Source organism: Stenotrophomonas sepilia (genome assembly GCF_003244875.1).
GTDB classification, from domain to species: Bacteria; Pseudomonadota; Gammaproteobacteria; order Xanthomonadales; family Xanthomonadaceae; genus Stenotrophomonas; species Stenotrophomonas sepilia.
The window spans coordinates 57,259-112,569 of sequence record NZ_LXXZ01000058.1; the positions used below are offsets into that span (position 1 = coordinate 57,259).

Sequence of the window (55,311 nt, forward strand, 5' to 3'; positions counted from 1 at the left end):
GTGACCGAAGAGCGCAAGAAGAAGTTCGACTTCTCCAGCTACCGCTACGATCTTCTGGGCATCTACACGCGCAGCGATGGGCCCATCCAGAAGATCGAGAAACCCGCTGAGGTGGCCGGGCTGAAGGTCGTGGTGGGCGCCAGCACCAACCAGGACCAGATCCTGCGGCAGTGGGACCGGCAGAACATTGCGGCCGGCCTGAAACCGGTGGAGTACCAGTACTTCGATGACGCCGTGGTCGGCCGCTTGGCGGTGATCACTGGCCGCGCCGATGTCTCGTTCGAGCCCAATGCCACCGGCGCCTACTCGGCACGCGATGGCAAGGTGCGGCGCGTGGGCCTGTTCCCCGGTGGCTGGCCGAACGCTGCGGCGATCTCGGTGGCCACGCGCAAGGGCAGCGGCCTGGCCGATGCGGTGACGCAGGCGTTGAACACCCAGATCGGCAGCGGCACCTATGCGCAGGCATTGAAGCGCTGGAACGTGGCCGAGGAGGCGGTGCCGCAATCGCAGACCAATCCGCCGGGGTTGCCGACGCTGCAATGACACCGGGCGTGGCCCGGCGCTACCGCTGCTTCTGTAGAGCCGAGCCATGCTCGGCTGCTCTACCAACGCGCCTCCAGCGTTCTGAATGGTCTTGCCAGGCGCACGCCCTCTGCATCGAACGCGGTAACGTCGCGCCCATCCACACGCACGGTCTTCGGCATCGTCCGTGCCGGCCACCAGACCTTCACCGCCGTCCCACTGCGCAGGCGCTTGCCCAGCGTGATCGATAGCGTGCCGTCGCGTTGCCGTGCCTGCATCTGCAACGTGCCATACGCGGTGGGCAGGCCTTCCACCGCCAATCCATCGCCCGCCACCCACGAGGGGGGCGTGCCCGGCAGCAGCGAGAGCGCATCATCGTCTTCGCGCATCAGCATGCCGAACAGCGTGCGGCCGTATTCGGCGCCGATCCAGGTATGCGGCATGTCGCCCAGGTAGCGCGGGAAGCGCAGGCGCGAATGCACGACCTCGGCCAGCACCTGCCACTGAAGCGGGCGCCGGTCATGCAGCAGCCCCTGCAGCAGCTCATCGGCGACCTGCGGCTGGCCCAGGTGCACATAGCTCAGCACATTGCGGATCTCGTACGGGGTGTACGCATACAGCGCACCGGGCTGGCTGCGCTTGCGCACATCGTCCAGATAGCGCGCGAAGGTGGTCCGCAGCGCCTCGGCGGGCAACACGCTCTGTGCGCCGGTCGGGTCCAGTGCGATCGAAACGCCGGTGGGATCGCCATCGCCCAGGTCGGCCGAGGAGGGAATGAAGTCGATGCCCTTCCACGCCATCGTCGCCCGGATCGAGGCATGCAGTGCGTCGTAGAGCAGCTTGTATTGTTCGCGCGCCCAGGCTGCGGTCTGGTGGTCGCCGAGCGATTCGGCCAGCCAGGCGCCGTCGTGCCAGCCCTTCAGGCCCCAGTAGTCATCCCAATAGCTGTGGGTGGGCGAGGGGTAGCCCTCATGGCTGATCGACGGCGCAAGAATGCCCGCGAACCGTTCCGGCGAAGGCTGGTCGGCCTTGTAACCGGGCACCAGCGTGCGCTCGCGCAGCTCCTGCAGGAAGCGCAGCGCGGCCTTCACCTTCGGCAGGTAGTCACGCACCGACTCGGGTCCGCCGTCCAGGCGCGCGACATCGGCCACCAGCGCGACGTACTGGCCCTGACTGTCGTACTCGATGTCCGATCCAAAGCCGGTGTTGACGCTGCCATCGTCGTTGAGGATCGGTGAGACCAGGCCGTTGGCATGCACGCCGTGTTCGCTGTACCAGGCCAGGTAGTCGCGCGCCACGCGGGCTTCGCCCATCCGCAGCAGCACCGCCGAGGTGGCCATGCCGTCGCGGATGAAGGAACGGTTGTAGTTGCGCGGGCCGGGCTGCATGGCTGGACCGGTCTGGTTGATCAGCATGTAGGCGGCCTGCGCGCGCAGCATGTCCACCAGCGACGGATCGGGCAGGCGCAGGCCGACCTGGCCCAGCCGTGCCTGCCAGTCCGCAGACGCCTGCGTGGCCAGTGAATCAAACGCCGCATTGGCATCGCGGGGCAGCGTGGCCAGATCCAGCGCAGGCGCTTCGGGCAGCACGCCATTGGCATCGGCGGCGGCGGTGCCCAACGGGAACGCGACCACGATGGCATCGCTGCTTCCCGGCGCCAACGAGACGCGGTAGTTCAACGCAGCCGAGGCAAGCCCCTGGTCATCACGCGCCTGTTGCGTGGAAGGCAGCTGGCCGGCAGCGAGACTTGCGGTGATCTCCGTTGCGCCATCCTTGCCGAATGGCGCCGCGCCGGATGCGGTCACTGGAGTAAGCGACTGCAGCAGCGTGCGGCCATTGATACGCAGGGCCTGCCCATCGATGGTCACCTCGCGGATCGGGGACAGCCCGCCGTTCTGCCATGGCGGATTCATCTGCATCGGGCGCACCACGAGGGTGAGCGTGCCTTCGATCTTCGTGCTTCCCGTGTTCTGCAGCCGATGCCGCAGGAAGGTCACCGGCTGGCCATCGCGCTCAATGGCGAACACTTCACTGCGCAGCTGCAGGCCGGGTTGCGGTGACCAGGTGGCGGAGGGCATCGGCTTCCAGCCGTCGCGCAGGGCATGCTGCATGGCCTGCCCGGCGGCGCCGGCGGTTTGGCCATCGGCATTGCGCCAGATGGGCTGCACCAGCGGTGCGCCCTTGAAGGCTTCCAGGTTGCCGTACTCATCGAAGATCGACTTCTGTCGTCCTGCATGCACACCCACGGCCGTCCAGTAGGTCTGCTGCATCTGCAGCGAGGCCGGGAACAATGCGCGCTGGGCGCCGCTGGCGACGATCTGATACTGCTTCATCGGCGTCATCACGGCTTTCGGACCGAGCAGGCGCAGGCGTGCGATCTGCGGCGCAGCGCCGTCCACGCTCAGGCGGAAAGCACGCAATGGTTGTGCTGCAGTGGCGGCCAGCCAGCTTTGCCGGTGACTGGCCGCCTGTGCATCGTGTGCGAGGTCCTGCCAACGGCCCCGTGCATCCTGCGCCTGTAGTCGGGCAGCGCCTCGTGCGCCATCGGCCCAGTCGACCACCAGGCCAGCCGTTGATTGGGCCTGCGGCAGCGTGATCTCGAACGTATGGGATCCATTTGCCCCGGCCGGCATCGCGACGGTGCCGCCGCCTTGCCAGAGCGCCGCCGCCTGCGCTGCATCGATACCGCTGACGCGTGCGCTGAGCGTGCTGTCCAGCGGCTCCATCTCGAAGATCGACACGCCCCAATCGGAAGTGCGCTGCGGGCTGGCCAGCCGCAGGTAGCGCGCCTGCCGTGGCGCGAAGTACAGCGTTTCCACGTCGCCAAGCGAATCGGCCATCGTGTACGCGGTTTGCCACTGCCTGCCGTCCAGTGAGGTCTGCAGCGAATAGCCTTCCGGATTGGAGACATCCCAGGTGAGGCGCGCGCCGGCCAGCATTGCAGGCGCGCCGAGATCGATCTGGAACCAGTGGCCCGGACTGAATGCACCGCCGGTAACGGTCTTCGGGTTGCCGTCGATCAGGTGGCTGATCGCCATCGCCGGCACCTGCTGCGAGGAACTGCTGGCCTGCCATTGGCTGCGCGGGGGGAGGGTCTGTGCCTGTGCGCTGGAGGCCAGGGTGGCCAACAGCAGGGCAGCGGCAGGGCGCAACGGGAAAGGCGGTGTGGAGACCTTGGAGCGTTCGGCGCGCAACGTCATTACGGACAGCCTCGCAGGTTCGGCCGGAATCGGGCGAGCGCTACGCTAGCAAGGGATGTAACCGGTTACATGACGCACTGCAGCGCCGCTGGACGCTGCCGCTGCCATCACGGGAGGGCTGACGGATGTGGCTCTGGACGTGTAGCGCGAATTGGCTAGGGTCACGTCCAAAGTCCTTTTAAGTGGGTTGTCATTTGACAACCAATGTGAGCCGTGTGCAGACTATGGAGAACAAGGAATGTCTCGAGCGCGTCATCCAGACAAGGACATCGAAGCGGCGTTGCAGTTCGCGGAGGATCGTGGGTGGAGGCTCCGTATGGCGGGCGGCCATGCGTGGGGCCGGATGTATTGCCCTTGCAACGACACTGATTGCCGATGCGGGGAGTTCTGCATCGTGAGCATCTGGAGCACACCACGTAGCGGCAGCCATCATGCAAGAGCCTTGCGGCGTGTGGTCGAGAACTGCAGTCGTGAGCAATGAGATCACGCTTCGTCAGAAGCGAAGGGGGTCAATCATGGAATTCAACTTCACCCTGAAGTACCGCTTGCCGGACGCAGGTATTGAAATCGGCGTCCTCGAGCAGCGCCTGGCCGAAGGCGGCTGTGACGACGCGCTTGTGGGCCTTGGGCTGCCGGGACGGCTGGCCTTGGCGTTCTGCCGCGAAGCAGATAGCGCAGGGGCTGCCCTGCGTTCGGCGCTGGACGATGTGCAGCGGGCCGTGCCCGGTGCCGAACTGGTTGAAGTGAGCCCCGATCTGGTTGGGCTCACTGACGTCGCAGACCTGCTCGGAATGTCGCGCCAGAACATGCGGAAGCTCATGCTGGCCAACCCGCAGTCGTTTCCGTCCCCCGTGCATGACGGCTCGACCTCGATCTGGCATCTCGTCGACATTCTCGGTTGGCTGCGAGCGCGCGGCAGCGGGAAAGTCACGACGGAAATGACCGAGCTCGCCGCCGCTGCGCTACAGATCAATCTGGCCCGGGAAGGGCGCAGGCTTCACCCGAAGACGTAGCGGCGGCCAGAATCGGAGCCGACCGCATTACAGCTCCACCGTCTCCCACCAGCGCGTACCCGCCTGCGGCGCCTGCATGTCCAGTGCTTCGCCCATCATCGGCGTAGCCACTGGAACACTGTTTGCAGCGGCCAGCGCCGTGATGCGCTCGAACGGCTGCTGCCATGCATGCAGGGCCAGATCGAAGGTGCCGTTGTGGATCGGCAGCAGCCACTTGCCGCGCAGGTCCAGGTGCGCCTGCAGCGTCTGTTCCGGTTGCATGTGCACGAATGCCCAGCGCGGATCATAGGCGCCGGTCTCGATCATGGTCAGGTCGAACGGACCGTATTTCTCGCCGATGGCCTTGAAGCCGTCGAAGTAGCCGGTGTCGCCGCTGAAGAAAATGCGGAAGTCACCGTCCTGGATCACCCATGAAGCCCACAGGCTGCGGTCGCTGTCACCCAGCCCGCGGCCGGAGAAGTGCTGGCCCGGGGTCGCGGTCAGGCGCAGGCCGTTGGCTTCGGTGGATTGCCACCAGTCCAGCTGCTCGACCTTGCGCGCATCCACCCCCCACGCGACCAGCTGGTCGCCGACGCCGAGCGGTGCAATGAAGCGCGCGGTCTTGCCGGCCAGCTGCATGACCGCGGCATGGTCCAGGTGGTCATAGTGGTTGTGCGAGAGGGTCACACCGGCGATCGGCGGCAGCGCGTCGATGCTGATCGGCGGTGCATGGAAGCGTGCCGGCCCCATCCACTGCACCGGCGAGGCGCGCTCGGAGAACACTGGATCGGTCAGCCAGTACTGGCCACGCAGCTTCAGCAGGATCGTGGAGTGCCCCAGCCGGAACAGGCTGCGATCCGGTGCGGCGTCCAGCGTGGCGCGGTCCAGCGGCTTCACCGGAATCGGGTGCGCGGGCACGGTGCCCTTGGGCTTGTTGAACAGGAACGTCCACCAGATCTCCGCGCCGTCGCGCAGGCCCATCGCCGGACGGGGCAGGGCATTGCGGAACTTGCCATCACGGTACTGCGGCGAATCGGGGAAGTCGGGAAGGGACCAGGACTTGCAGAAGGTGTAGGTGGTCACGGCGAGGATTCCGAGCAGGAGGACAAGGAGCAGGCGCTTCATGGGTGACGTCCGCTGAGTACACTGCACAGTGTAGTTTCGCGTTATTCAAAAGTACACTGCCGAGTGTAAAATGGAGGCATCCGTTCAGTTATCCGGTTTCCGCCATGTCCCGTGCCCCGCAACGCCTGACCGACCGCAAACGTGACGCCATCGTGCGCGCGGCGGTGGAGGAGTTCCGTGCATCGGGCTACGAGGCGACCAGCATGGACCGCATCGCCGAGGCGGCGGGGGTCTCCAAGCGCACCGTCTACAACCATTTCCCGAGCAAGGAAGCACTGTTCTCGATGATCCTGGAGGAGCTGTGGGAGCGCAGCGTGGCCAGCGACGCACTGCCATACCGCGCCGACCAGCCGCTGCAGACGCAGCTGCTGCAGTTGCTGGGCCAGAAGCTGGACCTGCTCAGCGATGGGAATTTCATCGATCTGGCGCGGGTCGCGATGGCCGAGATCATCCATTCACCGGAGCGCGCGCAAGCCATCGTCTGCCGCATGGGCGAGAAGGAAAGTGGCGAGAGCGCCTGGATCCGCGCAGCAATTGCCGATGGCCGCCTGCGCGAGGTGGATCCGGACTTTGCCGGCCACCAGTTGCATGGGCTGGTGAAGAGCTTCGCGTTCTGGCCGCAGGTCACGATGGGGCAGCCGCCGCTGACCGCGCAGGAACGTGCGCGCGTGGCCGAATCGGCGGTGGCGATGTTCCTGGGGTTCTACGCGGTCTAGCCGGCTGCGAAGCGACGGAATTCGTCGGCCGGCAGCGCCGCCGAGTACAGGTAGCCCTGGCCGACATCCACCCCGAGTGCGCGCAGCTTCTGTTCCTGGGCCAGGGTCTCGGTACCCTCGGCCACCACGATCGCGCCGCAGCGGTGCGCGACCTCGACGATGAAGCGCACGATCGACTGCGACTTGGCGTCGGACAGCGTGGCGATCAGCGCCTGCTCGATCTTGACCTCGGCGATGGCCAGCTGCGAGAGCAGGATCAGGGTTGAATAGCCGGCGCCGAAATCATCCAGCGACAGGGTGACCCCGGCTGCCAGCAGCTGTGCGATGTTGGCATCGACCACGTCGCGCTCGACGATTTCGGTCCATTCGACGATCTCCAGGCGCAGCATCGCACCGGGGATGTCATGCAGCTGAAGCAGCTCCTGCAGGCGCAGGCCGAAGTCGGGCAGGCGCAGCGATTCGGCTGAAACATTGACTGCAATGGTCAGCGCCGCGCCGTCCCGCCGGCAGTGCTGCAGGAAGTGCACCGCCGACCGCAGCGTGGCCCATTCCAGGTCTGCCAGCCGCCCCTGGCGGCGCAGCAGCGAGATCACCCGCATCGGGGCAATCGGCCGGCCTTCGCCGTCGCGCATGCGCAGCAGTGCTTCGGCGCCGACCAGTTGGCGATCCTGCAGGCGATGCTTGGGCTGGTAGCACAGCGGCGCATTGCCCTGCTGCAGCCAGTGCTCAAGGGCAACCTCGATCAGGGCGTCGATCTCGCTGTCGCGCTGGATCGGGTCATCGAAGAACACCACGCCCGACTCGATCGCGCTCAGTGCCACGGTGATGGCGCGGAACGGAAGATGTCCTTCATCGGCATCAGCAGGGGGCTTCAATTCAACCACTGCACAGCGGAACAGCGGCCGGAAGCCCGGCCAATCGCGGCCGACCCGATCGGCCAGGTTGCTGGCCAGCTCAGTGATCTGCGGTTGCGTGCGCAGTGTGGACAAGGTCAGGCCGCGCACCAGGATCGCCAGCGCGGCATCGCCGAACTGGTAGATCTCCAGCTGCGCAGCCGGCAGCGACGGCAGCAACCGATGCACTTCCTCGGTGCTGTCGCGCTGCCACAGGCCGTTGTCCTGCAACGGCCCGTAGCGCAGGCGCAGATCGCGCAGGTTGCCCATCTCGGCCACGATCAGGCAGGCCTTGCCGGTGCCGTCGTTATCCCGCCAGTACTGTTGCAGGCGTTCACCGAGCGCACGCATGTTGGGCAGCCCGCTGATCGGATCGATGCGGAGCCAGGCCTGTTCGCGCTGGCGTTGCGCATCGATCTGGGCATCGTTGTAGACCAGCGCGAACACGGCGCCGAGCACGAGCAGCGAGACCGGCAGTGCCAGCGCGCGCTGGATCGCCAGCTCGGCCACCGGAAGTTGATCGGCGCCAATGATCGCCACACCCAGCGCCAAACCCAGAGCGGTTACCCCGATGCGCACGGACCATGCCTGCAGGATCATGCGCGGCGAGAGCTCGTTGAGCATGCGCGGGTACAGGTGCCTGCGCAGCCAGACGCCCGCCACCATCTGCAACACGGCCTCAAGGCTGGCAGGCAGGAAGAACGGGATACCGACGAACTGGTAGCGGACCAGCAGGGCGGCAGCCAGGCAGGCCAAGCCGCCGCGCCAGCCGCCCAGCAGGCCACTGACCAGCAGGATGTCGAAGCCCAGGTGCAGTTTGACGACACCCTGGGAATAACGGGCCACGAACCAGGAATTGAACAGGTAGATCAGGCCCAGCGCTACGCCGACATACAGGCGACGGCCTTCTATGGCGTGCCCGGCGCGACGGGTGGCGATCAGCAGCACGCCGATCATGCCGATCACTGCCGTGGCCTGCAGCAGATACAGCGGCAGGCTGGGCAGGGCGCTGTCCAGGACCTGGGCCGAGACCCGTGAAAGCGCATCCATAGCAGGTTCCCGCCTGTGACCGACGGCCAGTGACGAGCAGGGTAAACCACGACCGCGCGCGCGGCCACTGAGGGTGCTCTGCCGCGGCCGGCAAGGTCAGTAGCGCGGGTCGGCGATGGCGGGCAGCACCAGTTCGCGCACGAAGCCGGAGGATGACAGCTGCAACAGGGCGCTTACCATGGCCACGACATCGTGGACCGGCACCTGCTCACCGTCGCCGCGCGCTGCGGCCTCGGCCACCGGCACCGACAAGGCGTCGTCGGTGTTGAGGTAGCCCAACTGCAGGCTGGTCACCGCCAGCCGGCGATCGCGGAAGCCTTCGCGCAGCGCATCGGCGATGCCGTTGAGGGCGAACTTCGAGGCGCCGAACGCCACTTCCGGGCGGCCACTGCGAGGCAGGGCCGAGGTCGAACCGGTCAGCACCAGCTGCGGGCGCGCTGCGCCCAGTACGCGGGGCAGCAGGCGTTGCAGCAGTAAAAGGGTCGCGGTGATGTTGACGTCGACCAGCTTCGTGAGTGCAGCATCGCTTTCATCGAGGAAGGCGTACTCGTCGCTGAAGGCCTTGTCTTCCCAGATACCCAGGTTGTGGATCAGCACATCGATATCGGCCGGTGCCTGCGCTGCGATGTGGTCGGCAGCCACGGTCGGCCGGGACAGGTCTGCTTCGATCCATTGCAGGGTGACGCCGTCAGCGCAGGCGATGCCGCACGGGCGGTTGCGCGAGACACCAATCACAGTGTCACCCCTAGCACAGAGGCCTTCCACGAACGCGCGTCCCAGGCCCTTGCTGGCGCCGATGACCATCAATTTCATGTTGCTTCCTCGTTGTACTGCGGCAGCCACGATCGGCTGCCAGAACGGTGCCCCACTTGGCGAACGCGCGCAGGCCGCCGCGTTCGGCGGTAAGGGTCGAGGCCGTGTCGTCGAACTGGCACCGGCACCGTGGCAGCAGCCGTCGCTGCTGCAGGCGCTGGGGCGTAGTGGCTGCCGGCCGCCCGGTCAGCTCGCTCAGGCTGCCTGCCGCACGCGGGTCGATGTGCGCCAGGATGAGCGAGAATGCACAGGGTCACCGGCAACAGGAATCTCCTGGCATGGACGAGCACAACGCCACCCCTGATGGCATGCCGCTGCCGTTGGCGTGGCAGAAGGCGTTGGCCGATGCGCGCATCGAGCGGCAGTCGATGGGTGTTTCGCGGGCCGACGTTGCCCGCGTGCTGCGGCCGGGCCGCCCCGATGCCTTCCTCAAGTCGGAACTGATCGACGCCTTCAGTGAGCTGGGCGATGAGATCGCGCGCCTGCGCTGGTTGCAGGCACAGGGACAACCGGCGCCAACGGTGATTGCCACGGCCGAAGAAGCGGGCCGGCACTGGTTGCTGATGAGCGCGCTGCCTGGCCGCGATCTGGCTTCGTCGCCGGAACTCGCGCCGCAGCAACGGGTGGAGATACTGGCCGACGCGCTGCGCGGGCTGCATGCGTTGCCGGTAGCAGCCTGTCCGTTCGATCAGCGGCTGGCCTCGCGCCTGCCGGCCGCGCAGGCACGGGTCGAGGCGGGGCGCGTGGATGCCGATGACTTCGATGACGAACGCCTGGGACAGAGTCCACAGCAGGTCTTCGCCCAACTGTGCAGCACCCGTCCCGATCATGAAGATCTGGTGGTCAGTCATGGCGATGCCTGCCTTCCGAATCTGATGGTGTCCGAGGGGCGTTTCAGCGGGTTCATCGACTGTGGGCGGCTGGGCGTGGCCGACCGTTACCAGGACCTGGCGCTGGCCGCGCGCAGCCTGGTCCACAACTTCGGAGATACGCGTTGGGTCACGCCGTTGTTCCAACGCTACGGCGCTGTGGCCGACGAGCGCCGGTTGGCGTTCTACCGGCTGCTCGACGAGTTCTTCTGAGCCCGCGCGCGGCTGGCGATGGCCGCGCAGATCAGGCCACCGACCACGCTCAGGTGTTCCAGTGCGAAGAACAGGGCCAGCTGCTGTTCCGCGCCGTGCTTGGTCCAGAAGGCATGCACGATGGCAATGGTCAGCAGCATGAATACCGCCAGCGCGCCGCTGCCCAGCCAGAGCAGGCGATCAAGCAGCAGGCACAGTGAGCCACCCAGCAGCACCACGGCGCTGGCGAGGTTGAACAGCACAGGCGGTTGCAGCCCGGCCGCCTGCATTTCGGCCACGCTGTTGTCCCACGCCAGCAGCTTGGCCAGACCCGATGACAGGAACACCACCGCCAGTAGCAGTCGGGCCAGGAACCACAGCAGGCGGCTGTCGAGCAGGGCGGTGATCATCCGTGGCATGAAGTCTCTCCGGGTTGGGCTTGGAACGGGCCACGCAGCATCGGGCCTCAACCGCAGTTGAGGTCAAGGGCCGGCTGAACGGAACTCGCTGATGAACGGGTTGCCATCTTCAAGTTGGACGAACGTTCGTTCACTATTGGCGCCATGAACCGAGCCGACCGCAACGCGCAACGCATCGAGCAGATCCTGCAGGCCGCCCTGCAGTGCTTCCTCGCCAAGGGATTCCACCAGACCAGCATGCGTGACATCGCGCAGGCGGCCGGCGTCAGCCTGGGCAATCTCTACAATCACTTCCCCGGCAAGGAAGCGATCATCCTTGCAGTGGCCGTGGCCGAGGGCGAAGAAGTGGCGCCGTTGCTGCAGCGACTGGCCGCGGCCGACGGTGATCGCACGCAGGTGCTGGCGTTCCTGCAGGACTTCCACGCACTGTGCAGCCAGCCGGAATGGGCGACGCTCGCCGTCGAAGTGCTGGCCGAGAGCGCACGCAATCGGGCCGTGGCCGAGGCATTTGCGGCCAATCGCAGGCAATTGCAGGCTGTGCTGGCCGAAGCCCTGCAGCAGGTGGCACAGCGTGAACGTCGGCGTCCCGTACTGGCCCCGGCACTGCAGGCGCAGGTGCTGCTGGATGCCATCGAAAGCGATGCGCTGCGCCGGGGGCTGGGCGAAGCCGGTGGCACCGATGAGGCTCCGTTGGACCCAGGCCTGCTCGCGCTGCTGCTCGGTGCACGCGCATGAGCGCGGTTGAGCGGCGATTGCACGGCCTTGATCTGGCACGGTATCTGGCGCTGGCAGGCATGGTGCTGGTCAATTTCCGCCTGGCGATGGCCGTGCCGGCAGAGGGTGCGAGTTGGCTGGCCGGCTTCTTCCATCTGCTGGAAGGCAAGGCCTCTGCGACCTTCGTCACCCTGGCCGGACTTGGCCTGGTACTGGCCACGCAGCGCCTTGGCTGGATGCCGGCCGGCGCGCAGACCTGGCGGCGCGCGCTGTTCCTGCTGGTGCTGGGCCTGCTCAACCTGACCCTGTTCCCGGCCGACATCCTGCACTACTACGCGGTGTATTTCGCGCTGGCGGTGCTGTGGCTGCGTGCGTCGCCACGGGTGCTGCTGGCCAGCATCGCCGGCCTCGCGGCCGGGTCGTCCTGGGCACTGCTGCACTGGAATTACAGCCAGGGCTGGAACTGGCAGACGCTGGAGTATGCCGGTCTCTGGCAATGGCCGGGTGTTGCGCGCAACCTGTTGTTCAACGGCTTCCATCCCTTGCTGCCCTGGATGTGCTTCTTCCTGCTGGGCATGCTGCTGGCGCGCCTGCCGTTGTCACAACCGCGGGTGCAGCGTGCGTTGCTGCTGGTGGGCCTGCTGCTGATCGGCGCAGGCCAGGCCGTGCAGCACCTTGCGCAGGGAACGCCCTGGCAGCCGTGGCTGGGAACGCAGCCGATGCCGCCGGGACCGGCCTACGTGTTGACCGGTGCGGGGGCAGCCTGCAGCGCGATTGCCGCGTGCCTCTGGATCAGCCGCCGTTATCCGGGGGATTGGCTGGAACCGCTGACTGCAGCAGGGCGAATGACCCTGACCCTCTACGTCGGCCACATCCTGCTGGGCATGGGTACGCTGGAATGGTTGGGGCTGCTCGATGGCAGCGCGTCGTTACCGACCGTGCTGCTGTGGGCGCTGTTGTTCCTGATGCTGGTCACGGGCGCAGCGTGGCTGTGGTCGTGGCGGTTCACGCGGGGGCCATTGGAAGCGGTGATGCGTCGCGTCGCCGGCTAGCACATTGGTCGCGCGGGCACGATGTTGTGACGGACATGTCTGTGTCGTGGCGGGCACATCTGCGATAGTTGTCGCAGATAACACTTTCCGCTTGCATCCATGTCATCCGCTTCGGCGCAGCATCTCGGCGAAGTCCTCCAGCAGTCCTATGGCATCACCGCGACCGCTGTGGTGCCACGCCCGGTTGGCGCCGATGCCAACGCCAGCGTGTATCGCATCGATGCACGGCGCGGGCAGTGGTGGTTGAAATGCCGCAGCTACCAGGTGGCCCCAGCCGTCTGGGACACCCTGCATTGGCTGCGCGGCACGCTGGGTGTCGAGGAAATCGTTGCGCCCTGGCCGGCGCTGACCGGCGGGGCATCGGTGCAGCGCTGGGGCCTGCAGTTCACCCTGTTCCCGTATGTGGAAGGCCAGTCCGGTTTCGAGGCGGCATTGAGCCGCACGCAATGGCAACGGTTGGGCGAGGTGCTGCGGCGCCTGCACGAGGCGTGCCCGCCACCGGCGCTGCAGGAAGCGCTGCCAAGCATCCGGATGGAAACCGCAGCGCTGGAGACCGTCGGGCAGTGGCTGGCCGGCGAAGGCCTGGCGGCTGCCAAGGATGGGCTGGGCCGTGCCTTCGTCTCCGTCTGGGACCAGCAGCACGCGCGCATCGCGGCGCTGCACGCGCAGGCACTGCAGCTGCACGCGGCGTTGCAGGATGTGCCGGTGCGGCTGCACCTGTGCCACACCGACCTTCATGCCGGCAATCTGCTGATGGGCAATGACGGCGGCCTGCACCTGATCGACTGGGATGGCCTGTCGCTGGCACCGCGCGAGCGCGACCTGATGTTCATCGGTGGCGCTGTCGGCGGGCGCTGGGGCCGCGAGAACCCGGTGGGATTCGAGGAGGGCTATGGCAGTGACCGCGGCGACCCTCGCTGGATCGCCTGGTACCGTCACTGGCGCATCCTGCAGGACCTGATCGAGTTCCAGCAGGTCCTGCTGGGCAGCGATGGAGAGGACCGGTCGCCGCAGCTGCGCCGGCAGTCGCTGCATTTCCTCAGCGAACAGTTCGCCCCGGGCAATGTGTTCGACGCGGCCGAGCGGGTGTATCGCGCGCTGTAGATCCACGCCATGCGTGAATGAACCCTGCGCGCTCAGTCAACGGTGGAGGCGCGAAGAGCAGCCGAGCGTAGGCTCGGCTCTACAGAGGAGTGCAGCGTCATCCACGCGTGGCGCGGATTTACTCGGCGGGCTTCGCCGCTGACGAGGCGGCTGCGCTGGCGGCGCGGCGCGAAAGTACGGCCTCGCGGTGGGCAATGTAGGCGTTGGCGGCGAGGATGATGCCGGCGCCGATGATCGTCCAGCGGTCCACGCTTTCATTGAACAGCAGCCAGCCGAACAGCGTTACCAGCGGCAGCTGCAGGAAGCTGATCGGGGTCAGCGCCGAGACTTCACCCAGGCGCAGCGCCCGCGTCCACAACAGCTGGCCGATGGTGCCGAGCACGCCGGTGGCCAGCAGCCACAGCCAGGCCGTGCCGCTCGGCCAGACCCAGACGAACAGCGCCGGAACCAGCGACAGCGGCACCCAGAACACGTAGGTGTAGAGCACCACGGTATCGGCGCTGTCGACGCGGGTCAGCTGCTTGATCTGGATCGCCACCAGCGAACTGAGCACCGCCGCGGCCACGGCGACCAGGCTGCCCGCGGTGAAGCCGGCGGTACCGGGTCGCACGATCACCAGCACACCGATGAAGCCGACCACGACTGCGGCCCAGCGGCGCACGCGCACGGTTTCACCCAGCCACAGCACGGCGGCAATCGTGACGAACAGCGGCGTGGAGTACGACAGCGACACCGCCTGCGCCAACGGCAGGTGGCCCAGTGCCCAGAACGCGCACAGCATCGAGCCCAGGCCAATCGCACTGCGCACGAAATAGCGCGGCAGCTGTTGCGTCTTCAGCGGAGCACGGCCCGGCCGCAGCAGCATCGGCAGCAACGCCAGCAAGCCGAAGGCATTGCGGAAGAACGCCACTTCCTGGGTTGGCACGTACCGGGTGGCGTAGCGGATCGCGACCGCCATCAGGCCGAATGCCATCGTGCTGCCAAGCATCAGCAGCGCCGCCCGCATCGGGGCGCTTGGGGAAAGGGCGGGGGTGTTCACCACTGTGCGCCGAGCAGGCGGGGCTCCGGTTCGATCGGCACGCCGAACTTCTCCAGCACCGAGGCCGAAATGCGGCGCGCCAGCGCCAGCAGCTCAGCACCGCTGGCATTGCCGTGGTTGACCAGCACCAGCGCGTGGCTTGGCGCCACGCCGGCATCACCTTCGCGGAAGCCCTTCCAGCCGCAGGATTCGATCATCCAGGCAGCGGAGACCTTGCGCTTGTCGTCCTGCTCGGCCGGGAACACCGGCAGGTCGGGGAAATGCTGCAGCAGCACGTCGACCTGTTCCAGCGGCAGTACCGGGTTCTTGAAGAAGCTGCCGGCGTTGCCCAGTACATCCGGGTCGGGCAGCTTGCGGCGGCGGATCGCGATCACGGCATTGGCCACGTCCACTGCGCTCGGCAGCTCCACGCCCTGTGCCTGCAATTCCTCGCGGATGCCGGCGTAGTCCATGCGCAGATCATGCAGCAGTGGCAGCTTTAGTTCGATGGCGGTGATCAGATAGCGATCGGGTTGCTGCTTGAACACGCTGTCGCGGTAGGCGAAGCCACACTGTTCGTTGTCCAGCCGCACCCAGGCCTGCTCCTGGCAGTCCCACGCTTCGACCGCCTGGATGAACTCGCCGACCTGCGCGCCATAGGCACCGATGTTCTGGATCGGCGCGGCACCAGCGGTGCCGGGAATCAGGGCCAGGTTTTCGAGGCCAGACAGACCTTCCTGCAGCGACCACATCACCAGTCCATGCCACGGCACGCCGGCACCGGCACGGATCACCGCATGGTCGGCGCGGTGTTCAAGGAAACTGATGTCACGGTTGCCGAACACCAGCACGGTGCCGGGCAGGTCCTCGGCGATCAGAACGTTGCTGCCGCTGCCCAGCACCAGCAGCGGGCCGCTGGCCACCTCGGGCAATGCCAGCACGTCCGGCAGCAGCGCGGCATCGTGCAGTTCCAGCAGCTGCGCGGCGCTGGCCTGCACATGGAAGGTATTCAGCGCCTGCAGCGGCGCATTGCGGGTGAGCGTCCAGCGCAGCGGGGCGTTGCCGTCGATGGTATCCATGGGCGCGCTCACAGTGGGGCCACCGCGCCGCGGCTCGGCGCTTCACGGCGGCGACGGATCGCCTCCACGCATTCGGAAACCAGCGCCGGTCCACGGAAGATCAGGCCGCTGTAGCACTGCACCAGTGCGGCACCGGCCGCCATCTTGGCTACCGCATCGGCGCCGGACAGGATGCCGCCGACACCGACCAGCGGCACCGATTCGGGCAGGCGCGCGCGCAGGCGGCGCAGCACCAGCGTGGACTGCTCCAGCACCGGTGCACCGGACAGGCCGCCAGCCTCATTGGCCAGCGGGTCGCCGGCCACCTTGCTGTGGTCGATGGTGGTGTTGGTGGCGATCACGCCGTCCACCTGCAGTTCGCCCAGCACGCGGGCGGCGGCGTCGATATCGCGTTCGCTGAGGTCCGGCGCCACCTTCACCAGCATCGGCACGCGTCGGCCGTGGCGGGCAGCAAGGTCTTCCTGGCGGTCGCGCAGCTGGCTGACCAGCTGGCGCAGCGCGGTCTCTTCCTGCAGCTCACGCAGGCCGGCGGTGTTGGGCGAGGAGATGTTGACGGTGATGTAATCGGCCAGCGGGTAGACCTTGTCCAGGCAGGCGATGTAATCGTCCACGGCCTGTTCGTTGGGGGTGTCCTTGTTCTTGCCGATGTTGATGCCGAGCAGGCCGCGGCGGTTGCGCGCGCGCTCGACGTTGCGCACCAGCGCGTCCACGCCCGCATTGTTGAAGCCCATGCGGTTGATGATCGCGTTGTGTTCCGGCAGGCGGAACAGGCGCGGTTGCGGATTGCCGGCCTGCGGGCGCGGGGTGATGGTGCCGATTTCGACGAAGCCGAAGCCGAGCGCGAACAGTGCATCGATGTGCTCGCCATTCTTGTCCAGGCCGGCGGCCAGGCCGACCGGATTGGGGAAGGTCAGCCCGAACACCGTGCTGGGCATCGGCGCGATGCGTGCGGCCAGCAGCGGCGTGGTGCCGGTGCGATAGGCCAGGTCCAGTGCGGACAGGCCGAGGCCGTGGGCGCGCTCGGCGTCGAGCGAGAACAGGAAGGGGCGGGCAAGCGAATACATGCGTCGGTTCAGTCCAGCGTGCCGAGGAAGGCTCGGGTTCGATATTCAAAAGCGACCTGGCCGTCCACCGCATGGGCGGCGAACAGGTCCTGCAGAGCGTCGATCATCGCCGCGTGGCGAGGATGACCGGATTGGGGTGCGTAGGAGGAGGACAGCAGGCGCCCGCGCAGGGCGTCGAAGTCCAGATGCTGCACGTTCGGCAGCTCTACCCTGCCGCGCAGGCCGGGGCCGAACCAGGCCTGCATGGTGGCATCGTCCTGGTAGCGCTCGGCCACAGCGGTGTAGTCGGTGCCGTAGTCCAGCAGCAACTGTTCGTAGCCGATCAGGAACGGGCTGGCATCGAGCAGGCGCGAATTCCAGTAGATCAGTGCCTGGCCACCGGGGCGCAGGATGCGCTGCCACTCGGCGCGCACCGCCACGGTGTCGAACCAATGGAAGGCCTGCGCGACGCTGACCAGATCGATGCTGGCGTCCTCCAAGCCGGTGGCCTCGGCACGGCCATCGACAGCGGAGAAGTCCGGATACTGCGGCGCCAGCCACTGTTCGGCGGCGGCGCGCATGGCAACGTTGGGCTCGACCGCCACCAGCGGATGACCGCTGGCCAGAAACAGGCGACTGGAAATACCGGTGCCGGCGCCGATGTCGGCGACCATGGCCTCGCGGCTGACGCCCATCGGGCCATGCAGCCACTCCAACAGGGCGGGCGGATAATCGGGCCGGTAGCGGACGTAGTCGGCGACGCGGCTGCTGAAGCGTTCAGTGCTGTCGGAGGCGGTCATGGCGTCAGTTCGACACTGCCGCCAGCCATGCCAGGCCGCCGAAGAACAGGATGAAGACCAGGATGGCGGCAAGTACGGCGCCGACCATGACCCAGCCCAGCACCAGGCCGGTAACGGCCAGGCCGTCGCCTTCCAGTTCATGCGGGCGGCGGCGGATCTCGGCGCGGGCCATGTGGCCGGTGATGATGGCGACGATACTGGCCACGAAGGGCAGGACGGTCCAGCTGGCGATGCCCATGACCAGGCTGACCACGGCCAGGGCGCTTGTCTGTCGGGGTGCCACGCTCATCGGGTCCTCCTTGGCAGTGTGCACATGATAGTGCCTCTGCCCGGGCAATCCCATGGGCAGTGCCCTGTAGAGCCGAGCCCATGCTCGGCTGCCCCCTTGGGCTGATGCGGGATCGACCGCGTCTTGCGTGCAAGCCGAGCATGGGCTCGGCTTTACAAATTCAGCCCATCAACACCTGACCGCCATCCACGTTGAGCACACTGCCGGTAACCCAGCGCGCCAGTGGCGAGCACAGGAACAGGGCCGCGTCGGCTATCTCGCGCGGATGGCCGAAGCGGCCGAACGGGATCTTCGCCAGGGTGCCGTGGTACAGCGCTGGATCCTCGATGCGGCGACGGTCCCAGAGCCCGTCATCGAACTCGATCGAGCCCGGTGCGATGGCGTTGACCCGGATCCGGTCCTTGGCCAGTGCCAGCGCCTGCGAGGTGGTGTAGTGCGAAAGCGCGGCCTTGGCAGCGGCGTAGGGTGCGCCGCCGGGACGCGGCTGCTGCGCGGCAATCGACGACAGATTGAGGATGCAGGCATCGCCGGACGCACGCAGCCAGGGCAGGGCCAGGCGCGAGGCACGCACGGCCGCCATCAGGTCGATCTGCAGGCTGGCGGCCCAGCCCTCCTCATTGTCGGCCATGCCGTAGCCGGTGGCATTGTTGACGAGCACATCGATGCCGCCGAGGGCATCGGCGGCGGCCTGCAGCCAGGCCTGGATCTGGCCGGGATCGGCCAGATCGGTGGAAAACGCATGCAATGGCGTGCCCTGCGCCTGTGCATCGGCGCGCAGGGCCTCCAGGCCGGCCTGGCCGCGCGCGCAGACCGAGACCTGTGCACCGGCACCAGCAAAGGCCAGTGCCATTTCACGACCAATGCCCTTGCTGCCGCCGGCAATGAGCACGCGGCGGCCGCTGAGATCGAGGATCGGAGCCCCTGCGGGGATCCGACCCTGGGCACGGGTCAGATCCCCGGAGGGACTCTGACCCACAGACGTGTCCGCGTCGTTTGCCATCACAGGTCGAACTTGATGCCCTGCGCCAGCGGCAGCGAATCCGAATAGTTGATGGTGTTGGTCTGGCGGCGCATGTAGACCTTCCAGGCATCCGAACCGGACTCGCGGCCACCGCCGGTGTCCTTCTCGCCACCGAAGGCGCCGCCGATCTCCGCACCGGACGTGCCGATGTTGATGTTGGCGATGCCGCAGTCGCTGCCGGCGGCCGACAGGAACTTCTCGGCGGTCTTCAGGTTCTGGGTGAAGATCGAGGACGACAGGCCCTGCGGCACGCCGTTCTGCATGTCGATGGCTTCGTCGAGGGTGTCGTACGGCATCACGTACAGGATCGGTGCGAAGGTCTCGTGCTGGACCACGGCGTCGCTGTTCTTCAGGCCCGTGACGATAGCAGGCAGCACGAAGTTGCCGGCGCGGTCGATGCGGGTACCGCCGGTCTCGATGGTGCCGCCGGCCGCCTTGGCCTGGGCGATGGCATCGAGGAACTGCTGCACGGCGCCTTCGCTGTTCAGCGGGCCCATCAGGTTGGCGGCATCGGTCGGGTCGCCGATCTTGCCTTCCACCTGCTTGTAGGCCTTGACCAGGGTGGCCAGCACGTCGGCGTAGATCGAGCGGTGCACGATCAGGCGGCGGGTGGTGGTGCAACGCTGGCCGGCAGTGCCGACCGCACCGAACACGATGCCCGGCACGGCCAGCTTCAGGTCGGCGGTTTCGTCCAGGATGATCGCGTTGTTGCCGCCCAGTTCCAGCAGGCAGCGGCCGAGGCGGCGTGCGACCTTCTCGTTGACGGCGCGGCCGACCTGGGTCGAGCCGGTGAAGCTGATCAGCGGCACGCGGCGGTCATCGACCATCTTTTCCGACAGCGCGGTGCCGGCATCGTTGATCAGGAAGAAGATGTCCGGGAAGCCCGCTTCGCGCAGGGCGTCGTTGCAGATCTTCAGCGAGGCGATGGCGGTCAGCGGCGTCTTGTTGGACGGCTTCCAGATGCACACGTCGCCACAGATCGCCGCCAGGAACGAGTTCCAGCTCCACACCGCAACCGGGAAGTTGAAGGCCGAGATGATGCCGACCAGGCCCAGCGGATGGTACTGCTCGTACATGCGGTGGCCGGGGCGCTCGGAATGCATGGTGTAGCCGTACAGCATGCGGCTCTGGCCCACGGCGAAATCGGCGATGTCGATCATCTCCTGCACCTCGCCATCGCCTTCCGGCTTGCTCTTGCCCATTTCCAGGGCAACCAGCGAACCCAGGGCGTCCTTGTGCCTGCGCAGTGCTTCACCGCACAGGCGCACGGCTTCACCGCGGCGCGGCGCCGGCGTGGTACGCCAGACCTTGAAGGCTTCCTGGGCGCGGGCGACGACGGTCTCGTACTCGGCCTCAGTGGTGGCGCGGACCTGCGCAATCGGCTCGCCAGTGGTCGGGTTGACTGGGGTGATCAGCTCACCGCTGGTCGCGCTCGACCACTCCCCGTTGCCCAGGTACGTGCCAGCGTTGATCGCGTCCAGGCCAAGGGACTTGAGCAGCTCGGAAGACATGCAGACTCCTGTGTTTCGTTACGTTGTTTGGCGCCATCGCGGGCAGGTGGGGGACGCGATGAACTGAATCGCCGATGGTAGCAGAGCGCCCCGACCGGCCATGGTGCAACGCGCCAGGGGAACCGGGTGGAACATGAATGCTTGGAGGGCAGGGCACGTTGCCTGTAAACTTCCCGGCTGCATGGCCCCGTAGCTCAGCTGGATAGAGCGTCCCCCTCCTAAGGGGAAGGTCGCCCGTTCGAATCGGGCCGGGGTCACCATGTTCGCGGCGCCACGTCCGCGCGCTGCCCGCGAGGTCACTCGGATATGCTGGCGCCTCACCTCGCGATCCGGCCGCCATGGACCACCGCCTGCAGCCCGTGCAACCCCACGACTACGCGCTCATCGCCGGGTGGCTGGATTCGGCCGCAGGCACGCTGCGCTGGGCTGGACCGGGCGTGCCCTATCCACTGCGACCCGAGCAGTTCGAGCAGGTATTGCAGCTGCGCGAACGCCCGGGAAGGCTGCTGCTGGCAGAAAGCGGCCAGCGCGTGGGTTTCGGCCAGGCCTGGCGCACCCAGCCGGGTACGATGCATCTGGGCCGTCTGCTGGTTGCCCCGCAGGCGCGGGGCCGCGGCCTCGGGCGGTCGTTGGTACACGCGCTGATCGAGCAGGCGTTCCAGTCTGATGCCGTTGAACGGCTGACCTTGCGGGTCTATCGGAACAATGCCGCCGCGCTTGCGTTGTACCGGACCCTCGGCTTCGAGCCGGTGGACGCTGCATCAACGCCGGCGCTGCTGTTCATGCAGCGGGCCCGGCGCTGAGCATGGCCACGCAGGCCGGTACGCCTTCAGTCCTGCCTGAGCAGTTCAACCAGCTGGCGCAGGCGATAGGGCTTGGGCAGGAACTCCACCTGCTCCGGAAGCGGCGGCAGCTGCGAACGCGCATAGCCGGAGGACAGGATCATGCGTGCATGCGGCTGCTCACGCGCGACGTGCTCGCTGAGTTCGATGCCGGACATGCCGTTGGGCATGCTGACATCGCTGAACACCACGTCGAAGCGTGCGTCGCCCTTCAGCAACGCAGCCGCTTCATGCCCGTCGGCGGTGGTGGACACCTCGATGCCGAAATCGCGCAGGGCCATGCCGATCATCTCGCGCAGATCGTTCTGGTCCTCCACCATCAGTACGCGGATCGGGTCATCGGTCATGGGTAAATTCCTCGGTTGCGGGTAGCAGCAGGCTGACCGTGGTGCCGACACCGGGCGTGGTGGACACATCGACGAAGCCGCCGCTCTGGGTAGTGAATCCGAACACCTGGCTCAGGCCCAGGCCGCTGCCCTTGCCGATGTCCTTGGTGGTGAAGAAGGGCTCGCTGGCCCGCTCGGCGACGTCGGCGGCCATGCCGTGGCCTTCGTCGCAGACGCTGAGGGTGACATAGCCGCGTTGCAGCATGGTGTCCGCATCCGGATCGAGGCGATGTTCCAACGCGGTGCCGATCAGGATGCGGCCGCCATCGGCGGTGGCCTCCACGGCATTGGCCACCAGGTTCGCCAGGGCGGTTTGGAGCTGCATCGCATCGGTACTCACCTGCGGCAGGCCCGGGGTGAGATGGGCTTCCAGTACCACCGTGGGCGGGCAGGCGCGTTGCAGGTCCGGCAGCCACTGCCGTACCAGCGCATTGATGTCCACCGATTCCCGGATCAGGGTCTGGCCGGTGCTGAAGGCCAGCAGCTGGCGGGTCAGCAGCGCGCCGCGGTCGGTGGCTGCCTGCGCGGCATCCAGCAGCTCGGCTGCGCGTGCATCGTCACTGCTGACACGCAGCGACAGCAGGTCAAGTGCGTTGCCGATGGTGGTCAGCAGGTTGTTGAACTCATGTGAGAGGCCGCGGCTGAGCCGGCCAACCGTCTCGAACTGCTGGGTATTGCGCAGCGCACGCTGGGCATCGCGCAGCAGCCGCTGCGCTTGCCACTGCTCGGTGATGTCACGGGTGATCTTGACGAAGCCGAGCAGTTCGCCGGCTTCCACGACCGGTTCGATGACCACGCTGGCGCGGAACGACGATCCATCGCGGCGAACGCGCCAGCCCTCACTGGCGACATGCCCCTGCTTCGCTGCGACGCGAAGCAGGCGCTGCGGTTCGCCGGCCTCGCGGTCGGCGGCCAGGTAGAAGCGGCTGAAGTGCGTTCCCACCACTTCATCGGCTGAATAGCCTTTGATACGTTCGGCGCCCGGGTTCCAGCTGCACACGATGCCTTCAGGATCAAGCAGGTACAGCGCATGGTCGCGCACGCTGTCGATCAGCAGTCGCAGTTGTCGGGAAGGGTCCGTCAGCACGGACGTCGTAGAGGCGGCTGCGTCCACGTGTAAATAAGTGTTACCCCTGTGAGGGACGTGAAGCTAGGCACTCAAGTGTGAAGGATGCGTGCACACCTGACACGTGCCATTTGTCCTGTGCGGCTGAATGCGACACGGAGTACCATCTTCCACCCTTTGCCTTCTGGAACCGACCTGCATGCGTCCTGGTGCGACTACGCGTGACCGCTGGATCTGGATGACGTCCGCCGTGCTGCTGGCCGCGACCATCGTGTTGGAACTGGTCGTCCCGCTCGGCTATGCGGTATGGCTGGCCTACTTCCTCGCGGTCGGCGTGACGGTGTTCCAGCGCAGTGCACGCGCGCCGTTCGTGGTCGCGATGATCGCCTGTGTCCTGCTGGTGATCGGCTTCAACGTTGCGCCAGCCAGCAACAATTCGTCGTTCTCGCTAGTCAACCGTACCGTCGGTGGCTGCGCCTTCCTGATGATCGCACTGATCGTCTCGCGCGCGATCCAGGCCCGGCGCCAGGCGATGCGCGCGCTTTGGCTGCAGGAGGCCGAGAACGCGGTGGCGCTGAGCCTGCGCGGTGACCTTGGGCCGGAGCAGATCGCCGAGGCGGCAGCAGCAAGCCTGGCCGGGCAGCTGGATGCAGAGGTCGGTGCGGTCTATCGCCTGGACGGCGGCCGGCTGCAGCTGACCGGTGGCGTGGCGCTGCCCACTGGGACGCCAGCCTCCCTGGCCCTGCACGAAGGACTGGCCGGGCAGGTTGCGCGGGACGAACGCATCCGCCACCTGCACGGCGAAGACGCTGCCGTGCTCGAACTGCAGACCAGCCTGGGCCGGCTGCCGGTGCGCGAGCGCATCCTGGCGCCAATCAGCAGCGATGGTACGGTGGTCGGTGTCATCGAGCTGGGCCGCGCGCGGGCGGGTGAACAGCGTGATCTGGATCGCGAGCTGCTTGAGCGCTGCGCCGACACCATCGGCATGGCACTGCGCGCATCGCTGCTGCGTGCGCAGCTGGTGGTGCTGCTGGAAGAGTCGCAGCGCCAGGGCGAGGAGCTGCAGGCCCAGCAGGAAGAGCTGCGCGTGGCCAACGAGGAACTGGAAGAGCAGAGCCGCAGCCTGTTGCAGTCGCAGAGCCACCTGGAAGAACAGCAGGCTGAGCTGGAACAGAGCAACGTGCAGCTGGAAGAGCGCACCCACGAGCTGGAGGCGCAGAAGCAGGCACTGCTGGTTGCGCAGAGCCAGCTGGTGCGCAACAGCAACGAGCTGGCGGCGACCTCGCGCTACAAGTCCGAATTCCTGGCCAACATGTCGCATGAGCTGCGCACGCCGCTGAACAGCTCGCTGATCCTGGCCAAGCTGCTGGCCGACAACAAGGACGGCACGCTGACCGAGGAACAGGTGAAGTACGCGCGTGCGATCCTGTCGTCCAACAACGACCTGCTGGCGCTGATCAACGACATCCTCGACCTGTCGCGCATCGAGGCCGGTCATGTCGAACTGTCCGATGAAGTGGTGGTGGTCGAGAGCGCGCTGCAGCGCCTGCGCGAGACGTTCGAGCCGATGGCGCGGCAGAAGGGCCTGGCCCTGCAGATCGAAGCCGACGCCCTGGCACCGACCCAGATGGTGGTTGACAGCCAGCGGCTGCAGCAGATCCTGAAGAACCTGCTGGCCAACGCGGTGAAGTTCACCGAGCATGGCAAGGTCAGCCTGCACGTGCGTGCCGGCGGCAACGGTCGCATCCGGTTCGAGGTCTGTGACACCGGCATCGGCATTGCCCGCGAGCAGCTGGACGTCATCTTCGAAGCGTTCCGCCAGGCCGATGGCAGCACCCGCCGTCGCTACGGCGGCACCGGCCTGGGCCTGTCGATCTCGCGCGATCTGGCCGAGCGCATGGGCGGCGGCATCCAGGTCGACAGTGAGCCCGGGCGCGGCAGCTGCTTCATCCTGGAGCTGCCGTTGCAGGGTGCGCCCGCGGCGAGCGCAGCCGACGCTGCCGAGGTTCCCGTGGCTGCGCCGCCGACGGCGCCGGCCGTGCTGCCGGCCGCGCCCGCACGCGCTGCGACCGCGGCAGCGCCGGTCACTGCGATGGCCGGCGTAGCCGACGACCGCGGTCGCCGCCAGCGTGCCGGGCGCCTGATCCTGGCGGTCGAGGACGATGCCACGTTCGCCGAAGCGCTGGTGGCGCTGGCCCATGAACTGGACTTCGACTGCGTGGTGGCGGGCACGGCGGAAGAGGCGCTGGCGCTGGCCAGCGAACTGCGGCCGAACGGCATCCTGCTCGATATCGGCCTGCCGGACGTGTCGGGCCTGAGCGTGCTGGAACGCCTGAAGCGCAACCCGGACACCCGCCACATCCCCGTGCATGTGGTCTCGGCCACGGACCGCAGCCAGGTAGCGCGCGAGCTCGGCGCGATCGGTTTTGCGATCAAGCCGACCACGCGCGAGCGGCTGGTGACGGCCATCGAACAGCTGGAACAGACCAGCCAGCGCGACATGCGGCGGCTGCTGATCGTGGAGGACGACAACGAGCTGCGCCACAACCTGGAACTGTTGCTGGGCCGCGACCAGCTGCAGATCGTCGCCGTAGGCACTCTGGCCGGCGCACTGGAACAGCTCAGTACGGTCACGTTCGACTGCATGGTGATGGACCTGTCGCTGCCCGACGGCAGTGGCTACGACCTGCTCGAGCACATGGCCGGCAACGACGATGTCGGTTTCCCGCCGGTGATCGTCTATACCGGCCGCGCACTCAGCCGCGAGGAAGAGCAGCGACTGCGCCGCTATTCCAAGAGCATCATCATCAAGGGCGCGCGTTCGCCCGAGCGCCTGCTGGACGAGGTGACCCTGTTCCTGCACAGCGTGGAGGCCAACCTGCCCAGCGACCAGCAGCGCCTGCTGCGCGAGGCCCGCCGTCGCGACACCGTGCTCGACGGTCGGACGGTGCTGCTGGCCGAGGACGACGTGCGCAACATCTTCGCACTGTCCAGCGTGCTCGAACCCCTCGGCGTCACGCTGGAGATCGCGCGCAATGGACAGGAAGCGGTGGATCGGCTGGCCGAGCGCGAGGTCGACCTGGTGCTGATGGACATCATGATGCCGGAGAAGGATGGCCTTGCTGCGATGCGCGAAATCCGCGCGCAGCGCCACCTGCGGGACCTGCCGATCATCGCGCTGACCGCCAAGGCCATGCCGGACGACCGTGAGCGCTGCCTGCAGGCCGGCGCCAACGACTACATCGCCAAACCCATCGACGTCGACAAGCTGGTCTCGCTGTGCCGGGTCTGGTGCTCGCGGCAATGAACGAGCAGGCCCTGTTCGACCTCGAGCTGAAGGTGCTGCTGGAAGCGCTTTACCAGCGCTACCACTACGATTTCCGCAGTTATGCGGTGTCGTCGCTGCGCCGGCGGATCCGCCAGGCCATGCAGCGCTATGAGTGCGAGCGGCTGGCCGACCTGCAGCACCGCCTGCTGCACGAGCCGGACCTGTTCGCGCAGGCGATGCAGTTCTTCACCGTGCAGGTCTCGGAGATGTTCCGCGACCCGGCCTATTTCCGTGAGCTGCGCGAGCAGGTGGTGCCGGTGCTGCGCACCTACCCGTCGGTGAAGCTGTGGGTGGCCGGTTGCAGTACCGGCGAGGAAGTGTGGTCGCTGGCGATCCTGTTGCACGAGGAAGGCCTGCTGGAGCGCAGCATCGTCTACGCCACCGACATCAATCCGGCAGCCCTGGCCACCGCCGAGGCCGGCGCCTATGGCATCGACCGGATGGCCCAGTTCAGCCGGAACTACCTGGCGGCCGGTGGCACCGCCTCGCTGTCCGACTACTACGCCACGGCCTACGATGGCGCGGTGTTCGATCGCCAGCTGCGCCGCAACGTGGTGTTCGCCGACCACAGCCTGGCCACCGACACCGTGTTCTCCGAGGTGCACCTGGTGTCGTGCCGCAATGTGCTGATCTATTTCAACCGCGATCTGCAGGACCGCGCGGTAGGCCTGTTCCGTGAAGCGCTGGTGCATCGCGGCTTCCTTGGCCTGGGCAGCAAGGAGTCGCTGCAGTTCGGGCGCCACCACGGCGCGTTCGAGACCTGCTCGCGGGAGCATCGCCTGTACCGGAAGGTTGCCTGATGGCACTGCCGACACGACCGGCCGTGCTGGTGATCGGGGCCTCCGCGGGGGGCGTCGCGGCCCTGCAGGCGGTGCTCGGTGCGCTGCCTGCGGCTCTGCCGGCGCCGGTGCTGGCCGTGCTGCACCTTCCGCGCGATCGCAGCAGCCGCATCGCCGACGTGCTGGCGCCGTACTGCGCGCTGCCGGTGCGCGAGGCCGAAGACAAGCAGCCGCTGCAGCCTGGCACGGTGACCTTTGCGCCACCGGACTATCACCTGCTGGTGGAAGACGCCGGTTCGCTGGCGTTGTCGGTGGACGCACCGGTGCTGTTTTCCCGCCCGGCCATCGATCCATTGTTCGAGTCGGCTGCGGCAGTGTTCGGCGCGCAGGTACTGGCCCTGCTGCTGACCGGTGCCAGCAGCGATGGTAGTGAAGGGGTGGCCGCGGTGCGCGCCGCCGGCGGCCGCGCCTGGCTGCAATGTCCCGAGGAGGCCGAGGCATCGATGATGCCGGCCTCCGCCCTGCAGCACGCCGGCGCCGATGCCGTGCTGCCCCTCGAACTGATGTGCCGTCGCCTGAAGGAGCTGTTTGCATGAACCTGTTGCCGCCGGACCCTGCGCAGTCGCAGACCCCGGTCAACCTGCTGATCGTCGATGACGTGCCGCAGAACCTGGTGGCCATGCAGGCGCTGCTGCAGCGCGAAGGCGTGAACCTGCTGCTGGCGGGCTCGGGCGCGCAGGCGCTGGAACTGCTGCTCGAGCATGAGGTGGCGCTTGCCCTGCTGGACGTGCACATGCCGGAGATCGATGGCTTCACCCTGGCCGAGCTGATGCGCGGTTCACACCGCAGCCGGGATGTGCCGATCATCTTCCTGACCGCCTCGCCGGACGACCCGCTGCGCGCGTTCAAGGGCTACGAAACCGGCGCGGTCGACTTCCTGCACAAGCCGGTGGCGCCGCAGGTGATCCTGAGCAAGGTCAATGTCTTCATCGAGCTGTACCAGCAGCGGCAGCTGCTGAAGGCGCGCAACGAGGCGCTGGAGCGCTCGCTCAAGCTCAACGAGACGATGGCGGCGGTGCTCACCCACGATCTGCGCACGCCGCTGTCGGCGATCCTGCTGTGTGCCGACAAGCTGGCGCTGGAGCTTCCTGCGGGCAATGACGGCGCGCAGCAGACCCTGAAGCACCTGGAGGCCAGCACGCTGCGCATGGCGCGCATGGTCGAGCAGCTGCTGGACTTTTCGCGGATCCGCAGCGGCGGGCTGCGCCTGCAGGCCAGCGCCTGTGATCTTGCCGAGGTCACGCGTGCGGTGGTGGCCGAAGCGGGCAGCGCCCACGGCCACGCACGGGTGCATCTGGATATGCTGGGCGATACCCGCCTGCAGGGTGATCTGGATCGGCTGGGACAGGTTGCCGCCAACCTGATCGGCAATGCGCTCACCCATGGCAGTGAGGCGCGGGTGGAGGTGGACGGCCGTGATCCGCGCAGCGTGCTGCTGCGGGTGAGCAACGCGGGACGGATCGACGACGCGTTGCTGCCGCGCCTGTTCGAGCCGTTCAAGGCCAGCTTCCATCCCAGCAATGGCCTGGGGTTGGGCCTGTATATCGTCGATCAGTTCGTGCGCGCGCACGGCGGGCATATCGCAGCGCGCAATGAAGCCGGTCAGGTGGTGTTCGAAGCCCGGTTGCCGAGGCGCGTAGAGGCGCTGCCGGCGGCCGCTACCTGAATTCTTCAGGAAACACCCGCGGGCACTGAGACGGACTCGTCCGCAGCTGCTACCGTGGCTGTACATCTTGTCAAGGAAGCGCCATGCCACTGCGTGCCATCGCCTACGTCAGCCAGGCGCTGCCGGATCTTTCCGCTGAACGGCTGCGGGCGCTGGTCGATGATGCAGCCCGTTTCAACAAGATGGCGGGCGTGACCGGTGTGCTGCTGCATGACGGCGGGCGATTCCTGCAGTACATCGAAGGGCCGCCGGATGGTATCGATTCGGTGTACGAACGCATCCTGCAGGCCGGTAGCCATATCGACATCATCGAACTGGCGCGTGGCCGCCTCGGCCAGCGCCAGTTTCCGTACTGGTCGATGCGCGCGTTGCCGGTGGAGGAGGCGCTGCTGCGGCAACTGTCTTCCAGCGACTGGTCAGGTTTCACCCGCGCGTTGCATGGTGACCTGTCGGCGCCGACCCCGGTGGATCTGCTCGATCAGGTCGTGCAACCGGTGCTGCACGCAGGTTGAACCCGCGTGGAAGGTTCAGCGCGCTGCATTTCCGCAGTAGGCGGCGTGCAACGCCTGCAATACGCCCAGCGCCGGCCCTTCCACCACCCGGTAGTGGATCGCCTGCGCTTCGCGCCGGGTCGCGACGATGCCAAGTCCGCGCAGCACCGCCAGATGCTGGGACAGCGCTGATGCGCTGAGCCCGGTCAGTGCCTGCAGTTCCGGTACTGGCGCCTCGCCTTCAACCAACCGGCACAGCACGCGCAGCCGTGCAGGATGGGCCAGGCTTTTGAGCAGCGCCGCGGCCTGGGCGGCATGCCCGGCCATCGCGGCAGTGTCGAGCTCGATGCGGGTCATGGTTGACCTTTTGTTTTAGAAGAAGCTAATTTAGAAAAAGCTAATTCAAAAGGCAAGCGAATGAACGGAACAACTGGAGGCAGGTCATGACCGTGCCGTGGGCCGCCGTCGCGGGGGGGGCGTTGATCGGTGCGGCGGCGGTGGTGTTGCTGGCGACCACGGGCCGGGTGGCCGGCATCAGCGGCATTGCCGCTGGCAGCGTGCGCGCAACGCCGGGCGAGCGCGGCTGGCGCTGGGCATTCCTGCTCGGCCTGCTTGCCGCTGCCGGGGGTGTGCTGTACTGGCAGGCCGTGCCAGGCCAACCGCCCCGCGACCTGTTGCGTGACGCCTTGCCGGCGTGGCAGCTGGTTGGCGCCGGCCTGCTGGTCGGATTCGGTACGCGGTTGGGCAACGGCTGCACCAGTGGTCATGGGGTGTGCGGCGTGGCCCGCGGCTCAATGCGGTCACTGCTGGCGGTGGTGGTGTTCATGGCCTGCGCAATGTTGACCACATTCCTGATCCGTCATGGCGGGGGCTTCGCATGAGCCGCGTGATGGTGGCCGCCGGCGCGGCAGGGGCGCTGTTCGGCGCGGGCCTGGCGCTGGCCGGCATGACCGATCCGCGCCGCATCCTCGGTTTCCTCGACATCGCCGGCGATTTCGATCCCACCTTGGCCTGGGTGCTGGCCTCGGCACTGCTGGTCAGCGCGGTCGGCCAGCGCTGGGTGCTGCGGCGCCCGCAGCCGTCATGCGCAACGCGCTTCCAACTGCCCGCCGCGCGCGCTGTCGATGTACGCCTCGTGCTGGGCGCGGCATTGTTCGGAATGGGTTGGGGCTGGGCAGGCTATTGCCCGGGCCCTGCCATCGCCGGGCTGGCGGTGGGATCGCGCGAAGCGCTTTGGTTCGTGCCGGCGATGCTTGCAGGTTTCTGGCTGCACGATCGCCTGGTTCGCCCGGGCTTCACCGCTGTGTCACCCTGAATCGGGTCATATCCACGGATCACGGGGAAAGGAGCGCAACGACATGGCACGGATGAAGTGGAAGGAAAGGGCACTGCTGGCGGTCGCGCTGGCTGCCGCAGTGGCACCGGCGCTGGCCTGCACGCGCGCGGTCTACCTGGGCGACAACGGTGATGTGATCACCGCTCGCTCCATGGACTGGAAGGTTGATGTGGCGACCAACCTCTACGTGCTGCCGCGCGGCATCGCGCGCACCGGCCAGGCCGGGCCGAAGTCGCTGGCCTGGACGGCGCGCTACGGCTCGGTGGTGGCCACCGGTTATGACGTATCGACCACCGATGGCATGAACGAGAAAGGCCTGGTGGCCAACCTGCTGTGGCTGGTCGAATCGGAGTATCCGAAGCAGCGCGGCAACAAGCCGGGCCTGGCCATCTCACTATGGGCGCAGTATGTGCTGGACAACTTCGCCACCGTAGACGAGGCGGTCGCGGCGCTGCAGCGCGAGCCGTACTCGATCGTCACCGACAAGGTGCCGGGCGAAGACCGCCAGGCCACGCTGCACCTGTCTCTGTCAGATGCCAGTGGCGACAGCGCCATCGTCGAATACATCGGCGGTCGCCAGGTGATCCACCATGACCGGCGCTACCAGGTGATGACCAACTCACCGATCTTCGAGCAGCAGCTGGCACTCAACAGCTACTGGCAGCAGATCGGCGGCACGGTGATGCTGCCGGGCACCAACCGCTCAGCCGACCGTTTCGCGCGCGCCTCGTTCTACATCAACGCCATTCCCAAGGCGGAAGACCCGGTGGTGGCGCTGGCCAGTGTGTTCAGCGTGATCCGCAACGCCTCGGTACCGTATGGCATCACCACCCCGGGCGAACCGAATATTTCATCCACGCGCTGGCGCACCGTGGCCGACCACAAGCGGCGGTTGTACTTCTTCGAATCGGCACTGACACCGAACACCTTCTGGGTCGACCTGAACAAGGTCGATTTCGGCGGCAAGGTGCTCAAGCTCGATCTCGGTCCGGACCAGCGCAATACCTTTTCCGGCGACGCGCTGGGCCACTTCGTGCCCAGCGCACCGTTTGCGTTCCTCGGCGTCGACGGTTAGTTCGACGCCTGGCTGGAAGCCGGATAGACCGCCTGGATCGTGCAGCCGCCGCGGGTGTACTGCGGCAGCGGCGCCAGCGCGTCGTTGCGCAGGTCACCATTCTCGAATCCGGCGGTGAGGATGCGATCGCCCGGATTGCCACAGATCAGGCCGTTCTGCATGCCGGAGTGGAAGCTCAGCTGTGGCGCACGGTCGAGCTGGCGGCAGTGGCTGCCAAGCTCCACGCGATAGTAGCGGTGACCCCCATTGCGATGCGGATTGGTCTCCACCAGCATGCCCTGCGGGTCGGACGACCACGCGCGCACGTTGCGCGTGGCAAAGCAGTACGACGGCGAACCACCGAAACTGCGGCGGATGTCCCTGCGCTCGCGGATGGTCAGGGCGGGCAGGGTGGCCATGCGCAGGCGATCGCTGTCGCGGGCAACGCTGGCGTAGTCGCGATCCTGCACGGGGGTCACCGCGCTGATCGCGCAGCTGCGGCCATCGACCACCACACGCTCGCTGGGGCGACCGCAGGCCCAGCCGGCGGGTGCTTCAAGTTTCAGCGTGGTGGCACCGCGGACGCCGGGACACTCTTCGCTGAAGTCGATCCGATAGGCCTGGCCCGAGGCGGCTCGCAGGGCGATTGAACGCGATGAAGCCTGCTCCACTTCCTGGACGCCGACCGCGTCCATGCAGTGCGGGGCCGGTGGCGTACGTTCCTGCGCGGAGGCCGAGGCGGTGAGCGCCAGGCCGAGGCTGGTGGCAAGCACCAGGGACAGCTGCTGATGGGTCATGACCTGCACTCCCTGCGTTGGATGACGGATCGACTATAGCAGCGGTTTGCACGGCCGTTGTTACACGCGCACACTGCCCGGATGGGCGCCATCTTCCATCTGCGGCACTACGGGCAGGCCACCGGCCTGGACCGCCATGACTACGCGCAGTGGGTGCTTCCGCTGCAGGGCGAACTGCAGTTCGAGATGGAAGGGCGCGGCGGCCGGCTGGACCTGCTGCAGGGGGCATTTGTGGCCGCCGGCGAAGCACATGACCAGATGGCGGACGGCCCCAATGGTTTCGTGATCGTTGATTGTCCTCCAGGCGTGCTGGATGACGGCACGCAGGAGCATCTGTGCCGCCAGCGCTGGCTGCATCTGCCGCTGGCATTGCGTCTGCGCCTGGCCGAGGTGCAGGCAGGGCAGCCGATGCCGGCGTTGCTGCCGCAGTTGCTGCAGGCATTTGCACCGGCGGGCAGTGGGGCGCGCATGCAGGGCCTGTGCGCGGCGGTGCAGGCCGATCCCGGCCGGGCCTGGCCGGTTGCCCGGATGGCCGGATTTGTCGGTGTCAGCGAGAGCCGGTTGCACGCATTGTTCCAGCGCGAGTTCGGGCTGAGCCCGCAGGCCTGGCTCAGTGCGTGCCGCTTGCGTTGGGCCAAGCATCAGCTGCGCACCACTGCCGCGCCGATCAGCGATATCGCACTGGCTGCAGGTTATTCCGAGCAGAGCGCACTGACCCGTGCGCTGCGCCGCGAATGTGGCCAGACCCCCGCTGCGTGGCGCAGGGGTGCCGGCTGAGTTGTAGAGCCGAGCCGATGCTCGGCTGCCCTTGTCTGCACAACGGCGAATCGCAGCCGAGCATTGGCTCGGCTCTACAGAGGTGACAAGGCAGCAGCCTGGGTCAAGAGCGCCCAGCGGCCAGCGCTTACACTGCGCGGCCCGTTCCATCCCCCCGGACAACCCGAATGCGCAACAACCCGATGGCCGTGGGCATCGCCAATGGCGTGGCCGCTGGCGCGCTGTGGGGCGTGGTCTTTCTCGCGCCTGCCGTGCTTCAGTCGTTCAATGCGCTGCAACTGTCCGCCGGCCGCTACCTGGTCTATGGCCTGATGGCAGTCGCCCTGCTGCTGCCGCGATGGAAGCGGCTGGCACTGCGGCTGGGCCGTGCCGAATGGATCGGCCTGCTGTGGCTGAGCCTGGCAGGCAACCTGGTGTATTTCCTGCTGCTGGCGACCGCCGTGCAGTGGGCCGGTGGCGCTGCGGCATCGCTGATCGTCGGCCTGATACCGGTGGTGGTCACCCTCGTTGGCGTGCGCGAGCCGGGCGCTGTACCACTGAAACAGCTGCTGCCGGCACTGGGGCTGTGCGTGCTGGGGGTCGCCCTGGTGGGTTGGGAAGCGCTGATGTCCGAGCACCTGGTCACCCCGTGGCGGCAGCGCCTGATCGGGCTGCTGTGCGCGTTCGGTGCGCTGTTCTCGTGGGCGCTGTACTCGATCGGCAACAGCCGCTGGCTGGCGCGCAGGCCAGACCTGTCCAGCCATGACTGGTCGCTGCTGACCGGCGTCACCACTGGCGGCCTGGCCCTGCTGCTGGTGCCGATGGCCTTCAGCGGGCACACCGGCAGCCATACGGCGGCGCAATGGAGCGGGTTCTGGGCGATCAGCGCCGGCGTGGCAGTGGTGGCCTCGATCCTCGGCAACGCATTCTGGAACCGTGCCAGCCGCCTGCTGCCACTGACCCTGACTGGCCAGATGATCGTGTTCGAGACCCTGTTCGCGCTGCTGTACGCCTTTGCATGGCAGCAGCGCTGGCCCTCGCTGCTGGAAGCGCTGGCAATCGTGTTCCTGGTGGCTGGCGTGATGCTGTGCGCGCATGCCCATCGCACACCGCGGGCGATCACCGAACATGCCGGCTGAATGCAGTCGTCAAGCGTGCTGATGCCGGCTTTGTCTCAGTTGCAACCAAATGTAGGCGCGTTGGCCGATGATCGCCGCATCGGTTTTTTGCATCGCAGCACTTGACACCGGCCGGGCGCACGGTGTTTTCTGTGCGCCATGGTCCTTGATGCCGCCCACGCCAGCCTGATCGCCCCCGCCATTGCGGGCCGTTCGACTGCGCCGGTCGCGACCATCACCACCATTACCACCACCACCGCCACCACTGCCCTGGTGCGGCCCGTCGTCTTCGTGTAACTCCCGAAAACCACGGCCCCGCACCCTACAGGTGGCGGGGAAACTCGACACCTGCATGCGACGGGGCCTCCTACCGAGGTCTGCATGTCTCCCCACGCCCCCGCTCATTCCGTTGCCCCGGCCGACCTGGCTGCCGCGTTCACCGTCGTGCACAAGTTCGGCGGCACCTCGGTGGCCGATGCCGAACGCTATCGCCATGTGGGCGGCCTGTTGCTGGCCCGTCCCGAATCGCTGCAGGTCACTGTCGTCTCGGCGATGAAGGGCGTCACCGACGCGCTGATCGAACTGGCCCAGCTGGCGGCCAAGGGCGATGGAGGCTGGCGTGAGGCCTGGCATGCCCTGCGCGCACGCCATCGCGGCGCTGCCGTGGCGCTGCTGGGCGAGCAGGTGGGCGAGACGGTCGAATGGATCGACGCCCGCTTCGATCAGCTGGCCGAAGTGCTGGCCGCGCTGGAAGTGATCGGCGAGCTGCCGCGCGAGGTGCTGGACCGTGTGCAGGGCTTGGGCGAAGTGTTTTCCGCACAGCTGCTCGGCACGCATCTGCGCGCGCTGGGCGAAGACTGCGCGGTACTCGACGCGCGCGATGTGCTGGTGGTCGGGCATGGCGAACTCGGCGTGGATGTCGACTGGGAAGCCAGTGCCGACCGCCTGGCCAAGTGGCGCCTGCAGCATCCGCAGTCGCGCCTGGTTGCCACCGGATTCGTCGCACGCGATCGCGATGACCGCATCACCACCCTCGGTCGCAACGGCAGCGACTATTCCGGTGCGATCTTTGCCGCGCTGTTCAACGCTGACGAGCTGCACATCTGGACCGATGTCGATGGCGTGCTGTCGGCGGACCCACGGCTGGTGCCCGAGGCGGTGCAGCTGGAAGCGCTGAGCTACGACGAGGCCTGCGAACTGGCGTACTTCGGCGCCAAGGTGGTGCATCCGCAGACGATGTCGCCGGCGATCCGACTCGGCCTGCCGATCTTCATCCGCAATACGTTCCAGCCGGCGCATCCGGGTACGCGGATCAGCGCCGAGCGCTCGCCGCGCGGGCCGGTGAAGGGCCTGACCCTGAGTCCCGGGCTGGCGCTGCTGAACCTGGAGGGCACTGGCCTGATCGGCGTGCCGGGTACCGCCGAGCGTGTGTTTGCCGCCCTGCGCCAGGCGCAGGTCTCTGTGGTGATGATCTCGCAGGGTTCCTCGGAACATTCGATCTGCTGCGTGGTGCGCGCCGCCGAAGCTGCGCGCGGCCGCGAGGCACTGCTGCACGCATTTGCGCACGAGCTGTCAGCGGGACAGGTGCAGCGCGTGCAGGTCAGTGAGGGCGTCAGCGTACTGGCTGCGGTCGGTGACGGCATGGCCGGGCAGCCAGGTGTGGCGGCGCGCCTGTTCGAGGCACTGGGGCGTGCGCAGGTGAACATCCTGGCGATCGCGCAGGGCTCGTCCGAACGCAACATCTCGGTCGCCGTGGATAGTGCCGATGCCACCCGTGCGTTGCGCGCGGCGCATGCAGGCTTCTGGCTGTCGCCGCAGACCTTCGCGGTCGGTGTGATCGGGCCCGGCAACGTTGGCGCCGCACTGCTGGACCAGTTGCTGGCCGCGCGCCCGCAGCTGCTGGCCAAGGCCAATGTGGATCTTCGCCTGCGTGCGCTGGCCTCGCGTTCGCGCATGCGCCTGGAAGTGGACGGCCTGCATGCGGACTGGCGCGAGGCCCTGCGGGACGCGGGTGAATCCAGCGATCTTGATCGTTTCACCGAGCACCTGCTGGCTGCGCACCTGCCGCATGCGGTGGTGATCGACTGCAGTGGCAGTGCCGAGGTGGCCGAGCGCTACGAGGGCTGGCTGGCGGCAGGCATCCATGTGGTCACCCCTAACAAACAGGCGGGTGCCGGGCCGCTGCCGCGCTACCAGCGCATCCGCGCCGCCGCAGCGGCCAGTGGTGCGCGCTTCCGCTACGAGGCCACGGTGGGCGCGGGCCTGCCGGTGATCACCACGCTGCGCGATCTGGTCGATACGGGTGACGAGGTGCTGGCCATCGAGGGCATCTTCTCCGGCACGCTGGCCTGGCTGTTCAACCGCTTCGATGGCAGCCAGCCGTTCTCGCAGCTGGTCGCGCAGGCGCGGTCGATGGGCTATACCGAGCCGGATCCGCGCGATGATCTGTCCGGTGTGGACGTGGCACGCAAGCTGGTGATCCTTGCACGCGAGGCCGGCCACGCGCTCAGCCTGGAACAGGTACAGGTGGAAAGCCTGGTGCCGGCACTGCTGCGCGACGGCAGCGTGGATGACTTCATGGCACGGCTGGGCGAGTCCGACGCTAGCCTGCTGCAGCGCCTGCAGGATGCACGGGCGCGTGGCGCGGTGCTGCGCTACGTGGCACGGCTGGGCACCGACGGCGCCTCGGTGGGCCTGCAGGAACTGCCGGCCGACCATGCCTTCGCCAACCTGCGGCTGACCGACAACGTGGTGCAGTTCCGTACCCGCCGCTACTGCGACAACCCGCTGGTGGTGCAGGGACCGGGCGCTGGACCGGAAGTGACGGCGGCGGGCGTGTTCGCCGACCTGCTGCGGGTAGCCGCTGGCGAGGGAGCACGCCTGTGATCGCACGTGCATTTGCGCCCGCCTCGGTGGCCAATGTGGCGGTGGGCTTCGACATACTGGGGCATGCCATTGCAGGCGTTGGCGATACGGTGAGCGTGCGGCGTATCGATGAGCCGGTGGTGCGCATCGAGGCGATCCGCGGCAGTGCGGTCGAACTGCCGCTGGAGGCGGCCGGAAACACGGCAGGTGCGGCGTTGATGTCGCTGCGCGCAGGGCTGGGCCTGCACTTCGGCTTCGCGGTGGAGATCGACAAGGGCATTCCATTCGGCTCCGGCATGGGGGGCTCGGCAGCCTCGTCCGTCGCTGCGCTGGTTGCTGCCAATGCATTGCTGGATGCGCCGCTCTCGCGCGAGGCGCTGTACCCGTTTGCACTGGATGGCGAGGCCGTGGCCAGTGGGGGCCGCCATGGTGACAACGTGGGGCCGCTGCTGCTCGGCGGGCTGGCGTTGTGCACGGCTGACCGCCTGCTGACGATCCCTGTGCCAGCCAGTTGGCACAGCCTGCTGGTGCACCCGCACGCGGTGCTGGAAACCCGTCTGGCACGCCAGGCGCTGCAAGGCAGCTATGCGCTGGGTGAATTCGTGGCGCAGAGTGCGAATCTTGCGCTGGTGCTCAGCGGCTGCCATCGCAGCGACGCGGCGCTGGTGCGCGCTGGCCTGCGCGATGTGCTGGTGGAGCCGCGACGGGCGGGTCTGATCGGCGGCTTCGAGATGGCTCGCGATGCGGCGTTGTCAGCCCGTGCAATGGGCGCGGGCATCTCCGGTGCCGGCCCCAGCGTATTCGCCTGGTTCGAAGATGCCGACCAGGCCCACGCTGCCGCGGCGCCGGTGCAGGCCGCATTCGCTGCTGCCGGCTTCGACAGCGATGCCTGGGTGTCGCCGCTGGATGCGCCGGGAGCCCGGCTGTGCTGAATCCTTCTCCCTCTTTGGATACTGAACCCATGCAATTCGTTTCGACCCGCGGCCGGTCCCCGGCCGTTGGCCTCAGCGCGGCCATCGCTGCAGGCTTGGCACCCGATGGTGGCCTGTACGTGCCCCAGGCACTGCCGGCGCCACGTGAGCTGGAAGCCGGTGCGACCCTGGCCGATACCGCTGCAGACCTGCTGGCACCGTTCTTCGCCGGGGATGCGCTGGAGGCCGCATTACCGTCGATCTGCCGCGAGGCGTTCGACTTCCCGGTGCCGCTGCGCGCGCTCGGTGACGGTGACCACGTGCTGGAACTGTTCCATGGACCGACGGCGGCGTTCAAGGACATTGGTGCGCGTTTCCTGGCCGGTACGCTGTCGCGGCTGCAGGCCGGCAAGGACCGCGAACTGACCATCGTCGTCGCCACCTCTGGCGATACCGGCGCCGCCGTTGCCGCGGCCTTCCATCGCCAGCCAGGCGTACGCGTGGTGGTGCTGTATCCGGATGGCCGCGTGTCACCGCGCCAGGCGCACCAGCTCGGCTGCTTCGGTGACAACATCCAGGCGCTGTGCGTGGCCGGTGCCTTCGACGACTGCCAGGCCATGGTCAAGCAGGCGCTGGCCGACCGCGAACTGCAGGCACAGGTGCCGCTGAGCTCGGCCAACAGCATCAGCCTCGGTCGCCTGCTGCCGCAGATGAGTTACTACGCACATACGGCACTGAGCCACTACGCGTTGCATCGTCGCCGGCTCAACCTGGTGGTACCGACCGGCAACCTGGGCAACGCAATGGCCGCAGTGCTGGCGCGCGCGCTGGGCGTGCCGATCGGACAGATCGTGCTGGCCACCAATGCCAACGCCGTATTGCCGGCGTACTTCAACGGTGGCGAGTACCACCCGCAGGCCAGCGTGGCGACCGTGGCCAATGCCATGGATGTGGGGGCGCCCAGCAACTTCGAGCGCCTGCGCTGGCTCTACCAGGGTGACGATGCCGAACTGCGTGCTGCCTTCCGGGCGTTTGCGGTGGATGACGTGACCATCCGGGCCACCATTGCCGCCGCGCATGCCAGCAGGGGCGAGCTGTTCTGCCCGCATACGGCTACGGCGGTGAAGGTGCTGCAGGACCTGCGCGCCCGTGGTGCCAAGGGCGACTGGGCGGTGGTGGCCACCGCGCATCCGGCCAAGTTCGAGGCCGTGGTCGAGCCGTTGATCGGCGAACCTGTGGCCGTGCCGCCGGCATTGGATGCGTTGTTGCAACGGGCGGCGCACGCCGAACCGTTGGCCGCCGATTACGCGGCGTTGCGCGAGGTGTTGTTGCGTTGATCGGAGATGGATGGGATTGCCGGCCGCTGGCCGGCAATCCCAGCAACCGCAGTGCGGTCAGATCAACCCTTCACCGGCCAGCGTGCGCAGCCCGTCCTCGTCGAGGATCTCCACTACGTTCAGGTGGGGCAGGGCAATCAGCCCTTGCTGGCGCAGCTTGGTGAAGGTGCGGCTGACCGTTTCCATGGTCAGGCCCAGATGGTCGGCGATGTCGCCTCGGCCCATCGGCAGCGACACGCGCAGGCCGTCGCCGCCCAGCCTGGCTTCACGCGCGGCCAGGCGCAGCAGGAAATCAGCCAGCTTCTCGGCCGGCTGCAGGCGTGCCAGCGCCAGTGCAGCGTCCTGCGCGGCATCCAGTTCCTGGCAGGCACGCTGCAGCAGCTTGCGCTCCAGGTGCGGGAAGCGGCTGCGGAGCGCCTTCATCTGTGGCAGCGCGACGCGGCAGACACGGCTGTCGGCGATGGCTTCGATGTCGTAGCGGTGATGGTCGCTGCCGCTCAGGCCCAGGTAGTCGCCGGGCAGCACGAAGCCGTTGATCTGGCGGCGGCCGTCGGCCAGGGTGCGTACCAGGCGCAGTGCGCCGGCAGTCAATGTATAGACATGGTCGCGTTCTTCACCCGTGCGGGCCAGCGTGCTGCCCATGCTGACCTGCTGCGAAACGGTGACCTGTTCCAGCGCCTGCACTTCATCGGGCGACAGCGCCGAGCACACCGCAAGGTGGCGAACCGAGCAGTGCAGGCAGTCCAGCGTGGTGCAGGACGGCGAGGCGGGATCGTTGGTGGCGGGCGGAGCGCCGGAAGGCCGTGACATGTTGCGGGGGCGTATCGCGGGCGGGGGAGGGCCTTATGATACTTCAAGCGGCCGTTCGACCCTGCCCGAGGCGGGGGCGCTAGAATGTCGCCCCCTCCCACGTCCCGTTCCAGCAGGAGTTCCGCCCGTGATCAAGCCCCGTACCCCGCCCGGCACCCTTGAACTGCTGCCGCGCGAGCAGATTGCGTTCCAGCGCATGCTGGACGTGATCCGCCGCAACTACGAGCGCTTCGGGTTCCTGCCGGTGGAGACGCCGGTGTTCGAGCTGTCCGACGTGCTGCTGACCAAGTCCGGCGGCGAGACCGAGCGCCAGGTGTACTTCGTGCAGTCCACCGGTGCGCTGGCCAATGCGGCCGAATCGGGCGACCGTTCGCTGCCGGAGATGGCGCTGCGCTTCGACCTGACCGTGCCGCTGGCACGCTACGTGGCCGAGCACGAACACGAACTCACCTTCCCGTTCCGTCGCTACCAGATGCAGCGCGTTTACCGCGGCGAGCGTGCTCAGCGCGGCCGTTTCCGCGAGTTCTACCAGTGCGACATCGACGTGATCGGCAAGGACAGCCTGAGCGTTCGCTATGATGCCGAAGTGCTGGCGGTCATCCACGCCGTGTTCTCGGAACTGCGCATCGGTGACTTCAGCATCCAGCTGAACAACCGCAAGCTCATGCGCGGCTTCTTCGAGAGCCTGGGCGTGGCCGAAGGCGAGCGCCAGCTGGCGGTGCTGCGTGAAGTGGACAAGCTGGACAAGCGCGGCGCCGATTACGTGCGCGAGACGCTGGTGGGCGAGGGCTTCAACATCCCGGGCGAGCAGGTCGAGAAGATCCTGGCCTTTGTGGCCGTGCGTTCGCAGGGCCATGCCGATGCGCTGGCGCAGCTGGCCACGCTTGAAGCCGACGGCGGCTCTTCGGAAATCCTGCGCACCGGCGTGGCCGAGCTGCGCGAAGTGCTGCAGCTGGTGCAGGCGCTGGGTGTGCCGGAGAGCGCGTACTGCCTGAATTTCTCCATCGCGCGCGGCCTGGACTATTACACCGGCACCGTCTACGAGACCACGTTGACCGACCATCCGCAGATCGGCTCGATCTGTTCGGGCGGCCGCTACGAAGACCTGGCCAGCCACTACAGCAAGTCGAAGCTGCCGGGCGTGGGCATCTCCATCGGCCTGTCGCGCCTGTTCTGGCAGCTGCGCGAAGCCGGCCTGATCGATGGCATCGAGGCCAGCAGCGTGCAGGCACTGGTGGCACTGATGGACGAGCAGGGCATGCCGCAGTCGCTGGACATCGCCCGCCGCCTGCGCGCCGGTGGCATCAACACCGAAGTGCAGATGGAGCCGAAGAAGATCGGCAAGCAGTTCCAGTACGCCGCAAAGGCGGGCATCCGCTTCGTGGTGCTGGCCGGTGAGGACGAGCTGGCGCGCGGCGTGGTGGCGGTGAAGGACCTGGTGCGCGAGCAGCAGTTCGAAGTCTCCCGCGATGAGCTGGCGAGCACTTTGCAGGTGGAGCTGGAGCAGTCCAAGGTGATGTAACGGCCACTGGCAGCATGCAACACTTCAAGGAAACGCCCACCAACCGGTGGGCGTTTTCGTTTCCGGGCCCCGGCCGTCCCGACAGCTCGCGGCCAACCGTCGAAGGCGGGGTGGGTCCGGTTGAGGGGGCGTGAGCCGCATAAATGCGGCGACCGAGCTTACATGGGTGAGGGCGCTTTGCTTGCGAAGCACTGCTTCGCAAGCGCCCGAACGCCCAGCCGCCAGCGGCTGGGCCGGGCCCCGGAGGGGTACTTGCAGCGCCCCCCTCAAGCGGATCCATCCCGCCAACCCTCGGAAACCAGCTTTGCTGTTGCTCTGGCTCTTGCCTCTGCGGGTGCAGGGCAGCAGCCCTGCCGTACCCCAACTGACGATTTGACGCACTGCGCAAGAATGCGCTAATGTACTAACGCGCTATTACATTGATGCATGGAAACAGCCCCGTGAAAGCCCGCCCCGAGATTGCCGCCAAAGACCCGAAGGCCGACCTGGAAGCCCTGGCCCTGGCCTTTGCCGCCCTGCGCGAGCCGGAGCAGGTGGAAGCCTTCCTGCGCGATCTGTGCACGCCGGCCGAACTGGAAGCCATGGCCGACCGCTGGAAAGTGGTGCCGTTGCTGCAGCAGGGCGTGCCGTATCGCGAGATCCACGAGCGCACCGGCGTGAGCGTGACCACCACCGGACGGGTGGCACGCACGCTTGAGCATGGCCATCGAGGCTATGCCGCTGCCATCGACCGCCTTGCTTCGCGCTGATCCGCGCCCCGTTCCGAACTTCGAGACCTCCCCCATGAGTGCAACCCAGGCAGCGCCGGCACGAGACCGGCTGCGTATCGCCATCCAGAAGAGTGGCCGGCTGGCCGAGCCCGCCCGCAACCTGCTCAGCGCCTGTGGCCTGAGCTGGCGCGAAAGCCGTGACAAGTTGTTCTGCTACGGTGAATCGCTGCCGGTAGACCTCCTGCTGGTGCGCGACGACGACATCCCCGGCCTGATCGCTGACGGCGTCTGCGACCTCGGCATCGTCGGCCGCAATGAACTGGACGAGCAGGCCGCGGCACGCCGCCAGATCGGCCTGCCTGACGCCTATCAGGCGCTGCGCGGGCTGGGCTTCGGCCAGTGCCGGCTGATGCTGGCGGTGCCGGAGGAATGGCAGTGGCAGGGTCCGGCGCAGCTGGCCGGTACCCGCATCGCCACCAGCTACCCGGCCATCCTCACGCAGTGGCTGGCGGAGCAGGGCGTGGACGCGCAGGTGGTCGAATTGTCCGGTTCGGTGGAAATCGCCCCGCGCCTGGGCACTGCCGACCTGATCTGTGATCTGGTCTCGAGCGGTGCCACGCTGCGCGCCAACCACTTGACCCCGGTACACAACCTGCTCGACAGCGAGGCGGTGCTGGCCGGTGCAGTACGAGTGCCGGATGATGCACGCGCTTCGCTGCGCGCGATGCTGCTGCGCCGACTCGATGGCGTGGTGCAGCGCCAGGACCGCAAGCTGCTGATGTTCCGCGCCAGCGAGGACCGCGTCGACGCGCTCGCGCAGTTGCTGGCCGATGCCGAGCCGCTGGTGCGGTTGCCGGCCGATGGCGGTGCGCTGCGCCTGCAGACCATGTGCCCTGGCCCGCTGAGCTGGCAGCGCATGGAGGAACTCGAGCGCGCGGGTGCGCAGGGCCTGATGGTACTGAGCGTGGAGCGGTCGCTGGCATGAACCGTCTGATCTGGTCCCGACTTGATGAGGCCGCGCGCAGCGCGGCATTGACCCGCCCGGTGCAGACCGTGGCGCAGCAGACCCGCGACGCGGTGGCGACGCTGATTGCACAGGTGCGCGCGCAGGGCGACGACGCGCTGCGTGCGATCACCGCACGCTTCGATGGTGTCGAACTGTCGTCCTTTGAAGTGAGCGAAGCCGAGTTCGCGGCGGCCGAAGCCGCTGTCCCCGCCGAACTGCGCCAGGCCATGGTGGACGCCGCCGAGCGCATCGCCCGCTTCCACGCCGCCGGCATGGGCAAGGGATACGCAGTTGAAACCGCGCCAGGCGTGGTCTGCGAACGCATGCTGCGCCCGATCGGGCGGGTGGGCCTGTACGTGCCGGCCGGCAGCGCGCCGCTGCCGTCTACCGCGCTGATGCTGGGCGTTCCGGCACAGCTGGCCGGCTGCCCGCAGGTGGTGCTGTGCACGCCGCCGCGAGCCGATGGCAGCGCAGACCCGGCCGTACTGGTGGCGGCGCGGCTGACCGGCGTGCAGCGCGTGTTCAAGCTGGGCGGCGCGCAGGCGATCGCTGCCATGGCCTATGGCACCGCAAGCATTCCCGCCTGCGACAAGCTGTTCGGGCCGGGCAACAGCTTCGTGACCGAAGCGAAGCAGCAGGTCGCACAGGAGGGCGCCGCCGCCATCGACATGCCGGCCGGTCCTTCGGAGGTGCTGGTGATTGCCGATGCCGGTGCCAATCCGGCGTTCGTGGCCGCCGACCTGCTGTCGCAGGCCGAACACGGCCCGGATTCGCAGGTGCTGCTGCTGACCGACGATGCCGGGATGCTGGCGGCGGTCGAGGCTGAGGTCGAGCGCCAGGTGGCCCTGCTGCCGCGCGAGCAGATTGCGCGCCAGGCGCTGTCAGCGTCGCGCCTGATCCAGGTCGATTCGCTGGAGGAAGCCTTCGCGATCAGCAACCGCTATGCGCCGGAGCACCTGATCCTGGCACTGCGTGATCCGCGCGCGTGGCTGGACAAGGTGCAGGCGGCCGGCTCGGTGTTCCTGGGGGATTACACGCCCGAAGCACTGGGTGACTACTGCAGCGGCACCAACCACGTGCTGCCCACCGCCGGTGCCGCACGTGCCTACAGCGGCGTCAGCGTTGCCAGCTTCCAGAACCTGATCAGCGTGCAGAGCGCCAGTGCCGCCGGCCTGGCCGCGATCGGCGGCTGCGCGCGCATCATCGCCAGCGCCGAAGGCCTGGATGCCCACGAGCGTGCGGTGGCATTGCGCATGGAGGTGGCGGCATGAGCGCGGCTATCGAGGATGTGCTGGCGCTGGTACGCCCGGATCTGCAGGCGTTCGCCGGCTACAGCTCGGCACGCAGTGCGGCGGTGCAGGGCGAGGTCTGGTTGAACGCCAACGAGTCGGCCTGGGCCAATCCGGCCGATGCGGCTGGCAGCAGCCGGCGCTATCCGGAGCCGCAACCGTTGGCGTTGCGCGAAGGCTTGGCGGCGCTGTACGGCGTGACGCCGCAGCAGCTGCTGGTCGGCCGCGGCAGCGACGAGGCCATTGATCTGCTGGTACGCGCGCTGTGCGTGCCGGGTCGCGATGGCGTGCTGGTCACGCCGCCGGTGTTCGGCATGTACGCCGTCTGCGCGCGCCTGCAGGGTGCCGCATTGATTGAAGTGCCGCTGGTGGACAGCGAGGATGGCCTGCGCGCCGATCTGGATGCGGTGATCGATGCGGCCAAGGCGCAGGGTGCCAAGCTGGTGTTCCTGTGCGCACCGTCGAACCCGGCCGGCAGTGACATCGCCTTGGAGGAGGTCGAGCGTGTGGCGGTTGCGCTGCGCGGGCAGGCGCTGGTGGTGGTGGACGAGGCCTATGTGGAGTACGCAGGGCGCGCATCGGCCACCACGCTTCTGGCCGCACACGCCAACCTGGCGGTACTGCGCACCTTGTCCAAGGCGCACGCGCTGGCTGCTGCCCGTATCGGCACCCTGATGGCCGCCCCGGAGCTGATTGCTGTGCTGCGCCGCTGCCAGGCGCCGTACCCGGTGCCGACGCCGTGCGCGGAACTGGCGGTACAGGCGCTGCAACCCGCCACGCTGGCCAGGACCGCCGAACGCGTAGCCACGGTGATTGCCGAGCGCGAACGCCTGCGCGTGGCGCTGCTGGGCCTGCCCGGCGTGCGTCGCGTCTACCGCTCATCCGGCAACTACCTGCTGGTCCGCTTCGCCGATGCCCAGGCCGCGTTCGATACGCTGCTGGCTGCGGGCGTGGTGGTGCGTGACCAGCGCGCCGCGCCGCAGCTGGGCGATGCCCTGCGCATCAGCATCGGCAGCCCCGAAGAAAACGACCGCGTGCTTGCGGCCCTGTCGGCGCGGAGGGCCGCAGCATGACCCCGATCCTGTTCATCGATCGCGACGGCACCCTCATCGAGGAGCCGGCCGATTTCCAGATCGACGCCTACGAAAAGCTGCGCTTCGTGCCGCAGGTGATCCCGGCCCTGCTAAAGCTGCGTGATGCCGGCTACCAGTTCGTGATCGTCACCAACCAGGACGGCCTGGGCAGCGACAGCTACCCACGCGCCAGCTTCGATGGCCCCAACGACCTGATGCTGCAGATCTTCGAGAGCCAGGGCATCACCTTCCGTGACGTGCTGATCGACTGCAGCTGGCCGCAGGACAATGCGCCGACCCGCAAGCCGGGCATCGGCCTGATGACTGGCTACCTGCAGGACCGCAGCATCGACTGGGCACGCTCGGCCATGGTTGGCGACCGCATCACCGACCTGCAGTTCGCCGACAACCTCAACATCCGGGGCTTCCAGTTGCGTACCGAACAGTTCGGTGGCGAATGGGACTGGCCGGGCATCGCGCACGCGCTGGCCGACGCGCCGCGCACCGCCGTGGTCCAGCGCAACACCAAAGAAACGAAGATCCGCGTTGAGCTGGACCTGGATCGCGCCGGTGATGCGCGCATCGCCACCGGCCTGCCGTTCTTCGACCACATGCTCGAACAGATCGGCAAGCACGGCGGCTTCGCCCTCGATATCCAGGCCGAGGGTGACCTGCACATCGATGAGCACCACACCATCGAGGACACCGGGCTGGCCCTGGGCCAGGCCCTGCGCGAGGCGCTGGGCGACAAGCGCGGCATCGGCCGCTACGGCTTCACCCTGCCGATGGACGAGACCCTGGCCAGCGCCGCGCTGGACTTCAGCGGCCGCCCGTACTTCGTGTTCGAGGGCGAGTTCAAGCGCGAGCGGGTGGGCGACATGCCGACCGAGCTGGTGCCGCACTTCTTCCGTTCGCTGTGCGATGCCAGTGGCCTGAACCTCAACCTGCAGGTACGCGGCGACAACGATCACCACAAGGTGGAGGCCTGCTTCAAGGCGCTGGCGCGCGCACTGCGCCCGGCGCTGGCCCGGCAGGGCACGGCACTGCCGAGCACCAAGGGGGCATTGTGAGCGACGTCGCGCTGATCGATGCCGGAGGTGCCAACCTGGGCTCGGTGCGCTACGCACTGGAGCGCCTGGGCGCGACGGTGCGGCTGGTGCGCGACGCGGACGGCCTGGTGGGGGCGCGGCGGGTGATCCTGCCCGGCGTCGGCGCCGCCAGTCCCGGCATGCAGCGATTGCACGCGCAGGGCCTGGTGGAGCCGTTGCAGCGGCTGGAGGTGCCGCTGATGGGCATCTGTCTTGGCATGCAGTTGCTGTTCGAACGCTCCGAGGAAGCGGGCGTAGAGACACTGGGACTGATTCCGGGCGTGGTGCGCAAGCTGGTGCCGGCCTGTGGCATCCGCGTGCCGCACATGGGCTGGAACCGCCTGCTGCCGCTACGTGAGTCGCTGCTGTTGCAGGGTGTGCCGGAACGCGCCAGCGCCTACTTCGTACACAGCTATGCGGCACCCTTGAATACCCACACCGTCGCTGCCTGCGACCACGGCGGGCTGTTCACCGCCGTGGTGGAGCAGGGGCGTTACTACGGCGCGCAGTTCCATCCCGAACGTTCCGGCGAAACCGGCTCGCTGATGCTGCGCAATTTCCTCGAGGGCACTGCTGCATGAGTTTCATCGTCTACCCCGCGCTGGATATCCGCGATGGCCGCGTGGTGCGGCTGCGCCAGGGCGACTACGCGCAGGAAACCTCCTACGGCGACGATCCGCTGCCGCGCGCGCAGGCCTTCGCCGCGCAGGGCGCGCAGTGGATGCATCTGGTCGACCTGGATGCTGCACGCGCTGGTGGCTATACGCTGGCGCCGCTGCTGGCGGCGATCCGCGCGCAGGCGCCGCTGCAGGTGCAGACCGGTGGTGGCGTGCGTGGCCGCGACGATGTGGCGCGCATCCTTGATGCTGGTGCCGGCCGCGTGGTGGTCGGTTCGCTGGCGGTGCGTCGTCCCGATGAAGTGGTCGGCTGGCTGGAGGAATTCGGCGCCGAGCGCATCACGATTGCGCTGGACGCGCGCCAGGACGCACAGGGGCAGTGGCAGCTGCCGGTGCACGGCTGGACCGAGAACGCCGGGGTGACCCTGGATGACCTGGCCCAGCGCTACGCGCGCGCCGGCATGCGCCATCTCTTGTGCACCGACATCGCCCGCGACGGCATGCTGGCCGGGCCCAATATCGGCCTCTACCAGCACCTGTCGGCCTTGCTGCCGGGGGTGGCGGTGCAGGCGTCCGGCGGCATCCGTGACGTGGCCGATGTGGCCGAGGCGCGTGCCGCCGGCTGCGGTGGTGCGATTCTCGGCAAGGCCCTGCTGGAGCAGCGCATGGACCTGGCGGAGGCGCTGGCATGTTGAGCCGCCGCATCATTCCCTGCCTCGACGTGCGCGATGGCCGCGTGGTCAAGGGCGTGCGCTTCCGCGACCACGTCGACATGGGCGACATCGCTGAGTTGGCGCAGCGCTATCGCGACCAAGGGGCGGACGAGCTGGTGTTCTATGACATCGGCGCCAGCCCCGAGGCGCGTTCGGTCGACGTTGCCTGGATCGAGCGCATCGCGCGGCTGATCGACATTCCGTTCTGCGTGGCCGGGGGCATCGACAGCGTGGAAACCGCGCGTCGCGTGTTGTTCGCCGGTGCCGACAAGGTGTCGATCAACTCCCCCGCGCTGGGCCGCCCGGAACTGATCACTGAACTGGCCGACGAGTTCGGCGTGCAATGCGTGGTGGTCGGTGTCGATTCGGTGCGCGAAGCGGATGGCCAATGGCGGGTGCGCCGCTTCAGCGGAGACCCGGACAAGACCCAGGCGGTGCCACTGCGCACCCTTGACTGGATTGTCGAGGCGCAACGTCGGGGCGCCGGTGAGATCGTGCTGAACTGCATGGACAGCGATGGCGTGCGCCGCGGCTACGATGTCGCACAGTTGCAGCAGGCGCGGGCACTGTGCCAGGTGCCACTGATCGCCTCCGGTGGCGCCGGTGCGATGGAGCACTTCGCCGAAGCCTTTGACCAGGCCGACGTCGATGGTGCGCTGGCGGCGAGCGTGTTCCACAGCGGCGCCATCGCCATTCCGGAATTGAAGCGCTACCTGCGCGGACAGCAGATCGAGGTGCGGGATGTCTATTGAAGTCAGGCCTTCGTTGGACGCATTGCAGGCACTGGACTGGGGCAAGGGTGACGGCCTGCTGCCGGCCGTGGTGCAGGATGCCGATACGCTGCAGGTGCTGATGCTGGGCTATGTCAGCGCAGGATCGCTGGCGGCCACGCTGGCCGTCGGCCACATGACGTTCTTCAGCCGCAGCAAGCAGCGGTTGTGGACCAAGGGCGAGCAGTCCGGCAACGTGCTGGTGGTGCAATCGATCAGCGTCGACTGTGACGCCGACACGCTGCTGGTGATGGCACGGCCGGCCGGGCCGACCTGCCACACGGGTGCGGAGAGCTGTTTCGACCAGGCGCCGAAGGACTTCCTGGGCGGGCTGGGCCAGTTGGTCGCGATGCGTGAGGCGCAGCGCCCACCGGGCAGCTATACGACCCGCCTGTTCGAGGGCGGCATCCGCCGCATCGCACAGAAGGTGGGTGAGGAGGGGGTGGAGACCGCGCTGGCGGCGGTTGCGCAGGATGACGAGGCGCTGCTCGGTGAGGCTTCGGACCTGCTGTACCACCTGCTGGTACTGCTGCGCGCGCGCGGTCTGTCGCTGGACGATGCGCGGGCGGTGCTGGAAAAACGCCATCGTTGAAGCGTGGTAGTGCCGGCCGCTGGCCGGCAACCTCATCATCTTCGGGCATCGAGGGGCTGCCGGCCAGCGGCCGGCACTACCCGCTGGAAATGCAGGCGGGCATCGCTCGGCTCTACAATACCGCGTCTCTTTCTGCTGGATCTCTCCCATGAAACTGCCTGCCGCCTGGCTGTGCTGCCTGTTGCTGACCTCGCCGGCCTGGGCTGCGGACACCGTGGTCACCGGCAAGGTCTATCTGGAGCGTGACGGCAAGCCGGGCCGCGGTGCGACCGATCCGGGCCTGGCCGGGGTGCAGGTCTCCAACGGCGAGGCCATCGTCAAGACCGCCGCCGACGGCAGCTACAGCCTGCCGGTGCGCGACGGCCAGACCGTGTTCGTGATCAAGCCCGATGCGTATTCGTTCCCGAAGGCGGCAGACGGCCTGCCTTCGTTCTGGCGCCACTTCCGCCCGAACGGCTCGCCGGCGCTGAAGTACGGCGGCATCGCCGCCACCAGCGATGTCACCCGCAACTGGGATTTCGCGCTGCAGCCGGATCGCCATGACAGCCGTCGCGGCTTCCAGATGCTGGTCTTCACCGACTCCCAGACCGCCAGCCTGAAGGACATCGGCTACTACCAGCAGTCGATCGTGTCGCCGCTGGTCGGCCAGACCAAGGCGCGCATGGGCACCACCTTGGGTGACATCGTCAACGATGACCTGACCCTGTATCCGGCAATCAACAAGGTCACTACGTCGCTGGGCGTGCCGTGGTTCCATGTGCCGGGCAATCACGATCTCGATTTCGATGCCGCCAGCGATGAGCATTCGCTGGACAGCTGGCGCAATATCTACGGCCCGGATACCTACGCGGTGGAAGAGGGCGGTGCCAGTTTCGTGTTCCTCGATGACGTGGTGTATGACCCCAACGCAAGGCCGAAGTATGTCGGTGGCCTGCGCGAAGACCAGTTCGCTTTCCTTGCCAGCTACCTGAAGGGCCTGCACAAGGACCGCCTGCTGGTGCTGGGCATGCACATCCCGCTGTTCGACGCCGCGCCGGGGCGCGAGACCTTCCGTCATGCTGACCGCCAGCGCCTGTTCGACCTGCTGAAGGACTTCCGCAACGTGCTGGTGCTCAGTGGCCACAGCCACACCCAGCAGCACGTCTACCACGGCAAGGCCGACGGCTGGAACGGTGACAAGCCGCTGCACGAATACAACGTCGGTGCCAACTGCGGTGCGTTCTGGTCGGGGGTGAAGGATGCCGCCGGCGTGCCGGACAGCACCATGAGTGATGGCACGCCAAAGGGCTACGCGTTGCTGGACGTCGCCGCCAATGGCAGCTACAGACTGCAGTACCGCGTGGCCGGCAAGCCGGCCAGCGAGCAGATCGGCCTGCATGCACCAAAGGTGCTGCGCCAGGGGGCCTATCCGGCGTGGGGTGTGTACGCCAACGTCTACATGGGCGAGGACGCCAGCGTGGTCGAGTACCGCGTTGATGGCGGCGCATGGCAGCCGATGAAGCAGGTCAGCCAGCCCGACCCGCGCCTGATGGTAGAGAACGTGGCCGACGATCTGGCTGACAGCCTGCGTGGCTACGACCGCTCGCCGGAGGCCACCGCTTCGCCGCACCTGTGGCGTGGGGCGTTGCCGACCGACCTGGCCGTGGGCAGCCACAAGGTAGAGGTACGCTCCACCCAGCCCGATGGCGTGGTGTTCACCGCCACCACCCGCTACAGCCTGCAGACTGCCCAGCCCTGACACGCCGCAAGGCCTCTCCAGCGAAAGGACCCCGCATGGATATCCGCTTCATGGCCGGCACCACGCCGGTGACCCTCAGCCGCCACTGGTTCACCGGCGCGATGCTGCTGCAGAGCGCCACCGAGAAGGTCTGGGTGCAGCATCCGCTGCATCCGGGCACCCACTTCTCGTTCTCACTGGTACAGTCGTGGCTGCGCCACATCGCCGGCCATGAGGTGCTGGTCGAGCGCACCCGGCCGCTGTTGTTCGCCGGCTTCCGCCCGCAGCGCCTGCGCGTGCTGGTGGATGGCGTGCAGGTGGCCGAACAGGAAGGCATGTAGGCCAACCTGAACCGCCGGCGCGCTAGGCAAAGCCGCTCCGATGCCTGAGAATCGGGGCGATTCAATCGATCCAAGCAGGCCAGCGTGACCATCGCAGCAGCGTCCCCGGTTTCCACCGACTCCGCCCGCGGCGGTCTTCCGCGCAGTCTCGTTGTCGCCGATGTCGGCGGCACTTTCGCCCGTTTGGCGCTGGCTGAAACGCAACCCGGCCAGGCACCACTGCTGGGCAGCCATCGCACCTACGCCTGCGCCGAGCATCCCAGCCTGGCCGCGATCCTTGCTGATTTCACCGCAGGCCTCGGCCAGCCGGTACAGGCCGCCGTGGTCGCCATCGCCGGCCTGCTCGATGGCGATGTGCTGATCAATTCCAACCTGCCGTGGACGGTCTCGCTGTCGGCCACGCGGGTGCAGTCCGGGCTGCATGAGCTGCAGCTGATCAATGATTTTGAAGCGGTGGCGTTGGCCATTCCCTACCTGCAGCCTGACACCCTGGTGCCGCTCAATGGCGATGCTGACCCGGCGCAGGCGTTCCCGGCGCTGGTGCTGGGCGCCGGTACCGGTCTGGGTGCAGCATTGCGCTTTGCCGACGGCGAGCGTCCGGTGCTGGCCAGCGAGATCGGCCATGCCGCGCTCGGCGCCGGCAACGCGCTGGAACTGCAGGTGCTGGACAAGCTGCTGCAGCGCTGGCCGCACGTGGACAACGAGCGCGTGCTGTCCGGCAGTGGCCTGATGAACCTGTATCCGTGCCTGTGCGAATTGCGCGGCGTCACTCCGGTGTGGAGCAGTACCGAGGCACTGATCGGTGCCGCGCGCAGCGGTGAGGATGCGCTGGCCGTGGAAACGCTGCAGGTGTTCTGTGCCTGGCTGGGCAGCCTGGTAGGCGACGCAGCGATCGCGGTGGGTGCGCGTTCGGTGTACCTGGCCGGGGGCATTTCCGCGCATGTGCAGGATTTCCTGGCCGATGGTCGCTTCCGTGAGCGCTTCCTCAACAAGGGCGTGCTGACCGAGGTGCTGCGCCAGGTGCCGGTATGGCGCGTGGAGCATGGCCAGCTGGGCGTTCTCGGCGCAGCGGTCTGGTACGCCGCACGGCAGCCCACGCACGACTGATCGGCGTGGCCGGCATCGGGCCGGCCGTGTATTGCAGACTGGGAGGGGAAGATGGTGGATCGCAGGCAGTTCCTGCAGGCCGGCGCACTGGCCGCAGGCATGGTGGCCTTGCCGGGCGTGCAGGCGCGCACGCAGGGTGGGGCCAGGGTGGTTTCGACCTGGGACTTCGGCGTGCCGGCCAACCAGGCCGCGTGGAAGGTGCTGGCGCAGGGTGGCAGCGCACTGGATGCAGTTGAAGCCGGTGCACGCTGGGCCGAGAGCGAGTTGTGCAACCCCACCGTCGGCCATTGCGGCAACCCGGATCGCGACGGCGTGCTGAGCCTGGACGCCAGCATCATGGATGGCGATGGCCGTTGTGGTGCGGTGGCCGCGCTGGTCGACATCCTGCATCCGGTGTCGGTGGCCCGCAAAGTGATGGAAAACAGCCCGCACGTGCTGCTGGTGGGCGAGGGCGCGCAGCAGTTCGCGGTGCAGCAGGGCTTTGAACGCAGGCACCTGCTGACGCCGCAGGCCGAAGCGGCCTGGCGCGAGTGGCTGAAGACCGAGAAGTACCAGCCGCAGATCAATGCCGAGCGCCGTGGTATTCCCGGCAACAGCGACAACCACGACACCATCGGCATGCTGGCGCTGGATGCCAAGGGCCATCTTGCAGGTGCCTGCACCACCAGCGGCATGGCCTGGAAGCTGCACGGCCGGGTCGGCGACAGCCCGATCATCGGCGCCGGCCTGTATGTCGACAACGAAGTGGGCGCGGCCACTGCTTCGGGCGTGGGTGAGGAGATGATCCGCAACGCCGCCTCGTTCCTGGTGGTCGAGCTGATGCGCCAAGGGCGCTCGCCCGCGCAGGCCTGCCGCGAAGCCATCGACCGCGTGGTGCGCAAGCGCCCCGAAGCGAGCAGAACATTGCAGGTGTGCTTCCTGGCTATGAACAAGCAGGGCGAGGTGGGTGCCTACGCGTTGCACCGCGGCTTCGTCTACGCCGTGTGCGATGGACAGCGCCAGGACGACCTGCGCGACTCGCCGTCGATCTACATGAGCACTCAGGCGTGAGCACGCGGCTGACCCTGGAGATCGCCAGCAACTCGCTGGCCTCGGCGCTGGCCGCGCAGGCCGGCGGTGCCGACCGCATCGAACTGTTCGAGAACCTGGCCGAGGGTGGCACCACGCCGTCGTTTGCCACCATCGCGATCGCCCGCGAACGCCTGTCGATTCCGCTGTTCGTGCTGGTGCGCCCGCGCCCGGGTGATTTCCACTACGACGCATTGGAAACCGAACTGATGCTGCGTGACATCGCGCAGTGCCGCGCGCTGGGCTGCGATGGCGTGGTGATCGGTGCGCTGGATGTGCAGGGCGGTATCGACCTGGCGTTGTGCCGTGAACTGGTGCAGGCCGCCGGGCCGCTGCAGGTGACTTTCCATCGTGCCTTCGACGCGGCCCGCGATCTGCCGGCGGCGCTGGAGCAGGTGATCGGACTGGGTTGTCAGCGCGTGCTGACCTCGGGCGGCCAGGTCAGCGCAGAGGCCGGCGCCGATGTGCTGGCGGGTCTGGTCACCCAGGCGGCGGGACGTATCACGGTGATGGCCGGCGCCGGGCTGGGCCCGGCCAACATCGCCGCCGTTGCGCGACGGACCGGCTGCACCGAACTGCACGCCTCGGCCAAGGGCCTGCGCCGCTCGGCGATGCAGTTCCAGAACCCGGCTTTGCGCGGCCTGGACCCGGACTGGAGCCAGACCGCCACCGCGACCGTGGCCGCGCTGCGGCAGGCGCTGGACGGCGCAAGGTAGCCCGCTTCTGCTGTAGAGCCGAGCCAACGCTCGGCTGCGCTTTGCGGCAAACGACATCAGCCGAGCACGGGCTCGGCTCTACAGTCGCACGCGACGACGCGGACAAAACCGTTCCGCGCGCGGTTGTCGCGATCGTGTCATTGACGTGTGCGCTGTTCTCTCAGCGATGTTTCGCAACCCTTTGATTGTTCTTGATACCTGCGGCTGATAGCGGCATTGCCTAGGGTGTTGCTGCATCGCCGCATGCCCGGCGTGGTTCAGCTGTGCTTTAGTTTGGATCGATCCACAGGGGAGGTGCCATATCGGTCGTGAACCGATCCAGGCGCCTGGATCCGTCGTAGTGCCGCGCCACCGTCCGCCCGTGCGTCCACATCTTCGAAGAGCAACCACCCATGGCTCAGATCGTCCACAAGCGTCGTCACCTGCTGTCCCAGGCACTGGTCCTGGCCCTGTTGCCCCTGGCCGCGGGTGCACAGGAAGCGGCCAGTTCGTCCACCAAGGACTTGGATGCGGTCACCGTTACCGGTTCGCGCATCAAGCGCGCCGCGGTCGAAGGCCCGGCCCCGGTCAACGTGATTACCGCGCAGCAGATCCAGAAAGAGGGCTTCGTCAGCGTGTATGACGCGCTGAAGACGCTCACCGAAGCGACCGGCACCGTTGAAGCCGCCTCGCAATGGGGCTCGCACACGCCCAACGCCAGTGGCCTGAACCTGCGCGGCATGGGCCCGAACCGCTCGCTGCTGTTGGTCAACGGCCGTCGCGTGGCCGATTACCCGCTGCCGTATGGCGGTGAAACCAACTTCTCCAACTACGGCAACATTCCCGCTGCCGCGGTCGAGCGCATCGAAGTACTGACCGGCGGCGCCTCGGCGATCTACGGTTCGGATGCGATCGCCGGCGTGGTCAACGTCATCCTCAAGACCAACTACGACGGCGACGAAGTGCGCGTGCGTGGCGG

At 67.5% G+C, this 55,311-nt stretch carries 54 protein-coding genes, 1 tRNA gene and 1 pseudogene (2 of these 56 cut by a window edge); 39 read left to right on the forward strand and 17 right to left on the reverse strand.

The genetic code is table 11. The annotated features are described in order from the left end of the window. Positions 1-543, forward strand: partial view of an ABC transporter substrate-binding protein gene (locus A7X97_RS11635; RefSeq protein ID WP_088497296.1) — the 3' portion only. It extends 435 nt beyond the left edge of the window; only the last 543 of its 978 coding nucleotides appear in the window; the start codon falls outside the window, past its left edge; its stop codon occupies positions 541-543. 59 nt (positions 544-602) lie between these two features. Here the strand turns inward: A7X97_RS11635 and A7X97_RS11640 are convergent, their stop codons facing one another. Beyond that, complete coding sequence (locus A7X97_RS11640) at positions 603-3,722, reverse strand: discoidin domain-containing protein (RefSeq protein ID WP_111007957.1); 3,120 nt, start codon at positions 3,720-3,722, stop codon at positions 603-605. 515 nt (positions 3,723-4,237) lie between these two features. On the opposite strand from A7X97_RS11640, the gene A7X97_RS11650 reads away from it, so the two are divergent. Further along, complete coding sequence (locus A7X97_RS11650) at positions 4,238-4,735, forward strand: helix-turn-helix transcriptional regulator (protein ID WP_111007959.1); 498 nt, start codon at positions 4,238-4,240, stop codon at positions 4,733-4,735. A gap of 27 nt (positions 4,736-4,762) precedes the next feature. Here the strand turns inward: A7X97_RS11650 and A7X97_RS11655 are convergent, their stop codons facing one another. Continuing rightward, the gene (locus tag A7X97_RS11655) at positions 4,763-5,839 is read right to left on the reverse strand and encodes an MBL fold metallo-hydrolase (RefSeq protein WP_111007960.1); all 1,077 of its coding nucleotides are present in this window, start codon (positions 5,837-5,839) and stop codon (positions 4,763-4,765) included. A gap of 104 nt (positions 5,840-5,943) precedes the next feature. Between A7X97_RS11655 and A7X97_RS11660 the strand changes: the two genes are divergently transcribed. Further along, positions 5,944-6,555 carry a TetR/AcrR family transcriptional regulator gene (locus A7X97_RS11660; protein WP_072168938.1) on the forward strand — a complete coding sequence of 204 codons (612 nt, stop codon included), beginning with the start codon at positions 5,944-5,946 and terminating at the stop codon, positions 6,553-6,555. Here the strand turns inward: A7X97_RS11660 and A7X97_RS11665 are convergent. After that, a complete protein-coding gene (locus A7X97_RS11665; RefSeq protein WP_072168937.1) occupies positions 6,552-8,498 on the reverse strand; it encodes an EAL domain-containing protein in 1,947 nt (648 codons plus the stop codon). The two genes, A7X97_RS11660 and A7X97_RS11665, sit on opposite strands and share 4 nt — an antisense overlap. A 96-nt stretch (positions 8,499-8,594) precedes the next feature. Further along, the gene (locus A7X97_RS11670) at positions 8,595-9,311 is read right to left on the reverse strand and encodes an SDR family NAD(P)-dependent oxidoreductase (protein ID WP_072168936.1); all 717 of its coding nucleotides are present in this window, start codon (positions 9,309-9,311) and stop codon (positions 8,595-8,597) included. Between the two features lie 278 nt (positions 9,312-9,589). Between A7X97_RS11670 and A7X97_RS11675 the strand changes: the two genes are divergently transcribed. Next, positions 9,590-10,393 (forward strand): APH(3')-II family aminoglycoside O-phosphotransferase, encoded by an 804-nt coding sequence (locus tag A7X97_RS11675; RefSeq protein ID WP_072168935.1) that lies wholly within the window; start codon positions 9,590-9,592, stop codon positions 10,391-10,393. Here the strand turns inward: A7X97_RS11675 and A7X97_RS11680 are convergent. Beyond that, entirely contained in the window at positions 10,366-10,791 is a 426-nt protein-coding gene (locus tag A7X97_RS11680; protein ID WP_072168934.1) for a DoxX family protein, read from the reverse strand. The genes A7X97_RS11675 and A7X97_RS11680 overlap by 28 nt on opposite strands. A gap of 144 nt (positions 10,792-10,935) precedes the next feature. Between A7X97_RS11680 and A7X97_RS11685 the strand changes: the two genes are divergently transcribed. From A7X97_RS11685 to A7X97_RS11695, 3 genes are all read left to right on the forward strand, one after another. Then, positions 10,936-11,526, forward strand: a complete 591-nt coding sequence (locus A7X97_RS11685; protein WP_072168972.1) for a TetR/AcrR family transcriptional regulator — start codon at positions 10,936-10,938, stop codon at positions 11,524-11,526. Beyond that, positions 11,523-12,557, forward strand: a complete 1,035-nt coding sequence (locus A7X97_RS11690; protein WP_111007961.1) for a heparan-alpha-glucosaminide N-acetyltransferase domain-containing protein — start codon at positions 11,523-11,525, stop codon at positions 12,555-12,557. Before A7X97_RS11685 ends, A7X97_RS11690 begins: the two co-directional genes overlap by 4 nt. A gap of 99 nt (positions 12,558-12,656) precedes the next feature. After that, complete coding sequence (locus tag A7X97_RS11695) at positions 12,657-13,661, forward strand: aminoglycoside phosphotransferase family protein (protein WP_111007962.1); 1,005 nt, start codon at positions 12,657-12,659, stop codon at positions 13,659-13,661. A gap of 118 nt (positions 13,662-13,779) precedes the next feature. Here A7X97_RS11695 and A7X97_RS11700 read toward each other — a convergent pair whose 3' ends face one another. The 7 genes from A7X97_RS11700 to amaB all read right to left on the reverse strand — a co-directional run bounded on the left by A7X97_RS11700 (position 13,780) and on the right by amaB (position 20,422). Then, the gene (locus tag A7X97_RS11700) at positions 13,780-14,667 is read right to left on the reverse strand and encodes a DMT family transporter (RefSeq protein ID WP_088497303.1); all 888 of its coding nucleotides are present in this window, start codon (positions 14,665-14,667) and stop codon (positions 13,780-13,782) included. Positions 14,668-14,696: 29 nt separating this feature from the next. Continuing rightward, positions 14,697-15,758, reverse strand: coding sequence for a UDP-N-acetylmuramate dehydrogenase (gene murB, locus A7X97_RS11705; protein ID WP_005416296.1), 1,062 nt, complete (start codon positions 15,756-15,758; stop codon positions 14,697-14,699). Between the two features lie 8 nt (positions 15,759-15,766). Then, positions 15,767-16,822, reverse strand: a complete 1,056-nt coding sequence (locus A7X97_RS11710) for a quinone-dependent dihydroorotate dehydrogenase (RefSeq protein ID WP_061477858.1) — start codon at positions 16,820-16,822, stop codon at positions 15,767-15,769. Positions 16,823-16,830: 8 nt separating this feature from the next. Continuing rightward, positions 16,831-17,601 carry a class I SAM-dependent methyltransferase gene (locus tag A7X97_RS11715; protein WP_088497304.1) on the reverse strand — a complete coding sequence of 257 codons (771 nt, stop codon included), beginning with the start codon at positions 17,599-17,601 and terminating at the stop codon, positions 16,831-16,833. Between the two features lie 4 nt (positions 17,602-17,605). After that, a complete protein-coding gene (locus tag A7X97_RS11720; protein ID WP_005413144.1) occupies positions 17,606-17,890 on the reverse strand; it encodes a DUF4190 domain-containing protein in 285 nt (94 codons plus the stop codon). A gap of 160 nt (positions 17,891-18,050) precedes the next feature. Continuing rightward, the gene (locus A7X97_RS11725) at positions 18,051-18,890 is read right to left on the reverse strand and encodes an SDR family NAD(P)-dependent oxidoreductase (protein WP_072168929.1); all 840 of its coding nucleotides are present in this window, start codon (positions 18,888-18,890) and stop codon (positions 18,051-18,053) included. Further along, positions 18,890-20,422, reverse strand: coding sequence for an L-piperidine-6-carboxylate dehydrogenase (amaB, locus tag A7X97_RS11730; protein WP_111007963.1), 1,533 nt, complete (start codon positions 20,420-20,422; stop codon positions 18,890-18,892). Before amaB ends, A7X97_RS11725 begins: the two co-directional genes overlap by 1 nt. Positions 20,423-20,605: 183 nt before the next feature. Between amaB and A7X97_RS11735 the strand changes: the two genes are divergently transcribed. Together A7X97_RS11735 and A7X97_RS11740 are read left to right on the forward strand one after the other, a co-directional pair. Continuing rightward, positions 20,606-20,682: transfer RNA gene (locus tag A7X97_RS11735), tRNA-Arg, on the forward strand. A gap of 78 nt (positions 20,683-20,760) precedes the next feature. Next, on the forward strand, positions 20,761-21,225 hold the full coding sequence (locus A7X97_RS11740) for a GNAT family N-acetyltransferase (protein ID WP_088497306.1): 465 nt from the start codon (positions 20,761-20,763) through the stop codon (positions 21,223-21,225). 26 nt (positions 21,226-21,251) lie between these two features. Here A7X97_RS11740 and A7X97_RS11745 read toward each other — a convergent pair whose 3' ends face one another. Both A7X97_RS11745 and A7X97_RS11750 read right to left on the reverse strand, forming a co-directional pair. Then, positions 21,252-21,611 carry a response regulator gene (locus A7X97_RS11745; protein ID WP_069139920.1) on the reverse strand — a complete coding sequence of 120 codons (360 nt, stop codon included), beginning with the start codon at positions 21,609-21,611 and terminating at the stop codon, positions 21,252-21,254. Continuing rightward, complete coding sequence (locus A7X97_RS11750; protein ID WP_409349635.1) at positions 21,601-22,764, reverse strand: two-component system sensor histidine kinase NtrB; 1,164 nt, start codon at positions 22,762-22,764, stop codon at positions 21,601-21,603. The genes A7X97_RS11745 and A7X97_RS11750 overlap by 11 nt, the downstream gene beginning before the upstream one ends. A gap of 151 nt (positions 22,765-22,915) precedes the next feature. Here A7X97_RS11750 and A7X97_RS11755 point away from each other — a divergent pair, with 151 nt between their 5' ends. From A7X97_RS11755 to A7X97_RS11775, 5 genes are all read left to right on the forward strand, one after another. Continuing rightward, positions 22,916-26,023 carry a response regulator gene (locus A7X97_RS11755; RefSeq protein ID WP_088497308.1) on the forward strand — a complete coding sequence of 1,036 codons (3,108 nt, stop codon included), beginning with the start codon at positions 22,916-22,918 and terminating at the stop codon, positions 26,021-26,023. Beyond that, on the forward strand, positions 26,020-26,844 hold the full coding sequence (locus A7X97_RS11760; protein ID WP_005416310.1) for a CheR family methyltransferase: 825 nt from the start codon (positions 26,020-26,022) through the stop codon (positions 26,842-26,844). The genes A7X97_RS11755 and A7X97_RS11760 overlap by 4 nt, the downstream gene beginning before the upstream one ends. After that, the gene (locus A7X97_RS11765; RefSeq protein WP_088497309.1) at positions 26,844-27,419 is read left to right on the forward strand and encodes a chemotaxis protein CheB; all 576 of its coding nucleotides are present in this window, start codon (positions 26,844-26,846) and stop codon (positions 27,417-27,419) included. The genes A7X97_RS11760 and A7X97_RS11765 overlap by 1 nt, the downstream gene beginning before the upstream one ends. Further along, positions 27,416-28,549, forward strand: a complete 1,134-nt coding sequence (locus tag A7X97_RS11770) for a hybrid sensor histidine kinase/response regulator (RefSeq protein WP_072169055.1) — start codon at positions 27,416-27,418, stop codon at positions 28,547-28,549. The genes A7X97_RS11765 and A7X97_RS11770 overlap by 4 nt, the downstream gene beginning before the upstream one ends. Positions 28,550-28,632: 83 nt before the next feature. Further along, positions 28,633-29,061: a BLUF domain-containing protein gene (locus A7X97_RS11775; protein WP_005416313.1), complete on the forward strand. Its 429-nt coding sequence runs from the start codon at positions 28,633-28,635 to the stop codon at positions 29,059-29,061. Between the two features lie 15 nt (positions 29,062-29,076). Here the strand turns inward: A7X97_RS11775 and A7X97_RS11780 are convergent, their stop codons facing one another. Then, a complete protein-coding gene (locus A7X97_RS11780; RefSeq protein ID WP_088497310.1) occupies positions 29,077-29,397 on the reverse strand; it encodes an ArsR/SmtB family transcription factor in 321 nt (106 codons plus the stop codon). A gap of 74 nt (positions 29,398-29,471) precedes the next feature. Between A7X97_RS11780 and A7X97_RS11785 the strand changes: the two are divergent. The 3 genes and pseudogenes from A7X97_RS11785 to A7X97_RS11795 all read left to right on the forward strand — a co-directional run. Continuing rightward, positions 29,472-29,921, forward strand: a pseudogene (locus A7X97_RS11785) (YeeE/YedE family protein); the annotation flags it as partial. After that, positions 29,918-30,355 (forward strand): DUF6691 family protein, encoded by a 438-nt coding sequence (locus A7X97_RS11790; protein ID WP_088497312.1) that lies wholly within the window; start codon positions 29,918-29,920, stop codon positions 30,353-30,355. The pseudogene A7X97_RS11785 and the gene A7X97_RS11790, both read left to right, overlap by 4 nt. 43 nt (positions 30,356-30,398) lie before the next feature. Then, a complete protein-coding gene (locus A7X97_RS11795) occupies positions 30,399-31,451 on the forward strand; it encodes a linear amide C-N hydrolase (protein WP_049413806.1) in 1,053 nt (350 codons plus the stop codon). Here the strand turns inward: A7X97_RS11795 and A7X97_RS11800 are convergent. Beyond that, a complete protein-coding gene (locus tag A7X97_RS11800; protein ID WP_005416318.1) occupies positions 31,448-32,227 on the reverse strand; it encodes a DUF6491 family protein in 780 nt (259 codons plus the stop codon). The genes A7X97_RS11795 and A7X97_RS11800 overlap by 4 nt on opposite strands. Before the next feature lie 81 nt (positions 32,228-32,308). On the opposite strand from A7X97_RS11800, the gene A7X97_RS11805 reads away from it, so the two are divergent. From A7X97_RS11805 to thrC, 6 genes are all read left to right on the forward strand, one after another. Continuing rightward, complete coding sequence (locus A7X97_RS11805) at positions 32,309-33,004, forward strand: helix-turn-helix transcriptional regulator (RefSeq protein WP_111007964.1); 696 nt, start codon at positions 32,309-32,311, stop codon at positions 33,002-33,004. A gap of 167 nt (positions 33,005-33,171) precedes the next feature. Next, positions 33,172-34,122, forward strand: coding sequence for a DMT family transporter (locus A7X97_RS11810; RefSeq protein WP_088497314.1), 951 nt, complete (start codon positions 33,172-33,174; stop codon positions 34,120-34,122). Between the two features lie 138 nt (positions 34,123-34,260). After that, positions 34,261-34,398, forward strand: a complete 138-nt coding sequence (locus tag A7X97_RS21915; RefSeq protein ID WP_172412145.1) for a hypothetical protein — start codon at positions 34,261-34,263, stop codon at positions 34,396-34,398. Between the two features lie 84 nt (positions 34,399-34,482). Further along, positions 34,483-36,987: a bifunctional aspartate kinase/homoserine dehydrogenase I gene (gene thrA, locus A7X97_RS11815; RefSeq protein ID WP_072169061.1), complete on the forward strand. Its 2,505-nt coding sequence runs from the start codon at positions 34,483-34,485 to the stop codon at positions 36,985-36,987. Then, positions 36,984-37,898, forward strand: coding sequence for a homoserine kinase (locus tag A7X97_RS11820; RefSeq protein WP_072169062.1), 915 nt, complete (start codon positions 36,984-36,986; stop codon positions 37,896-37,898). The genes thrA and A7X97_RS11820 overlap by 4 nt, the downstream gene beginning before the upstream one ends. A 29-nt stretch (positions 37,899-37,927) precedes the next feature. Beyond that, positions 37,928-39,214: a threonine synthase gene (gene thrC / locus A7X97_RS11825; protein WP_072169063.1), complete on the forward strand. Its 1,287-nt coding sequence runs from the start codon at positions 37,928-37,930 to the stop codon at positions 39,212-39,214. Between the two features lie 57 nt (positions 39,215-39,271). On the opposite strand, the gene A7X97_RS11830 is transcribed toward thrC, so the two are convergent. After that, the gene (locus A7X97_RS11830; RefSeq protein WP_005416324.1) at positions 39,272-40,024 is read right to left on the reverse strand and encodes a Crp/Fnr family transcriptional regulator; all 753 of its coding nucleotides are present in this window, start codon (positions 40,022-40,024) and stop codon (positions 39,272-39,274) included. 127 nt (positions 40,025-40,151) lie between these two features. Between A7X97_RS11830 and hisS the strand changes: the two genes are divergently transcribed. The 16 genes from hisS to A7X97_RS11910 all read left to right on the forward strand — a co-directional run. Beyond that, on the forward strand, positions 40,152-41,546 hold the full coding sequence (hisS, locus tag A7X97_RS11835) for a histidine--tRNA ligase (RefSeq protein WP_072169064.1): 1,395 nt from the start codon (positions 40,152-40,154) through the stop codon (positions 41,544-41,546). A 440-nt stretch (positions 41,547-41,986) separates the two neighbouring features. Beyond that, positions 41,987-42,295 (forward strand): YerC/YecD family TrpR-related protein, encoded by a 309-nt coding sequence (locus A7X97_RS11840; RefSeq protein ID WP_088497315.1) that lies wholly within the window; start codon positions 41,987-41,989, stop codon positions 42,293-42,295. Positions 42,296-42,329: 34 nt separating this feature from the next. After that, the gene (gene hisG, locus A7X97_RS11845) at positions 42,330-43,241 is read left to right on the forward strand and encodes an ATP phosphoribosyltransferase (protein ID WP_111007972.1); all 912 of its coding nucleotides are present in this window, start codon (positions 42,330-42,332) and stop codon (positions 43,239-43,241) included. Beyond that, complete coding sequence (hisD, locus tag A7X97_RS11850) at positions 43,238-44,533, forward strand: histidinol dehydrogenase (RefSeq protein ID WP_088497316.1); 1,296 nt, start codon at positions 43,238-43,240, stop codon at positions 44,531-44,533. The genes hisG and hisD overlap by 4 nt, the downstream gene beginning before the upstream one ends. After that, the gene (gene hisC, locus A7X97_RS11855; RefSeq protein ID WP_088497317.1) at positions 44,530-45,624 is read left to right on the forward strand and encodes a histidinol-phosphate transaminase; all 1,095 of its coding nucleotides are present in this window, start codon (positions 44,530-44,532) and stop codon (positions 45,622-45,624) included. Before hisD ends, hisC begins: the two co-directional genes overlap by 4 nt. Continuing rightward, positions 45,621-46,694 carry a bifunctional histidinol-phosphatase/imidazoleglycerol-phosphate dehydratase HisB gene (gene hisB, locus A7X97_RS11860; protein ID WP_088497318.1) on the forward strand — a complete coding sequence of 358 codons (1,074 nt, stop codon included), beginning with the start codon at positions 45,621-45,623 and terminating at the stop codon, positions 46,692-46,694. The genes hisC and hisB overlap by 4 nt, the downstream gene beginning before the upstream one ends. Continuing rightward, positions 46,691-47,293: an imidazole glycerol phosphate synthase subunit HisH gene (gene hisH / locus A7X97_RS11865; RefSeq protein ID WP_072169069.1), complete on the forward strand. Its 603-nt coding sequence runs from the start codon at positions 46,691-46,693 to the stop codon at positions 47,291-47,293. Before hisB ends, hisH begins: the two co-directional genes overlap by 4 nt. Then, positions 47,290-48,024 (forward strand): 1-(5-phosphoribosyl)-5-[(5-phosphoribosylamino)methylideneamino]imidazole-4-carboxamide isomerase, encoded by a 735-nt coding sequence (hisA, locus tag A7X97_RS11870; protein ID WP_072169070.1) that lies wholly within the window; start codon positions 47,290-47,292, stop codon positions 48,022-48,024. Before hisH ends, hisA begins: the two co-directional genes overlap by 4 nt. After that, complete coding sequence (gene hisF / locus A7X97_RS11875; protein WP_046985961.1) at positions 48,018-48,794, forward strand: imidazole glycerol phosphate synthase subunit HisF; 777 nt, start codon at positions 48,018-48,020, stop codon at positions 48,792-48,794. Before hisA ends, hisF begins: the two co-directional genes overlap by 7 nt. Then, positions 48,784-49,404, forward strand: coding sequence for a bifunctional phosphoribosyl-AMP cyclohydrolase/phosphoribosyl-ATP diphosphatase HisIE (hisIE, locus tag A7X97_RS11880; protein WP_111007965.1), 621 nt, complete (start codon positions 48,784-48,786; stop codon positions 49,402-49,404). Before hisF ends, hisIE begins: the two co-directional genes overlap by 11 nt. 148 nt (positions 49,405-49,552) lie before the next feature. Next, a complete protein-coding gene (locus tag A7X97_RS11885) occupies positions 49,553-51,142 on the forward strand; it encodes a calcineurin-like phosphoesterase C-terminal domain-containing protein (RefSeq protein WP_088497320.1) in 1,590 nt (529 codons plus the stop codon). A 35-nt stretch (positions 51,143-51,177) separates the two neighbouring features. Further along, positions 51,178-51,462 carry a hypothetical protein gene (locus A7X97_RS11890; RefSeq protein WP_005409434.1) on the forward strand — a complete coding sequence of 95 codons (285 nt, stop codon included), beginning with the start codon at positions 51,178-51,180 and terminating at the stop codon, positions 51,460-51,462. Positions 51,463-51,546: 84 nt separating this feature from the next. Beyond that, a complete protein-coding gene (locus A7X97_RS11895) occupies positions 51,547-52,569 on the forward strand; it encodes a glucokinase (protein WP_088497321.1) in 1,023 nt (340 codons plus the stop codon). A gap of 51 nt (positions 52,570-52,620) precedes the next feature. Continuing rightward, the gene (locus tag A7X97_RS11900; protein WP_072169076.1) at positions 52,621-53,619 is read left to right on the forward strand and encodes a glycosylasparaginase; all 999 of its coding nucleotides are present in this window, start codon (positions 52,621-52,623) and stop codon (positions 53,617-53,619) included. Next, positions 53,616-54,353, forward strand: a complete 738-nt coding sequence (locus tag A7X97_RS11905; RefSeq protein WP_088497322.1) for a copper homeostasis protein CutC — start codon at positions 53,616-53,618, stop codon at positions 54,351-54,353. Before A7X97_RS11900 ends, A7X97_RS11905 begins: the two co-directional genes overlap by 4 nt. Positions 54,354-54,745: 392 nt before the next feature. Beyond that, positions 54,746-55,311, forward strand: the 5' end (the start) of a protein-coding gene (locus A7X97_RS11910) for a TonB-dependent receptor plug domain-containing protein (RefSeq protein WP_088497323.1). Its footprint extends 2,392 nt past the window's final position; 566 of the gene's 2,958 nt are visible here — the first part of the coding sequence; the start codon lies at positions 54,746-54,748; its stop codon lies off the right edge, out of view.

Excerpts from the sequence above, each read along its gene's own strand:
- hisA (WP_072169070.1), top strand. The coding sequence starts at position 47,290 with ATGAGTTTCATCGTCTACCCCGCGCTGGATATCCGCGATGGCCGCGTG.
- A7X97_RS11660 (WP_072168938.1), top strand. The coding sequence starts at position 5,944 with ATGTCCCGTGCCCCGCAACGCCTGACCGACCGCAAACGTGACGCCATC.
- hisD (WP_088497316.1), top strand. The coding sequence starts at position 43,238 with ATGAACCGTCTGATCTGGTCCCGACTTGATGAGGCCGCGCGCAGCGCG.
- A7X97_RS11665 (WP_072168937.1), bottom strand. The coding sequence starts at position 8,498 with ATGGATGCGCTTTCACGGGTCTCGGCCCAGGTCCTGGACAGCGCCCTG.
- A7X97_RS11680 (WP_072168934.1), bottom strand. The coding sequence starts at position 10,791 with ATGCCACGGATGATCACCGCCCTGCTCGACAGCCGCCTGCTGTGGTTC.
- hisG (WP_111007972.1), top strand. The coding sequence starts at position 42,330 with ATGAGTGCAACCCAGGCAGCGCCGGCACGAGACCGGCTGCGTATCGCC.
- hisB (WP_088497318.1), top strand. The coding sequence starts at position 45,621 with ATGACCCCGATCCTGTTCATCGATCGCGACGGCACCCTCATCGAGGAG.
- A7X97_RS11725 (WP_072168929.1), bottom strand. The coding sequence starts at position 18,890 with ATGGCAAACGACGCGGACACGTCTGTGGGTCAGAGTCCCTCCGGGGAT.
- A7X97_RS11800 (WP_005416318.1), bottom strand. The coding sequence starts at position 32,227 with ATGACCCATCAGCAGCTGTCCCTGGTGCTTGCCACCAGCCTCGGCCTG.
- A7X97_RS11655 (WP_111007960.1), bottom strand. The coding sequence starts at position 5,839 with ATGAAGCGCCTGCTCCTTGTCCTCCTGCTCGGAATCCTCGCCGTGACC.
- A7X97_RS11885 (WP_088497320.1), top strand. The coding sequence starts at position 49,553 with ATGAAACTGCCTGCCGCCTGGCTGTGCTGCCTGTTGCTGACCTCGCCG.
- A7X97_RS11640 (WP_111007957.1), bottom strand. The coding sequence starts at position 3,722 with ATGACGTTGCGCGCCGAACGCTCCAAGGTCTCCACACCGCCTTTCCCG.
- A7X97_RS11790 (WP_088497312.1), top strand. The coding sequence starts at position 29,918 with ATGAGCCGCGTGATGGTGGCCGCCGGCGCGGCAGGGGCGCTGTTCGGC.
- A7X97_RS11710 (WP_061477858.1), bottom strand. The coding sequence starts at position 16,822 with ATGTATTCGCTTGCCCGCCCCTTCCTGTTCTCGCTCGACGCCGAGCGC.
- A7X97_RS11795 (WP_049413806.1), top strand. The coding sequence starts at position 30,399 with ATGGCACGGATGAAGTGGAAGGAAAGGGCACTGCTGGCGGTCGCGCTG.
- A7X97_RS11650 (WP_111007959.1), top strand. The coding sequence starts at position 4,238 with ATGGAATTCAACTTCACCCTGAAGTACCGCTTGCCGGACGCAGGTATT.
- A7X97_RS11715 (WP_088497304.1), bottom strand. The coding sequence starts at position 17,601 with ATGACCGCCTCCGACAGCACTGAACGCTTCAGCAGCCGCGTCGCCGAC.
- A7X97_RS11830 (WP_005416324.1), bottom strand. The coding sequence starts at position 40,024 with ATGTCACGGCCTTCCGGCGCTCCGCCCGCCACCAACGATCCCGCCTCG.
- A7X97_RS11685 (WP_072168972.1), top strand. The coding sequence starts at position 10,936 with ATGAACCGAGCCGACCGCAACGCGCAACGCATCGAGCAGATCCTGCAG.
- hisIE (WP_111007965.1), top strand. The coding sequence starts at position 48,784 with ATGTCTATTGAAGTCAGGCCTTCGTTGGACGCATTGCAGGCACTGGAC.
- A7X97_RS11690 (WP_111007961.1), top strand. The coding sequence starts at position 11,523 with ATGAGCGCGGTTGAGCGGCGATTGCACGGCCTTGATCTGGCACGGTAT.
- A7X97_RS11765 (WP_088497309.1), top strand. The coding sequence starts at position 26,844 with ATGGCACTGCCGACACGACCGGCCGTGCTGGTGATCGGGGCCTCCGCG.
- A7X97_RS11900 (WP_072169076.1), top strand. The coding sequence starts at position 52,621 with ATGGTGGATCGCAGGCAGTTCCTGCAGGCCGGCGCACTGGCCGCAGGC.
- A7X97_RS11670 (WP_072168936.1), bottom strand. The coding sequence starts at position 9,311 with ATGAAATTGATGGTCATCGGCGCCAGCAAGGGCCTGGGACGCGCGTTC.
- A7X97_RS11720 (WP_005413144.1), bottom strand. The coding sequence starts at position 17,890 with ATGAGCGTGGCACCCCGACAGACAAGCGCCCTGGCCGTGGTCAGCCTG.
- hisC (WP_088497317.1), top strand. The coding sequence starts at position 44,530 with ATGAGCGCGGCTATCGAGGATGTGCTGGCGCTGGTACGCCCGGATCTG.
- A7X97_RS11890 (WP_005409434.1), top strand. The coding sequence starts at position 51,178 with ATGGATATCCGCTTCATGGCCGGCACCACGCCGGTGACCCTCAGCCGC.
- A7X97_RS11770 (WP_072169055.1), top strand. The coding sequence starts at position 27,416 with ATGAACCTGTTGCCGCCGGACCCTGCGCAGTCGCAGACCCCGGTCAAC.
- A7X97_RS11695 (WP_111007962.1), top strand. The coding sequence starts at position 12,657 with ATGTCATCCGCTTCGGCGCAGCATCTCGGCGAAGTCCTCCAGCAGTCC.
- amaB (WP_111007963.1), bottom strand. The coding sequence starts at position 20,422 with ATGTCTTCCGAGCTGCTCAAGTCCCTTGGCCTGGACGCGATCAACGCT.
- A7X97_RS11740 (WP_088497306.1), top strand. The coding sequence starts at position 20,761 with ATGGACCACCGCCTGCAGCCCGTGCAACCCCACGACTACGCGCTCATC.
- murB (WP_005416296.1), bottom strand. The coding sequence starts at position 15,758 with ATGGATACCATCGACGGCAACGCCCCGCTGCGCTGGACGCTCACCCGC.
- A7X97_RS11805 (WP_111007964.1), top strand. The coding sequence starts at position 32,309 with ATGGGCGCCATCTTCCATCTGCGGCACTACGGGCAGGCCACCGGCCTG.
- thrC (WP_072169063.1), top strand. The coding sequence starts at position 37,928 with ATGCAATTCGTTTCGACCCGCGGCCGGTCCCCGGCCGTTGGCCTCAGC.
- hisF (WP_046985961.1), top strand. The coding sequence starts at position 48,018 with ATGTTGAGCCGCCGCATCATTCCCTGCCTCGACGTGCGCGATGGCCGC.
- A7X97_RS11700 (WP_088497303.1), bottom strand. The coding sequence starts at position 14,667 with ATGCGGGCGGCGCTGCTGATGCTTGGCAGCACGATGGCATTCGGCCTG.
- A7X97_RS11775 (WP_005416313.1), top strand. The coding sequence starts at position 28,633 with ATGCCACTGCGTGCCATCGCCTACGTCAGCCAGGCGCTGCCGGATCTT.
- A7X97_RS11745 (WP_069139920.1), bottom strand. The coding sequence starts at position 21,611 with ATGACCGATGACCCGATCCGCGTACTGATGGTGGAGGACCAGAACGAT.
- thrA (WP_072169061.1), top strand. The coding sequence starts at position 34,483 with ATGTCTCCCCACGCCCCCGCTCATTCCGTTGCCCCGGCCGACCTGGCT.
- A7X97_RS11755 (WP_088497308.1), top strand. The coding sequence starts at position 22,916 with ATGCGTCCTGGTGCGACTACGCGTGACCGCTGGATCTGGATGACGTCC.
- A7X97_RS11780 (WP_088497310.1), bottom strand. The coding sequence starts at position 29,397 with ATGACCCGCATCGAGCTCGACACTGCCGCGATGGCCGGGCATGCCGCC.
- A7X97_RS11810 (WP_088497314.1), top strand. The coding sequence starts at position 33,172 with ATGCGCAACAACCCGATGGCCGTGGGCATCGCCAATGGCGTGGCCGCT.
- A7X97_RS11675 (WP_072168935.1), top strand. The coding sequence starts at position 9,590 with ATGGACGAGCACAACGCCACCCCTGATGGCATGCCGCTGCCGTTGGCG.
- A7X97_RS11760 (WP_005416310.1), top strand. The coding sequence starts at position 26,020 with ATGAACGAGCAGGCCCTGTTCGACCTCGAGCTGAAGGTGCTGCTGGAA.
- A7X97_RS21915 (WP_172412145.1), top strand. The coding sequence starts at position 34,261 with ATGGTCCTTGATGCCGCCCACGCCAGCCTGATCGCCCCCGCCATTGCG.